Source organism: Pseudoalteromonas arabiensis (genome assembly GCF_001550155.1).
GTDB lineage: Bacteria > Pseudomonadota > Gammaproteobacteria > Enterobacterales > Alteromonadaceae > Pseudoalteromonas > Pseudoalteromonas arabiensis.
In genome coordinates this window covers 4,915-62,585 of the sequence record NZ_LRUF01000024.1, presented here as the reverse complement: position 1 = coordinate 62,585, position 57,671 = coordinate 4,915, and the positions used below count along the sequence as shown (strand labels likewise).

Annotated in this window: 55 protein-coding genes (1 of these 55 running past the window's edge); 24 read left to right on the top strand and 31 right to left on the bottom strand. The window is 41.4% G+C overall.

The window, feature by feature from the left end; translation table 11 throughout:
• Together guaA and guaB are read right to left on the bottom strand one after the other, a co-directional pair.
• A protein-coding gene (gene guaA / locus PAARA_RS13520; protein WP_062569557.1) for a glutamine-hydrolyzing GMP synthase crosses the window boundary here: on the bottom strand, positions 1-470 show its start. It extends 1,108 nt beyond the left edge of the window; the window shows 470 of its 1,578 coding nt (coding positions 1-470); the start codon lies at positions 468-470; the stop codon falls past the left edge of the window.
• 101 nt (positions 471-571) lie between these two features.
• A complete protein-coding gene (gene guaB, locus PAARA_RS13515; protein WP_062569556.1) occupies positions 572-2,041 on the bottom strand; it encodes an IMP dehydrogenase in 1,470 nt (489 codons plus the stop codon).
• Positions 2,042-2,158: 117 nt separating this feature from the next.
• Between guaB and xseA the strand changes: the two genes are divergently transcribed.
• Positions 2,159-3,511 carry an exodeoxyribonuclease VII large subunit gene (gene xseA / locus PAARA_RS13510; protein ID WP_245219964.1) on the top strand — a complete coding sequence of 451 codons (1,353 nt, stop codon included), beginning with the start codon at positions 2,159-2,161 and terminating at the stop codon, positions 3,509-3,511.
• On the opposite strand, the gene PAARA_RS13505 is transcribed toward xseA, so the two are convergent.
• From PAARA_RS13505 to PAARA_RS13495, 3 genes are all read right to left on the bottom strand, one after another.
• Positions 3,512-4,159: a hypothetical protein gene (locus PAARA_RS13505; protein ID WP_062569555.1), complete on the bottom strand. Its 648-nt coding sequence runs from the start codon at positions 4,157-4,159 to the stop codon at positions 3,512-3,514.
• 27 nt (positions 4,160-4,186) lie between these two features.
• Positions 4,187-5,011 carry a serine O-acetyltransferase gene (gene cysE, locus PAARA_RS13500; RefSeq protein ID WP_062569554.1) on the bottom strand — a complete coding sequence of 275 codons (825 nt, stop codon included), beginning with the start codon at positions 5,009-5,011 and terminating at the stop codon, positions 4,187-4,189.
• Between the two features lie 171 nt (positions 5,012-5,182).
• On the bottom strand, positions 5,183-8,068 hold the full coding sequence (locus tag PAARA_RS13495; RefSeq protein WP_062569553.1) for a M16 family metallopeptidase: 2,886 nt from the start codon (positions 8,066-8,068) through the stop codon (positions 5,183-5,185).
• Positions 8,069-8,313: 245 nt separating this feature from the next.
• Here PAARA_RS13495 and PAARA_RS13490 point away from each other — a divergent pair, with 245 nt between their 5' ends.
• Positions 8,314-9,270 (top strand): methylenetetrahydrofolate reductase, encoded by a 957-nt coding sequence (locus PAARA_RS13490; protein ID WP_062569552.1) that lies wholly within the window; start codon positions 8,314-8,316, stop codon positions 9,268-9,270.
• Here PAARA_RS13490 and PAARA_RS13485 read toward each other — a convergent pair.
• The 7 genes from PAARA_RS13485 to proB all read right to left on the bottom strand — a co-directional run bounded on the left by PAARA_RS13485 (position 9,267) and on the right by proB (position 16,785).
• Positions 9,267-10,232, bottom strand: coding sequence for a sensor domain-containing diguanylate cyclase (locus PAARA_RS13485; RefSeq protein WP_062569551.1), 966 nt, complete (start codon positions 10,230-10,232; stop codon positions 9,267-9,269). The genes PAARA_RS13490 and PAARA_RS13485 overlap by 4 nt on opposite strands.
• Positions 10,233-10,279: 47 nt before the next feature.
• Entirely contained in the window at positions 10,280-11,515 is a 1,236-nt protein-coding gene (locus PAARA_RS13480; RefSeq protein WP_062569550.1) for a DEAD/DEAH box helicase, read from the bottom strand.
• 93 nt (positions 11,516-11,608) lie between these two features.
• On the bottom strand, positions 11,609-12,310 hold the full coding sequence (locus PAARA_RS13475; protein ID WP_062569549.1) for a DUF3581 domain-containing protein: 702 nt from the start codon (positions 12,308-12,310) through the stop codon (positions 11,609-11,611).
• A gap of 346 nt (positions 12,311-12,656) precedes the next feature.
• Positions 12,657-14,141: a glutamate--tRNA ligase gene (gene gltX, locus PAARA_RS13470; protein ID WP_062569548.1), complete on the bottom strand. Its 1,485-nt coding sequence runs from the start codon at positions 14,139-14,141 to the stop codon at positions 12,657-12,659.
• A gap of 79 nt (positions 14,142-14,220) precedes the next feature.
• Positions 14,221-14,580 (bottom strand): glutaredoxin family protein, encoded by a 360-nt coding sequence (locus tag PAARA_RS13465; protein WP_062569547.1) that lies wholly within the window; start codon positions 14,578-14,580, stop codon positions 14,221-14,223.
• Positions 14,581-14,648: 68 nt separating this feature from the next.
• On the bottom strand, positions 14,649-15,617 hold the full coding sequence (locus tag PAARA_RS13460; protein WP_062569546.1) for a GGDEF domain-containing protein: 969 nt from the start codon (positions 15,615-15,617) through the stop codon (positions 14,649-14,651).
• A 64-nt stretch (positions 15,618-15,681) separates the two neighbouring features.
• A complete protein-coding gene (gene proB, locus PAARA_RS13455) occupies positions 15,682-16,785 on the bottom strand; it encodes a glutamate 5-kinase (RefSeq protein ID WP_062569545.1) in 1,104 nt (367 codons plus the stop codon).
• Positions 16,786-16,907: 122 nt separating this feature from the next.
• Between proB and PAARA_RS13450 the strand changes: the two genes are divergently transcribed.
• Positions 16,908-17,855 (top strand): DMT family transporter, encoded by a 948-nt coding sequence (locus PAARA_RS13450; RefSeq protein ID WP_062569544.1) that lies wholly within the window; start codon positions 16,908-16,910, stop codon positions 17,853-17,855.
• On the opposite strand, the gene PAARA_RS13445 is transcribed toward PAARA_RS13450, so the two are convergent.
• Genes PAARA_RS13445 through pdsO form a run of 3 tightly spaced genes read right to left on the bottom strand, consistent with a single transcriptional unit; the run spans position 17,762 to position 21,086 of the window.
• Positions 17,762-18,349 carry a class GN sortase gene (locus tag PAARA_RS13445; protein ID WP_062569543.1) on the bottom strand — a complete coding sequence of 196 codons (588 nt, stop codon included), beginning with the start codon at positions 18,347-18,349 and terminating at the stop codon, positions 17,762-17,764. The two genes, PAARA_RS13450 and PAARA_RS13445, sit on opposite strands and share 94 nt — an antisense overlap.
• Positions 18,337-20,322 (bottom strand): marine proteobacterial sortase target protein, encoded by a 1,986-nt coding sequence (locus PAARA_RS13440; protein ID WP_062569542.1) that lies wholly within the window; start codon positions 20,320-20,322, stop codon positions 18,337-18,339. Before PAARA_RS13440 ends, PAARA_RS13445 begins: the two co-directional genes overlap by 13 nt.
• 26 nt (positions 20,323-20,348) lie before the next feature.
• Positions 20,349-21,086: a sortase-associated OmpA-like protein PdsO gene (gene pdsO / locus PAARA_RS13435; RefSeq protein ID WP_062569541.1), complete on the bottom strand. Its 738-nt coding sequence runs from the start codon at positions 21,084-21,086 to the stop codon at positions 20,349-20,351.
• 218 nt (positions 21,087-21,304) lie between these two features.
• Between pdsO and pdsR the strand changes: the two genes are divergently transcribed.
• The 4 genes from pdsR to PAARA_RS13420 all read left to right on the top strand — a co-directional run bounded on the left by pdsR (position 21,305) and on the right by PAARA_RS13420 (position 24,657).
• Positions 21,305-21,994 carry a proteobacterial dedicated sortase system response regulator gene (gene pdsR / locus PAARA_RS13430; RefSeq protein WP_062569540.1) on the top strand — a complete coding sequence of 230 codons (690 nt, stop codon included), beginning with the start codon at positions 21,305-21,307 and terminating at the stop codon, positions 21,992-21,994.
• A complete protein-coding gene (gene pdsS, locus PAARA_RS13425; protein WP_062569539.1) occupies positions 21,994-24,120 on the top strand; it encodes a proteobacterial dedicated sortase system histidine kinase in 2,127 nt (708 codons plus the stop codon). Before pdsR ends, pdsS begins: the two co-directional genes overlap by 1 nt.
• A 115-nt stretch (positions 24,121-24,235) precedes the next feature.
• Entirely contained in the window at positions 24,236-24,397 is a 162-nt protein-coding gene (locus tag PAARA_RS20560; RefSeq protein ID WP_157066206.1) for a hypothetical protein, read from the top strand.
• A gap of 50 nt (positions 24,398-24,447) precedes the next feature.
• Positions 24,448-24,657 carry a hypothetical protein gene (locus tag PAARA_RS13420; protein WP_062569538.1) on the top strand — a complete coding sequence of 70 codons (210 nt, stop codon included), beginning with the start codon at positions 24,448-24,450 and terminating at the stop codon, positions 24,655-24,657.
• A 1-nt stretch (position 24,658) separates the two neighbouring features.
• Here PAARA_RS13420 and PAARA_RS13415 read toward each other — a convergent pair whose 3' ends face one another.
• From PAARA_RS13415 to PAARA_RS13400, 4 genes are read right to left on the bottom strand one after another with little or no spacing between them, the layout of a single operon-like run.
• A complete protein-coding gene (locus PAARA_RS13415) occupies positions 24,659-25,159 on the bottom strand; it encodes a DUF1543 domain-containing protein (protein ID WP_062569537.1) in 501 nt (166 codons plus the stop codon).
• A 20-nt stretch (positions 25,160-25,179) separates the two neighbouring features.
• A complete protein-coding gene (locus PAARA_RS13410; RefSeq protein ID WP_062569536.1) occupies positions 25,180-26,523 on the bottom strand; it encodes a sigma 54-interacting transcriptional regulator in 1,344 nt (447 codons plus the stop codon).
• A 2-nt stretch (positions 26,524-26,525) separates the two neighbouring features.
• On the bottom strand, positions 26,526-27,062 hold the full coding sequence (locus PAARA_RS13405) for a hypothetical protein (protein WP_062569535.1): 537 nt from the start codon (positions 27,060-27,062) through the stop codon (positions 26,526-26,528).
• Position 27,063: 1 nt separating this feature from the next.
• Positions 27,064-28,521, bottom strand: a complete 1,458-nt coding sequence (locus PAARA_RS13400) for a sensor histidine kinase (protein WP_062569534.1) — start codon at positions 28,519-28,521, stop codon at positions 27,064-27,066.
• Between the two features lie 311 nt (positions 28,522-28,832).
• On the opposite strand from PAARA_RS13400, the gene PAARA_RS13395 reads away from it, so the two are divergent.
• From PAARA_RS13395 to PAARA_RS13375, 5 genes are all read left to right on the top strand, one after another.
• Positions 28,833-29,060, top strand: a complete 228-nt coding sequence (locus PAARA_RS13395) for an EF-hand domain-containing protein (RefSeq protein WP_062569533.1) — start codon at positions 28,833-28,835, stop codon at positions 29,058-29,060.
• A gap of 9 nt (positions 29,061-29,069) precedes the next feature.
• The gene (locus tag PAARA_RS13390; protein WP_062569532.1) at positions 29,070-29,297 is read left to right on the top strand and encodes a hypothetical protein; all 228 of its coding nucleotides are present in this window, start codon (positions 29,070-29,072) and stop codon (positions 29,295-29,297) included.
• Positions 29,298-29,397: 100 nt separating this feature from the next.
• On the top strand, positions 29,398-29,631 hold the full coding sequence (locus PAARA_RS13385) for an EF-hand domain-containing protein (protein ID WP_062569531.1): 234 nt from the start codon (positions 29,398-29,400) through the stop codon (positions 29,629-29,631).
• Positions 29,632-29,637: 6 nt separating this feature from the next.
• Positions 29,638-29,871 carry an EF-hand domain-containing protein gene (locus tag PAARA_RS13380; protein WP_062569530.1) on the top strand — a complete coding sequence of 78 codons (234 nt, stop codon included), beginning with the start codon at positions 29,638-29,640 and terminating at the stop codon, positions 29,869-29,871.
• Positions 29,872-29,976: 105 nt separating this feature from the next.
• Positions 29,977-31,617 carry an amidohydrolase gene (locus PAARA_RS13375; RefSeq protein ID WP_062569529.1) on the top strand — a complete coding sequence of 547 codons (1,641 nt, stop codon included), beginning with the start codon at positions 29,977-29,979 and terminating at the stop codon, positions 31,615-31,617.
• A 7-nt stretch (positions 31,618-31,624) separates the two neighbouring features.
• Here PAARA_RS13375 and PAARA_RS13370 read toward each other — a convergent pair whose 3' ends face one another.
• Entirely contained in the window at positions 31,625-31,855 is a 231-nt protein-coding gene (locus PAARA_RS13370) for a YgjV family protein (RefSeq protein ID WP_062570023.1), read from the bottom strand.
• 266 nt (positions 31,856-32,121) lie between these two features.
• Between PAARA_RS13370 and PAARA_RS13365 the strand changes: the two genes are divergently transcribed.
• Positions 32,122-32,778: a Crp/Fnr family transcriptional regulator gene (locus tag PAARA_RS13365; protein ID WP_062569528.1), complete on the top strand. Its 657-nt coding sequence runs from the start codon at positions 32,122-32,124 to the stop codon at positions 32,776-32,778.
• A 37-nt stretch (positions 32,779-32,815) separates the two neighbouring features.
• On the opposite strand, the gene PAARA_RS13360 is transcribed toward PAARA_RS13365, so the two are convergent.
• Positions 32,816-33,382 (bottom strand): phosphoribosyltransferase, encoded by a 567-nt coding sequence (locus PAARA_RS13360; protein WP_062569527.1) that lies wholly within the window; start codon positions 33,380-33,382, stop codon positions 32,816-32,818.
• 196 nt (positions 33,383-33,578) lie between these two features.
• On the bottom strand, positions 33,579-34,874 hold the full coding sequence (gene pepB / locus PAARA_RS13355) for an aminopeptidase PepB (RefSeq protein WP_062569526.1): 1,296 nt from the start codon (positions 34,872-34,874) through the stop codon (positions 33,579-33,581).
• Between the two features lie 161 nt (positions 34,875-35,035).
• Here pepB and sfsA point away from each other — a divergent pair, with 161 nt between their 5' ends.
• Positions 35,036-35,755 (top strand): DNA/RNA nuclease SfsA, encoded by a 720-nt coding sequence (sfsA, locus tag PAARA_RS13350; protein WP_062569525.1) that lies wholly within the window; start codon positions 35,036-35,038, stop codon positions 35,753-35,755.
• On the opposite strand, the gene PAARA_RS13345 is transcribed toward sfsA, so the two are convergent.
• Positions 35,745-38,294 (bottom strand): penicillin acylase family protein, encoded by a 2,550-nt coding sequence (locus tag PAARA_RS13345; RefSeq protein ID WP_062569524.1) that lies wholly within the window; start codon positions 38,292-38,294, stop codon positions 35,745-35,747. The two genes, sfsA and PAARA_RS13345, sit on opposite strands and share 11 nt — an antisense overlap.
• 142 nt (positions 38,295-38,436) lie before the next feature.
• Between PAARA_RS13345 and PAARA_RS13340 the strand changes: the two genes are divergently transcribed.
• The 10 genes from PAARA_RS13340 to mdoH all read left to right on the top strand — a co-directional run bounded on the left by PAARA_RS13340 (position 38,437) and on the right by mdoH (position 49,069).
• Positions 38,437-39,426, top strand: a complete 990-nt coding sequence (locus PAARA_RS13340) for an AraC family transcriptional regulator (protein ID WP_062569523.1) — start codon at positions 38,437-38,439, stop codon at positions 39,424-39,426.
• Between the two features lie 213 nt (positions 39,427-39,639).
• Positions 39,640-40,083, top strand: coding sequence for an RNA polymerase-binding protein DksA (gene dksA / locus PAARA_RS13335; RefSeq protein ID WP_062569522.1), 444 nt, complete (start codon positions 39,640-39,642; stop codon positions 40,081-40,083).
• Between the two features lie 19 nt (positions 40,084-40,102).
• The gene (gene gluQRS / locus PAARA_RS13330) at positions 40,103-41,047 is read left to right on the top strand and encodes a tRNA glutamyl-Q(34) synthetase GluQRS (protein ID WP_062569521.1); all 945 of its coding nucleotides are present in this window, start codon (positions 40,103-40,105) and stop codon (positions 41,045-41,047) included.
• A 233-nt stretch (positions 41,048-41,280) separates the two neighbouring features.
• Positions 41,281-42,630: a polynucleotide adenylyltransferase PcnB gene (pcnB, locus tag PAARA_RS13325; RefSeq protein WP_405128731.1), complete on the top strand. Its 1,350-nt coding sequence runs from the start codon at positions 41,281-41,283 to the stop codon at positions 42,628-42,630.
• Entirely contained in the window at positions 42,630-43,118 is a 489-nt protein-coding gene (gene folK, locus PAARA_RS13320; RefSeq protein WP_062569520.1) for a 2-amino-4-hydroxy-6-hydroxymethyldihydropteridine diphosphokinase, read from the top strand. Before pcnB ends, folK begins: the two co-directional genes overlap by 1 nt.
• 29 nt (positions 43,119-43,147) lie before the next feature.
• Complete coding sequence (gene panB / locus PAARA_RS13315) at positions 43,148-43,942, top strand: 3-methyl-2-oxobutanoate hydroxymethyltransferase (RefSeq protein WP_062569519.1); 795 nt, start codon at positions 43,148-43,150, stop codon at positions 43,940-43,942.
• The gene (gene panC, locus PAARA_RS13310) at positions 43,943-44,794 is read left to right on the top strand and encodes a pantoate--beta-alanine ligase (RefSeq protein ID WP_062569518.1); all 852 of its coding nucleotides are present in this window, start codon (positions 43,943-43,945) and stop codon (positions 44,792-44,794) included.
• A gap of 56 nt (positions 44,795-44,850) precedes the next feature.
• Positions 44,851-45,090: a hypothetical protein gene (locus tag PAARA_RS13305; protein ID WP_062569517.1), complete on the top strand. Its 240-nt coding sequence runs from the start codon at positions 44,851-44,853 to the stop codon at positions 45,088-45,090.
• A 360-nt stretch (positions 45,091-45,450) separates the two neighbouring features.
• Entirely contained in the window at positions 45,451-47,115 is a 1,665-nt protein-coding gene (locus tag PAARA_RS13300) for an OpgD/OpgG family glucan biosynthesis protein (protein ID WP_083515320.1), read from the top strand.
• The gene (gene mdoH / locus PAARA_RS13295) at positions 47,087-49,069 is read left to right on the top strand and encodes a glucans biosynthesis glucosyltransferase MdoH (RefSeq protein WP_062569516.1); all 1,983 of its coding nucleotides are present in this window, start codon (positions 47,087-47,089) and stop codon (positions 49,067-49,069) included. Before PAARA_RS13300 ends, mdoH begins: the two co-directional genes overlap by 29 nt.
• Positions 49,070-49,127: 58 nt before the next feature.
• On the opposite strand, the gene PAARA_RS13290 is transcribed toward mdoH, so the two are convergent.
• From PAARA_RS13290 to PAARA_RS20675, 8 genes are all read right to left on the bottom strand, one after another.
• The gene (locus PAARA_RS13290; RefSeq protein ID WP_062569515.1) at positions 49,128-50,096 is read right to left on the bottom strand and encodes a PstS family phosphate ABC transporter substrate-binding protein; all 969 of its coding nucleotides are present in this window, start codon (positions 50,094-50,096) and stop codon (positions 49,128-49,130) included.
• A gap of 91 nt (positions 50,097-50,187) precedes the next feature.
• Positions 50,188-51,519 carry a phosphate regulon sensor histidine kinase PhoR gene (gene phoR, locus PAARA_RS13285; RefSeq protein ID WP_062569514.1) on the bottom strand — a complete coding sequence of 444 codons (1,332 nt, stop codon included), beginning with the start codon at positions 51,517-51,519 and terminating at the stop codon, positions 50,188-50,190.
• 54 nt (positions 51,520-51,573) lie between these two features.
• Positions 51,574-52,263, bottom strand: a complete 690-nt coding sequence (gene phoB / locus PAARA_RS13280; RefSeq protein ID WP_054551169.1) for a phosphate regulon transcriptional regulator PhoB — start codon at positions 52,261-52,263, stop codon at positions 51,574-51,576.
• Between the two features lie 145 nt (positions 52,264-52,408).
• Positions 52,409-53,359 carry a porin gene (locus tag PAARA_RS13275; protein WP_062569513.1) on the bottom strand — a complete coding sequence of 317 codons (951 nt, stop codon included), beginning with the start codon at positions 53,357-53,359 and terminating at the stop codon, positions 52,409-52,411.
• A 398-nt stretch (positions 53,360-53,757) separates the two neighbouring features.
• Complete coding sequence (gene fba / locus PAARA_RS13270; RefSeq protein WP_062569512.1) at positions 53,758-54,822, bottom strand: class II fructose-bisphosphate aldolase; 1,065 nt, start codon at positions 54,820-54,822, stop codon at positions 53,758-53,760.
• Between the two features lie 207 nt (positions 54,823-55,029).
• Positions 55,030-56,205: a phosphoglycerate kinase gene (locus tag PAARA_RS13265; RefSeq protein WP_062569511.1), complete on the bottom strand. Its 1,176-nt coding sequence runs from the start codon at positions 56,203-56,205 to the stop codon at positions 55,030-55,032.
• A gap of 42 nt (positions 56,206-56,247) precedes the next feature.
• Complete coding sequence (gene epd / locus PAARA_RS13260) at positions 56,248-57,264, bottom strand: erythrose-4-phosphate dehydrogenase (RefSeq protein WP_062569510.1); 1,017 nt, start codon at positions 57,262-57,264, stop codon at positions 56,248-56,250.
• Positions 57,242-57,671: hypothetical protein (locus PAARA_RS20675; protein WP_209438187.1), on the bottom strand; the 430-nt coding region annotated here is incomplete at its 5' end. The genes PAARA_RS20675 and epd, both read right to left, overlap by 23 nt.

Sequence of the window (57,671 nt, the reverse complement as noted above, 5' to 3'; positions counted from 1 at the left end):
GTTGTTTTGAAAGTCTCTGGTACTTCCATTACTTTATCGCCGTGGCTCATCCAAACGTCTAGTACGCCTGCACCGCCATCAGTAATGTGGTCTTCGATAGCGTCGAATAACGCACAATCACCTACTTTTTCAACCTGCGCATAACCAAACTCTTTCTTATCAGAGCTGTGTACGCTACCACCTAGTTGCGTTGCCATTGTTTGCATGCCGTAACAAATACCAAGTACTGGCACGCCTGCGTTAAATACATACTCAGGAGCACGTGGGCTGTTTTCAAGTGTTGTAGACTCAGGACCACCCGACAAAATAATACCTTGTGGATTAAATTCGCGGATTTGCTCTTCAGTTACATCCCATGCCCATAGCTCACAGTAAACACCAATCTCACGTATACGACGTGCGATTAACTGTGTGTATTGCGAACCAAAATCTAAAATGAGAATTCGTGAATCGTGAATGTCTTTGCTCATGGAGTATCTCGTTAGTCAGGAACTGCTCTCCCAAAGGGAGATGATAAATAAATTAGGGCTAGCAAATGCTAGCCCATTGTAATTTCAATACCTTAAGGTAATTAACCTAAGCGGTAGTTTGGCGCTTCTTTAGTGATTTGCACATCGTGAACGTGTGATTCACCCATACCAGCTGAAGTAACACGAACAAATTGAGGTTTAGTATTTAACTCTTCAATTGTTGCACAGCCAGTTAAGCCCATTGCACTGCGAAGACCGCCCACTTGTTGATGGATGATTGTCGCAATAGGGCCTTTATAAGCAACACGGCCTTCGATACCTTCAGGAACAAGCTTGTCTGCTTCGTTCGATTTTTGGAAGTAGCGGTCTGATGAACCTTCTTTTTGGTCCATAGCGCCAAGGCTACCCATACCACGGTAAGACTTGTAGTAACGACCTTGATATAGCTCAACTTCACCCGGTGCTTCTTCAGTACCTGCTAACATTGAACCCACCATCACACATGATGCACCTGCAACAAGTGCTTTTACGATGTCACCTGAGAAACGAATACCACCGTCAGCAATAACAGGGATATCACGGCCTTTTAAGCCTTCAACTGCATCAGAAATAGCAGTGATTTGTGGAACACCACAACCTGTTACGATACGAGTAGTACAGATAGAACCAGGACCAATACCCACTTTAACAGCGTCAACACCCGCATCAGCAAGGGCAATCGCACCTTCAGCTGTTGCAACATTACCTGCTACGATTTGTAGATCTGGGTATGCTTGACGTGTTTGAGCAACACGGTCGATAACACCTTGTGAGTGGCCATGTGATGTATCGATAAGTAATACATCAACACCTGCTTCAACAAGGGCTGCGATACGCTCGTCAGTACCTGCGCCAACACCAACAGCGGCACCTACACGTAGACGACCTTGCTCGTCTTTACATGCGTTTGGTTTGTCTTGTGCTTTTTGATAATCTTTTACAGTGATCATGCCTTTAAGTTTAAAAGCATCATCAACTACGAGAATTTTTTCGATACGGTGCTCGTGCATTAGACCTAAGATTTCATCACGGTCTGCACCTTCTTTAACAGTCACTAACGATTCTTTTTTCGTCATAACGGTAGAAACAGGTTGCTCAAGTTTGGTTTCAAAGCGCATATCACGGCTTGTAACAATACCCACTAGGTTATTATCACCATCCGTCACAGGGAAACCTGAAAAACCTTTATCTTCTGCTAATGCTATGGCATCAGCAATTGTTAGATCCGCAGTCACAGTAACAGGGAAAGAAACAATGCCTGCTTCGTACGTTTTAACTTTACGTACGTTTTTAGCTTGCTCTTCAATTGTCATGTTTTTGTGGATGAAACCTAAACCGCCCTCTTGCGCTAGCGCAATCGCTAAACGAGCTTCTGTTACAGTATCCATAGATGCTGAAACTAGCGGCAAGTTAAGATTGATACCACGCGTTAAGCGAGTTGAAATATTTGCCGTGTGTGGCAAAACAGTAGAATGACCTGGTACTAGTAGTACGTCGTCAAAGGTAAGAGCTTCTTTAGCAATTCTAAGCATATTGGCAACTTCTCACATGTGGATCTGAGTATAAGGAATTGCGGCCAAATTTTATCAGCGTTCTAAACCCGAGTAAATAAAATTGTGCAATTATTTATGATAAAGTAGCCTTAGTTTATGGCAAAGAGATTAAATTTAGCTGCAATGGGTAATTCACAAGACATTTATACCGTATCACGCCTTAATAAAGAGATCCGAAGTGTGCTAGAACGCGGCTTTTCTTCTTTAGTGTTAAGTGGTGAAATTTCAAACTTTATTGCGCCTGCTTCAGGGCATTGGTATTTCACATTAAAAGACGATCGCGCACAAGTAAAAGCAGCTATGTGGCGCGGTAATAATCGTGGCCAAACATTTCGCCCAACGAATGGCGCACAAGTCACTGTGCGTGCCCGTGTATCTTTGTATGAACCGCGTGGTGATTATCAACTAATTGTTGAACATATGGCACCAGCTGGTGAAGGCTTATTAAAACAAGAGTTCGATGCGCTTAAAATGCGCCTTGCCGCCGAAGGCCTATTTAGCTCAGCTTATAAAAAACCATTGCCAACACATATCAATCGCGTTGGCGTGATTACCTCGGCCACAGGTGCGGCCATTCGCGATATTTTAACCGTCTTGAAACGCCGTGCTCCCCAACTTGAAGTGGTGATTTATCCGGCCATGGTGCAAGGCGCTGATGCTCACAGCCAATTAATAGAAAAAATAAACATCGCCAATCAACGTAACGAAGTGGATGTACTGATATTGGGTCGTGGTGGTGGTTCATTAGAAGATTTATGGTGTTTTAACCATGAATTACTCGCACGCGCCATTTATGCCAGCAACCTGCCTATTGTCAGTGCTGTGGGTCATGAAGTAGACACCACTATCAGTGACTACGTTGCAGATATACGCGCAGCCACACCTTCTGCAGCAGCCGAGTTGGTCAGTCCAAATAGTGAAGAGTTACATAGCAGAGTAAATCAGCTTGTTAGGCATTTAAATCATGCCTTTAAACACGCGTTGGCAGTTAAACGTACTACAGAGACGCAATTTGAGCATCGCTTACAACTGTGTCACCCACGAAATCAACTCAATCAGCAGGCACAAAAGCTGGATGAATTGAGCCTTGCTTTACATCGTGCTATGCAAAGTACAATTCAGCGCCATGAGCGAGTACTTGGCAACCTTACTCCTCGTTTAATGCAAAGCTCACCAGAAAAGCAACTTACTCGCTATGAGCACTTGCTTACCCAGCTGCAAGGTCGTTTAACACAAGCTATACAGCACCAATTTACAACATCCCGTAATCATCTATCACTGCAGGCGAGCCGCTTAGATTCAGTCAGTCCACTAAGTGTATTAGCGCGTGGTTATAGCATTACTAAAAACAAACAAGGTCAGGTGGTGAAATCAGTGTCACAGGTTAATAGCGGAGAATTGCTCACCACCGAATTGGCAGATGGCCAGTTGCAATCAAAAGTGGTTTGATTAATCTGTACTTACAACGATGACTAGCTCATCGTCACTCGAAGTGGTGGAAGTGTATTTGAACTGTTTCCACCAGCTTTGCAGCATTAAATCATCTGTTATGTTTCGCCAATAATGCTCAGGAAGTACTGTAACGTCATCTGGGCGTTGTAACTTAAACTGACAAACTGAACTTTTACACTTAGAAACGCTGACATTTGGCTGTATAGGTAAGTCAGCCATAATTAAAAAGTCACTCATAGCTGTTTCAACTTGATAGGCCCATGTTTCATTGCGTTCTTGCTGTGCTAAAAGCGTGTAAAGCTGATCAAGGTGGGAGTCTATTTCATCGGATGTAAGTGCGTTAGTGCGATAACGTGCAATCACAGCCTGCTGGCTCTCGACTTGTAATTCAAGCTCGGCAATTTGCTGCTTAAGCGCTTCTTGAGTTAATTCTTCAGGTGAAGTTTGATGCCCAACATTAGAAACTCCGCTCACACTAATAGGTGCAACTGGCGCTGCCTGCTCTGAAATAGCCGGCTCTATAACACTTATTTGCGCCCGCTCTGAAGTTGGCAAAACGGTGTTATCAGTTTGAAGCATAAACATGATGATAGCGCCACAAATAAATGACGCTACAATCGACAAACCAAAGGCTAATTTAGACAAGGTTCTTTTGCTCTTTATTGTAAAGAACTACAGCATTGCACTGGTATGAGATGCATTGCTTGCGCTTGTGGTGCTGTCATCCAGAAAGTTTTGATTCATACTTTCCGCTGGACAAGGACAGCTCGGTTTACCCACCACTTTAGCAGGTACCCCAACAACGGTTGTATGTGCTGGAACAGGGCTTAATACGACAGAGTTTGCACCTATGCGTGCGCCCTCTCCTACTTCGATGTTACCCAACACTTTCGCACCGGCACCAATCAACACACCCGCGCGAATTTTAGGATGGCGATCACCTTGTTCGTTACCCGTACCACCTAAAGTAACCGATTGAAGAATCGATACATTATCTTCAATAACCGCTGTTTCACCAATTACAATCCCAGTTGCATGGTCAAACATAATACCATGACCCACTTTACAAGCAGGGTGAATATCAACACCAAATACCTCAGAAGTTCTACTTTGAATAAAGCGAGCAAGTTCTTTTCGATTCTGTAACCAAAGGCAGTTTGCAAGTCGGTGTGCTTGTATTGCATGAAAGCCCTTTAAGTTAAGTATCACCGTTAAGTAACTATCTGCGGCAGGGTCACGATCTTTTACTGCTTTTATATCATGAGCGACATGGGTCAACATCAAATCACACTTAACAAAGGCCTGGTCAAACAATTCGCGAATTGTGAATGCTGAAACCACTGCATCCGCCAACTTATTAGCAACAATAAAACTTAGCGCCGAACCTAAGCACTCATGATTTAACACACACGAATAGACGTGACTTGCTAAAAGAGGTTCACGAGTAACGACTTCGTTTGCTTCTTCGCGAAGCTTTTGCCAAATTTCATGACGCATAATTTTGCCTTTCTGGTTATACCTAACTGCTATTACTTAAGTTTAACGGATTTGTAGCAAGATGTACTAACCCGTTGTTTATTTGTTCTGGTTATATCTAATAACCAGAGCGTCATCGTTATTTGCTATTAAACATAAAAAATGCCCCTAGGCAGGGGCATTGATTAGTTATTATTGAAATACTTTTTCGACATCAAGTACTTTAATATTTTTCGCCGGTATCGCAAGTTTATAGTCTGCAATCACTTTATCTTCAGCAACAAGTTCTGCTGGTTTTTCAGCGTTGTACACCATAGGCGATGTTTGCTCTGAGGCTAAGCGTTTTTGCATGTCTTTGCCGTCACCAGTAATAAACACATAGTGGATATTCTCTGTTTGCAAGTTATCGCGAATAACACGATTCACATCATCAAGGGTTAGCTTTTCAAGCTTGCCGCGCACATAGTCAACAAAGCTCTCTGTATTATAGAACTCACTATCAAGCGCATAACCTAATTGGCGATCTTGGCTTGCAACCATTTGTGGCACAAAGTTAATTAAGAAGTTACGCGTCGCTTCAAAATCTTCTTTGCTGATGCCATTTTTAATCAGCTTATCAAGCTCAAATAATGCCGTACGCGTTGCAAAGTGCGCATCGTTATTAGAACGAAGCGGACGTAACCACACTTGGAAAATTTGCTCTGAACGGCCTAAGTTAGCATCAGGTTTAGTTTGGAACATACCACGCGGGAAGTACTCAATGTAGGCATAGTCACCATAGTTCATACCACGGGTTTGACGAATACGCTGATACAAGAAGCTGTTTGAGCTACGGTGTTCACCAAAGTAAGAGCGCACTAACCAAAGTGCGGTCCAGTCATCGCTGCTACGAATTGTATCGATTGGGAATCCAAATGACACAGCGGTAGACTGCGCTGATTTTTCAACAATCGTTGCATGATGCCCTTGAAGGGCTGGCGCATCTGGGATCGTTAAACGACTTTCTTTACCTTGTGCAAGCGATGTTAAATCTTTCATCATAGTTGATTTAACATCACTCGGAATAGCACCAATTAAACCTACAGTTAACTTAGATTGGGTAAACTGGTTAGCATAAAACGCTTTTACATCGTCAAGCGTCAATGCTTCGAGATCTGATAAATCACCATAGTTATAGCTTTCATACGGGTGGCCTTTATAAAGCTGATGATACAGCACTTCTTTACCTAACTCTTCGTCATTTGACGCTTTAAGGTCTGCTTTAATGCTATCGATAAGCTCTTTTTTCAGACGCTTGAAATCATCTTCTCTAAAGCCAGGATTTAACAATTGATCGCTAACAAGTGCATACCACTTGGCAGCATTGTCTTTATGCACACGACCACGTAAAGAAATCATCTCTTTATCGATTTGATAGCCAAAGCTTCCTGCCAGTGGGTATAACGCTTTTTGAATATCTTTGTAGCTCATTGTTTCAGAGCCACCTTGCGCTAGCATTGCAGCAGTGAGTGCCGCTAAGCCTTTTTTACCTTGTGGATCAGCTGCTGCGCCGGTATTAAATAACCAGTTAACATCAACCAGTGGCGAGCTATTGGTTTTATCAAGTACTTTAAAATGACGCTCTGTTGGGGCTTGCTCAATACTGGCAACCGCCGCGTTTAAGTCAACCTCTTGATCAAAACCTGCCACTTTATCAAGCGCCGACATTGTCACAGTAGTACGGCTTGAATCAACAAAATATTTGTTTGCTACCGCTTTGATATCCTCAGGAGTGATGCTATCAGCAGTCGCGTAAAGTTGGTTAATCACCTCAGGGTCGCGCTCAAAGTGCATGTAGCTTGCAAGTGTTGAGGCAATTGACTGTGATGAATCAAGACCATTGATAAAGCTGTATTTTAAGTTAGATTTTAAATCAGCTAACTTTTGTGCATCAACAAGCTCTGTGCGCGCTTGTGCATAAGTACGGTTAATCGCATCACGCGCTTTTGCAAGGTCCGCTTCGTTTTCGACTTTTACAAAAACATGTAATAACCCAGGATCTTTAGTATCTGGGTTATAGGTAAACATTTGGCTGGCAATTTGTTTATCAACAACCAGCTCTTGATAAAGTGCTGAGTTGTTAGAGAAATAAAGCTGTGAGATCAAATCAAGGGCTGCACGGTCTTTTTGAGTTGGATCCCATGCGGTGCCTTTGTAAGACACAAGCAACCAGTGACCTGGTAAACCATCATTTTTCTCATGTACATATTTTGCTGCTTGTTGTTTTGGCTCAACAGGAATATCAGCTTGGTAATCACCTTTTTTCCAGTTGCCCCAGTGCTTTTTCACCATTGCCATGGTTTCTTGTGGATCAACATCACCAACAATAACTAAAGATACATATTCAGGTTTATAAAACTTAGCGAAGAACTCTTTACCATACGCCATTTGATCAGGCATAGCTTCAATGTCTTCAAAAAAGCCCATGGTGGTGTGTTTATAAGTATGTTTTTCGAATGCTTCGTTACGAACAGCAGAAAGTAACTTACGAATTGGGCTGGCATTATTCTTTAGATATTCCCCTTTTACGGTAAGCGCTTCAGTGCGGAACTGTTCTTCGCTGTAAGTCAGATTTTGAAAAATATCCGCTTCGATTTCGAGTACTTTATCTAAATGTTCTTTTGAGAAGTTTAAGTGGTAGTTAGTGTAATCGTTGGTTGTGTATGCGCGATTATCAACACCTGAGTTTTTTAGAATATCTGAATACACATCTTGCGGGAATTTTTCAGAGCCTTTAAACATCATATGCTCAAAGAAGTGTGCAAAACCGGTTTTACCTGCTTCAACCTCATTACGTGAACCAACCGATACCGGAATTTGCAGTGATACGACATCTGGGTAATCTGTTTTTACTACCATCACGCGAAGGCCGTTTTCAAGCTCTTCTAATAGGTAACCTTGACTAAATACACGATTATCATCTTGGTTTACTGACTGCTCAATGCCGGCTTCTTTAACCATAGTTGACTGTGAATTACTTGCGCATCCACCGAGCGCTAGCGTGACAGCAACAGCTGTTGCTAATAATCTAAATTTCATTATGTTCCCTTGTTAGTTATTTTTCTCATAGTTATTAATCGTTGATTATGCACCAAAGTACCAGAAAATATGAGGGTTGAAGGCAGAATTAATGTAAACAGGTGTGTCAATTTTTACGAACAACGGCCTCTTAAGTTGAGCAAAATTCATAGTCATTGAAAAACTTTCACGAAAAAAATCTATCTAGACGTCTAAATGGCTGCTATATTATCCTCATAGACGCAACTACAGCTGGAATGAGGATTATGGCTTTATCATTACAAGAGAAAATTGAAGACACCAATCAAGGTGTTTACCTTATTGGTACCACACCGCCTAAATCTGGCACTGATAAAGCTCAGCTTGAAACCATTGCGCAAAAGCTATTAGGTCGCTTACACGAAATTGAATACGATGGTGTGATTATCTATGACATTCAAGATGAAAGTAGCCGTACGGCAAAACCACGCCCATTTCCATTCAAAGAAACCGTCGATCCACGGGAGTACTCTCATTTATTACGTAACTTGTCTCAACAAGATGTCATTACGTACAAAAGCGTTGCTCAACGCGGTGAAGCTGAGTTTAACGAATGGCTAGCAGAAACTCGTAATGATTTTGATTTAAAAAACTTAGTGTTAGTTGGTAGCCCATCATCTCATGGCGATATCAAATTGAGCCTGCCAGATGCTTATAAAACACTTCAAAAACAAGATAATGATATATTTTTAGGTGGCGTTACTATAGCAGAGCGTCATGCCAGCAAACGCAATGAGCATGAGCGATTGCTTGAAAAAACGGAACAAGGTTGTCAGTTTTTTATCTCCCAAGCTGTGTATAACGCACAAGCCACAATCGATTTAATCACCAGTTATGCGCGTAGCTGTAAAGCGCTTAGCATTTCACCGAAACGAATCATTCTTACTTTCACACCCTGTGGTGGTGAGAAAACACTTGAGTTTATGCAGTGGTTGGGCATATCTGTACCAGAAGCAACAAAATGGCGCATGCTTGATTCCGCTAACCCACTGAGCGAGTCTGTACGTATTTGTCGTGAGAATCTAGACCTAATATTACAAAGCTGTGCGCATTTAAATGTACCGCTTGGCTTAAATATTGAGAGTTTAACTAACCGTAAAGAAGAAATTGATGCATCTATCAATCTTTACCGTTTACTTAAAGCAACGATGGAATTAAACCTAGCAGAAAAGCAAATAGCCTAAACACGCTTAGAGGCTTGCTTTTTCTCATACATATCTTCATCTGCACGTTTTAGTAGTTCAGCAAATGTTTCAGCACGATGACCAAGTGCGGCATAGCCGATACTAAGGCTAAGCTCTGGCAAGCCCTGACTTTGCAGGTTTGCCTTAAACGTGCTTTCAAGCTTTTTCATAATCGTATCGATACAATCACCATTATTAACTTGAAGAAGCGCAACAAACTCATCACCGCCTAATCGACCGATAATATCAGCCTCTCGTAAGGTGCCTTTCATTGTGTCAGCAAGGCTAATTAGAGCTTGATCTCCTACCTCATGACCATAATTATCATTAAGCGGTTTAAAGTCATTAATATCAATAAATAAGCAGCATACTTCAAAGCCTAGACGAGCTGCTAGATTTAATTTATGTTGCGAAAGTAAATCGAGGGCGCGGCGGTTATAGATATTCGTTAATGGGTCTAGCATCGCAATTTCACGCATTTGTGCGAAACTATCTAACAGTGCTAAATCATCTTCAACCATGTCTCTAAGTTGCTTTATCAGCTCTATTAGGCTTGGTTGATAATGAGTTTGCTCAAAATCCATCACACAAAATGTGCCAAATGGCTCTCCATTGGGCCAACAAATTGGTACACCCAAATATGATTCAATGCCATCTTTAATGTAGGGACTGTCATGCCACTGACTGTCCTCACTCACATGCGGGACATAAAGTGGTGCTAAATCACGCACCACTCGCTTACAAAAGATATTATCGTCAGCACTTGATTCTGCACCAACATCATAGGGGTTTTCTTGTTGTTGGCTTGACACAATGATGCGATACGCATCATCACTTTTCTGCACGATAAAACCAGCTGGCGCAGAAAATAGCTCAGTCATTAAATCGATTGTTTTTTGCCACTTTTGTAGCGAAAACTGGTTGTCCGGTTGACGAAATGCACATTTATTGGCTTCAAACATACTACACACTCAAATTAACCAGTGGATAGTTTAAATATACGCCAAATTTAACGACGTCTCGGACTTTTTTTTCCTAAAATACGTTTTTTGTCTCGTGAACGACGTGCTTTATTGGTGTTTTTTCTGATTTGTTTCGGCTCTTTGCTTAAGTCAGGTTCATAACCGGGTAACCACTGCGGTGTAAGGCGTGTATCGAGCAGAATATCAATTTCATCAAGCAGGTATTGCTCGTCAATACTCACCAGCGACATTGCAAAACCTTTTTCACCCGCTCGCCCAGTACGGCCTATTCGGTGCACATAATCCTCTGCAACATAAGGCAGTTCATAGTTTATCACGTACCTTAAAGAGGCAATATCAAGACCACGCGCAGCAACATCTGTTGCCACAAGTACACGCGTTGCGCCAGATTTAAAGTTTTGTAGTGCCTTGTCACGTGCGCCTTGGCTTTTATCACCGTGGATGGATTCGGTTTTTAGTCCATCTTTACACATTTCTTTAGCAAGTAAATCAGCGGTTTGTTTGGTACGGGTAAATATCAGCACTTGTTGCCAGTTTTTCATACCAATCATATGTGACACCAACTCACGCTTGCGATCTTCATCAACCGCATAAACAACTTGCTCTACTTCTGTCGCAGCGGAATTACGTTTATTCACTTCAACCAACTTAGGGTCATTTAAGAGCTGTTTGCTAAGGTTAAAAATGCTGTCATCAAATGTGGCTGAAAAAAGTAAGGTTTGACGCGCTTTTGGCACATGTCGCAAGATACGTTTTATCTCGTCGATGAATCCCATATCAAGCATGCGATCAGCCTCATCAAACACCAAGGCATTAATGCTTGAAAGCTTAATACTGCCTTTAATCACATGATCAAGTAAGCGCCCAGGTGTTGCTACCACAAGCTGTGCGCCTTTTATGGCTTTGATCTGTGGCCCAATACTGGCACCGCCATAAGCAAGTGCTGCTTTAATTGCGGTGTTAGCACCATAGCGCTCTACACTTGCAAATACTTGCTGAGCAAGCTCGCGAGTTGGCGTTAAAATAAGTATTTTAACCGTGTCAGGGAGTACCTTTTCAGATAACAAATTATGCAGTAGAGGTAACACAAACGCAGCGGTTTTACCTGTTCCTGTTTGTGCACTGCCCATCACGTCAGCGCCCGATAAAATAAGCGGGATTGTCTGCGCTTGAATTGCAGTTGGGGTTTGATAATTTTCCGCTTGCAGAGCTTCTAAAAGTTCGGGGGCAAGGTTTAATTCTGAAAAAGTCGCTACTGACATGATATGAAGTACATTGGCTATAAAGCGAGTATTGTACGCACATGGCCACAAACAAAAAAGGCGCTAATGCGCCTTTTATCTAAAACAGTACAATTAAGCGTGGTTTAGTGTACTTTTACGTTGATTATAAAAACTAATTAATTCATCAACCGTTGCTTGGCAGTACTCGCGAATGCCAGAAACAACCATGTGCTTTTCACCTGAACCGACTTTCTCACCATTTTCTAGTAAATTAAATCGTAAGATAATTTTTCCGCGTTTGCCTGTGTAAGTGAAATCAGGTTCAACAAACTCAAGCTCTGGCTCTTCAATATCAAGACGCTCTAGATTAATTAGCATTGATTCATAAATAACCATAGGTCTTGCAGGGTTAATCATTACATCTTGTTTCGCCATTAATGGGATAATAACATGCGGAAATGCGGCACCTGAAAACTCAACATAGTTCTTAATCAAACTATTTGTAAGTTTAGCGCATTGGCTTACAGCCCCTTCACGCTTCACTTTAAGCATGATTTTATCACCATCAGTAATGGCAAATTCATCAGCCCCAGCAGGAAAAGTTAATTGCGATGTTTCATCCACCATGCCTGCAAAAGTGAATTCCATTTTCTCACTGATGCCGTATTGGTTTAATACAAGTGAAAAAAGAAGATCACCGGGTACACAAAACTTTTTTGCGTCGATGTCGTGAAGTGGATTGAAATCATCCGCTACAGACTTAGCAAAACGACTTCCCTGCTCACGAGAGATAGAAACATAATCAGCGTGCTGCTGATAATAAGGACTTAACATAATTGTTCACTGCTTAAACTACTTATAACCTGACTATTCTACCAGAAAAAATGGGGAGAGAGGTCGAATCTGTTCACAATTCAACGTTTAAGAACAAAAAACATAAGAGTGCTTAGAAAACACTCTGGGCGATCTTGTATCTTTTTGTACACAACCGTTACTAAATAAAAACTGACGAACTATTTCCACACAAAATCATTTAATAAAAAATCAACTAAGGCATTAACATGAGTATTTTTCCATGCATAGCTTAAATGGTGATAACCACCTACTGAAGTAGATGGTTTAGAGGCGAAAACAATAAAGCCGAGCTGAGCTCGGCTTTATTGTAGATTGCATAGTAAAGCTATGCTTGTGGATAATCCCGATAAGCACGCTCAATATTTTTCGCTTGCTTCTTCGATACACCAATATGCGCGAGTGCCACACGTAAACGTGCACGTGAAAGGTCAGAACCTAAAATTTCCATCGCATCAAGAACCGATGTTGATGAAGTCTTCCCTGTGATAGCCACAAAAATTGGCTCAAGGAAGTCTTTAATCTTCAATTCATGGAAAGTTGCAACCGCTTTTGCAATCGCAAAAATCTCTGACTTCTCCCAGCTGCGTAAGCCTTCAAGTTGCCAGATAAAGAACTGTAATGCTTGGCGAGTTACATCTTCACCCGCTTTACCTGCCGTTAATAGCGCAGGGTCGTAACTTGGAATACCACCCACAAAGTGACCCGCAAGGTCAACCATGTCTGAAAGCGTATTAATACGTGTTTTTGCTTCTGGTAATACTTTAGCGAATAGCTCAGAATTAAATTTCCAATCAACAAAACGTTGCATTAGTTCTGCATCAGATAAATTCTCACGGATCCACATACCGTTTAACCAGCTAAGCTTATCCACGTCGAAAATAGGCCCACCCAGTGATACACGCTTCATATCAAAGTGTTCAATCATCTCATCTAAGGTGAACTTTTCACGCTCATCAGGCATTGACCAACCCATACGGCCTAAATAGTTTAATAGCGCCTCTGGTAGGTAACCCATTTCTTTATAGTAATTGATTGAAGTTGGGTTTTTACGTTTCGATAATTTTGACTTATCTGGGTTACGTAGTAACGGTAAGTGGCCAAGTACTGGCGCTTCCCAACCGAAGTCTTCGTATAATTTTAATAGCTTAGGCGCTGAGTTGATCCACTCTTCACCACGGAAGATATGGCTAATTTGCATGTGGTGATCATCAACAACGTTAGCAAGGAAGTATGTTGGGAAGCCATCTGCTTTAAGTAGCACTTGCATGTCTACGTTTTCCCATGGGATCTCAATTTCGCCACGTAGGTAGTCGTTAAACTTAAACGTGCCCTCACTTGGGATCTTCATACGTATTACGTATGGCTTACCTGCTTCAAGGTTCGCTTTGATTTCGTCTTCTGAAAGATTTAAACCACGACCATCGTATTTAGGGCGTAGGCCTTCGGCCATTTGCTCTTCACGCATTTGGTCTAGCTCTTCGCTGGTTGCAAAACAGTAAAATGCTTTACCCTGTTCAACTAACTGATGCGCAAATTTCTTATATAAATCGCTACGCTCAGATTGACGGTATGGACCAAACTCACCGCCCACATCTGGACCATGATCCCAGTTTAAGCCTAACCATTGTAAGCTATCCATAATAGCTTGCTCTGATTCTGGTGTACTACGAACTTGGTCTGTATCTTCAATACGTAACACAAACTCACCGCCTTGCTGCTTAGCAAAACAGTAGTTAAATAATGCGATGTATGCAGTACCTAGGTGCGGGTCACCTGTTGGTGACGGAGCAACACGGGTGCGAATTGTCATGGTTATATCTCTCAAAAGACAATTAAAAATTTGCCAAATGCTAGCACAGCACGGGCTATAATCGAAGTGAAAAGCCGCTTTATGCAGCGACTTTATCTAAATAAGCAATGATATCGTTTGATTCGTACAACCAAGTTACTTGGCCGTTTTCTTCAATACGTAAACAAGGTACTTTAATTTTTCCACCCTGCTCGTGTAACTCTTGACGAAATTGCTGGTTACCTTTCGCATCACGGGTTTCAATGGCTAAGCCTTGACGCTTAATAGCACGACGTACTTTTACGCAAAAAGGACATGCTTTGAATTGGTACAATTTAAATTGCGATGTCACTGAATCAAGTGCAGCTTGCTCAGCCGCAGGACGTTTTTTACTGCGTGGTGTAAAAATAAAATCAAAGAATAAAATAATGCGACCGAGTAACCAACGAACAAACTTCATGTAAAATCTCATACTGATTAAAATTGATGGTGGGCAATTTTAACACAGCAATAATCGCGACAACAGATTCAAAAAAGCTCTATTGAGTCATCAGGGCGTTTGCTCTCTTGAATCCCTAGCTCAGCGTACGATGTTACCTGATTACGACCATTATTTTTAGAATGATATAGTGCAACATCTGCTTTTTGAACAAGGCTTGCGACCATTTCAAACTCACAAATAGGTAAAAAACCGCAACTGACGGTTAGATTTCCAACTTGAGGAAAAGGATACTCTGCGACACAAGCACGAAAACGATTAAGTGCATTGCGCGCATCTGTTTCATCAGACGCTTGAAACAAAACAGTAAATTCCTCACCACCGTAACGAAAAACATAGTCTTCAATGCGAAAATTATTTTTAAGCAATTGGGCTACCAGTAAAATAACTTCATCACCAATAACATGACCAAAATTATCATTAACACGTTTAAAATGATCAATGTCCACCATCGCCAGATACCAGTGAGGATGGTATTGATGATCTTTTGGCTCAAGTGTCGCTTCTGCTGCGATATCAATCACTTTTTTATCAAAGGTTTGTCTATTTAATAGCTCAGTAAGGGGATCTAATTTAGACTTGTGTAGCAATGACAATTGGTTAGCATAGATATTTAGCATATAAATGGCTAACATACTTGAGCGATCTGAAAGCTCTTTTTCAGACTCTATCACCAGCACACCCATCACATTTCCTATATGGTAAATGGGCACATAGGTAGAAATAACCCCATAATTGCGGCTAATGCGAATTTTGTTGCGACTGACTTTCTCTATTAACTCACTTACTTCATGCTCATTTAACTCTTCAATAACTGAGTCTTTGTTAAGTAAACGAGCTGGTAGCCCAGGTTTGAATAACTTGTTCACATAAATAGCGAACCGTGAAAACTCTTCGAGCTCCGTCACCGCATTGATAAGCGCCTGATCAAGTTCAGGCTCTTCTTCTTGTTGCGTTATTGAGATTATCCAGTCATGTCCGCAAGCGTTTGCTGGCATTTAGAAAGCCCCCTAAACTAACTATAACTTTAGTCTAGTTAACTTTATAAAAATTACTAAAAAACTACAGTAAAATCATATCATCTCGATGGATAACTTCACTGCTGGGTGCAAATGCAAGTAGTTCGGTTATTTGCGATGAATGGCAGCCTTTAATTTGATCAATTTCTTGGTGGTTAAAATTAACAAGACCTTTAGCAATACACTGCCCTTGATTAGACACTACTTCAATCACATCACCGCGCTCAAACTGTCCTCGCACAGTCTTTACACCTTTTGCTAGTAAGCTCGCGCCACGCTCTTTAAGCGCAAGGCTTGCACCATCGTCAATCACTAATTGCCCCGTACTTTTAGGCCCTGCAAGTAACCACTTTTTGCGGCCATCTTTTGGCGCTGTAAGTTTTAAAAAACGTGTACCAGGAAGCTTGTCGGCCATGCAATTTAAAATCACATTTTTGCCCACACCTTTGGCAATAATCACCTCAACACCCGCGCGACGTGCAATATCGGCAGCTTGCAGCTTGGTTGCCATACCACCGGTTCCAAGTGTTGTACCACTGCCACCAGCAAGCTCTCTGAGTTCATCATTAATATGCTCAACTTCGTTGATAAGTGTTGCATTGGCATCAGAGCGAGGATCGCCAGTAAATAGCCCTTCTTGGTCAGTTAACAGTAACAGCTTTTCCGCATTTGCTAAAATCGCGACTAAAGCAGATAAGTTATCGTTATCACCGACTTTAATTTCGGCGGTGGCCACGGCGTCATTCTCGTTAATAATTGGCACCACATTGTGAGCAAGTAGCGCATTTAAGGTATCGCGAGCGTTTAAATAACGTTCACGGTCTTCTACATCGGCGCGAGTCAGTAGCATTTGCCCAACATTCACACCATATAAAGCAAACAAGCTCTGCCAAATATGAATAAGCTGCCCTTGACCAATTGCGGCCAGCATTTGTTTTTCAATCAAAGAACGGCCACAGGGGGTAACTAGTTGCTCGCGTCCAGCAGCAACCGCGCCACTTGATACTAAAACAACCTGATAACCCTGTTTTTTTAATTCGCAACATTGGCGAACAAGTTCAACCATATGTGCTTTATCTAATTTGTCTGTACCGCCAGTCAATACACTTGTACCTAGCTTTACAACAACGACGTGTGGCCTTTGCATGTGTGTTTTAAAGTCTGTAATAAATAATAGAGAATTTATATATACCAGTTAACAGTTTTTGAACAAGTAAAAAAAATTCATGCTAGGATCACGCTCTCGTTTTTTACTCAATATCGACACCTATGCCAGCCAGTATATGCTTAATCATCGCGACCTTTTTATGGGGTAGCTCTTACATTGCGTTAAAGCACGCAATCAATGTTTACGACCCTGTGTTAGTGATTTTTTTAAGAATGCTAACCACATTACTGATTTGTTTATGTTTATGGCGCTATGTGATCCGCTTTGAGTTTAAACAAGGTGACTGGAAGTATTTAATTGGTATGTCATTAGCTGAACCCTGTTTTTATTATTTATTTGAAGGGCATGCCCTTGAATACACGTCAGCATCACAAGCAGGGGTAATCGTCTCTTGTTTACCAATTATTGTCGCCATTTTGGCGTTCTTAATATTAAAAGAGTACATCAGTAAAGCTATTGTCGTTGGTTTTACCTTGTGTATTGGTGGCAGTATTTTATTAACGCTGTTATCACCAAGCACTGAACAAGCCCCTAATCCACTACTTGGTAACTTTTTAGAACTGATGGCGATGGTGTGCGCCGCCTTTTATACCGTAAGCGTAAAACACTTAGTGACACGCTATTCACCCCTTACCTTAATTGCAATTCAAGGTTTTAGTGGTAGCTTGTTCTTTGCGCCTTTTTTATTTTTTATCGAACTACCGAGCGAAAATCAGCATGATTTAAGTGCCCTATTGAGCATTCTATATTTAGGCTCATGTGTCACGTTAGGTGGCTATGGCATGTACAATTACGCCATCAGTAAAGTGTCGGTATTAACAGCTGCCGCCTACTCTAACCTCATTCCTATTTTTGCGTTAATTTTGTCAGCCATCCTACTAGGCGAAGTACTAACTGTGTGGCAATGGGTGAGTATTGCGGTGGTATTCGCCGGTGTTATTGTTAGTCAACGTCATCAAGAGCTCAAAGTTGACGTAGACGACGATAATTTATCAGCGGATACCAATAGCCTAAATTCAGTTCCTGACGCTAACGAATCAAAAGGATAACAGGTTAATAAATAAAGGCCTGATTGCGCTAAAAAGCCCTGTTCGCTTTGATGAATAACATCAATGCTGCGAACTTGATAGTGTTCAACCTGGCCATTTTGCAACTGCATAGAGAATTGCTCACCTACAGCGACATGTTTTAGAAATGCAAAGTGGGTGTCGTTATGACCGGCAATCACTACCCCATTTTTGCTGCCAAGTTCTCCACTTGGTAAAAAGTGCCCAGGGGCAAACGCGAGGTTTCGCCCCGACGCACCAGCAAGTACCGTCAACTCTTGCTGCTGACTTGGCCAATTTATGCGCGCGGTGACATAACCATCGGCGTAAAACCAAGGCCTCACTTGCTCATTAGGTCTTTGCAAAGCTTGCTGCCAAGCCGACTCAATTAGCGTCTGCGCAAGCCAAGCTTTCGCCTGCATATAACCGCCATTGGCAAGTAATGCGATGCCAAGTAAGGCGCTGCAAACTGGCAACGCTTTTTTTAGCGTCGCCATTGCCATAACCCCGAAAAAGCAAGTAACAGTAACCCAAGTAGCATAAATACGCGGCTTTGTCCGTCGGTTTGCGGTAGCGTCATGCCGTTAGGGAGTTTGTTGGCTACTTGCATTGAACGCTCTGCAATCTCATTACCCGCATAGTTATCAACCGCAATAAAGGCTGTAAAAGGGCTGAGCAAATGGTGCTGAAGTGCCAATGCTTCAACTTCTGCGCGCACCGCATCCTTTTCGTTATAAAGCAGCAGTGACTTAATTTTTTGTCTTGCCCAGAGTCTAGCGATACCTTCACCGTTTGCAGCATTGGCCGTTGCTAAGTTAATGGTCATGGGTCCTGTGTTTGTTTGCCCTTTTAATGTTAAGTGCTGACTGCCATCAAGCTTCATGGCAACCAAAACCGGCTCTGAAAAATACAAGTCAGGTAACGGCGAAGGCCAGTATTCAAGTGCTGCTTTATCGCCTTCAAACGCAAGCTCTGTAACAGCAGGATGTGCCAGCTTATCAAAAAGCAGCTGCATTTTTGGCTGTACTTGACTAGTGCTACTAATAAAAGTAAAAGTACCACGGCCAATATCAGCCGCTCTGGTCATAAAAAAGCTATTAGGCGCACTGCCAATACCCACAGTAAAAAGCCTGCTGTCACCCAAGTCAGATTGAATTTGCTTAAATAACTGCGTTTCGTTACCCACACTGCCATCGGTTAAAAACACCACTTGGCGTACAAAGCCATCATGCTGTTTGCCATCAAGTACCTGCGTCAGTGCTTTTGCGATTTCGGTGCCACCATCTGCTTGAAGGCCATAAATAAAGCGTTCAGCGCGGCGAATATTAAAATCATTAGCAATCATCGGCGTGTCACTTAATAGCGAGACTTCGTTATCAAAACCTATGACATTAAAACTGTCATTTTCATCCAGTAACGATAAGGCATAAAACAAGGCCTGCCTTGCCTGCTCCATAGATTGACCATGCATTGAACCTGAGGTATCAACAACAAACACCATCTCACGGGGAAGCCGTGCTTGCGAGGTAAAGTGATCGCTTGGCGGCACTAGCATTAATAAGCCATACTCTTGCCCTGCGACTGTTTCGGTAAAAAATGCAGCCTGTGAGTGAGCTTTATCAAGGGGTTTAAATGTTAGCTGAAAGTCTCTATCCATCGGAATGTCACGATTAAGCGATAATTGATAACGGCCAAAACTCGGGTTATCGACTTGCATACCGTCTAAGTTGGCGTTGATGTAACTAAGCTCTAGGCCAATATCCATCGAAATTGCAAGGTTTAGGCTCGCATCAGACTCTTGGCTTTTAGCATGGTGAAAAACAGGTTTTAGCCAAGCTGATGCCACTTGCTCTGTGTCAGTTGTTGGCTCAAACTTTTTCTCTGTATTAACTGTTTGCTGAAGATCTGCCGTTAAAGGTTCGTATCGCGGCGTAATAGTGGTCGGAAAACGCAACGAAAATACACCATCACGAAAACCGATGATCTCTTGGTATTGCAAGGTAATTTCAATTTCTTCCCCTGCTCCAAGATTTGCCACATCAGTAGAGAAAATATTAGCACGTTGCTGGCGCACTAAAGCGGCACGTTTACCCTGCTTTTGAGCTTGCACAAATTGCTGTTCAGCCTGCTGCTTAAGCGTAATATTGCCTGTGATAATGCGCTCACCAATTTGCATTTGCATGGCATGCACAGCACTTTCATCAGGTAACGGAAACACATAGCGGGCATTGACCGCAAATGGATGTGGGTTTTGATAACGTTGTTTAACAACAACATGATTAATCAGCCCCGTGAGTGTCATAGTGACATCGTTTTTCACTAGTAACCCCGACGACACCTGTCTATTTGAGTCATCATAAAAACGCAATTCGGCACTAGCGTTAGCAGCGAACACAGGGCTAACAGCATAACCTAACAGCAGGATGAAAAGGCTCATATACATGAGCCTTTTGGTACGTTTACTCAACATAATTAGTCACTCCATCGACCGATGAATTAGTGGTTACTTTGCGCTGTACGCAAACTACTTTGTGTCACAGGGCGCGTCGTCAATGTTACGCGGCGGTCAAAGATGTTGTCTTCGTAGTTATTTGAATCAGCAACACTTTGCTGCTCACCAAAGGCGGTTGCAGTTAAGCGGGTATGCGGCACGCCTTGTTTAATTAAGTAGCTTTGCACGGCATTTACACGCTGCTTTGAAAGCATTAAATTAGCCAACTCATCACCGCGCTGATCTGCAAAGCCATTTAAATCGATAGCCAGATTTGGCTGGGCAATCAGTAACTGAGCTACTTTGTCGAGTTGATTAGCAAAGTGCGGGGCAATTTCACTAGAGCCCGTTTTAAACTGCACCGTCATGGCCAGTAAAGTATTAAGCTGGGCTTGTAGTAACTGCTCTTTTTCATCCGCTAATAATTCAAGCTGCTCACTTAGGGCGGCGTTATCGGCTATCACTTGTTGGTAATCTGCGGTTTGCTCTTTCATTACGACTAATGCGTGAGCTTGTTCATCAATGGTGTTTTCTGCCGCTTCTTTTTCACCAATTAAGCCGCCTGCAAATGCGCCCACAAACGCGCCAATTGGACCGCCGACTAAGCCGCCAACTACGGCACCAGCACTAAGGCCTATCGCTGTTTCTTTTGGTGTATCTTGCTTTGTTTGATTTGCAGCAACCGCATACTGTGTTGTTGATAAAGCAGTGGTAATGACAGCGGCAATAATTAATTTTTTCATGGTTTAATCCTTTTTTACTTAATTGCTTGGCAACATTGGTTGGTGTTGCGAACTTGGTATGGAGCTATTAAAACAAGTCGAAATGGCAATAAAGGGGATCAAAAAAGGCAAACTGCTGAGCAATTGTGGCAGAAAAATGGCAATCGCATTTTTGCCAGTACGCAAGGCAAAAAATTAGGTATAGTTCGCTATAGAAAGAATTTAAGTAAGTATTAACAATGAAGAAAATAGCAATCGTTGAAGATGAAACAGCAATCCGCGAAAACTACACAGAAATGCTCAGTGCTCAGGGCTATGAGGTGGTAGGTTTTGCTGACAGAGCAAGTGCTGAACTGGCATTTAGTCAATCTTTACCAGACTTAGCCATTGTTGATATTGGTCTTGGCCATGAAGTAGATGGTGGTTTTTTACTTTGCCAAACTCTACGCAGCCTTTCTAAAACTTTACCGATTATATTTTTAACCGCTCGCGATAGCGAAATTGATACCGTGTGTGGCCTGCGCATGGGTGCCGACGACTATTTAACCAAAGACATCAGCATGGCGCATCTTGCTGCGCGAATTGGCGCACTATTTAGACGCCTCGATGCATTTGATCAACCCGCCGATCAAACCGCTCTTTTGCATCGCGGCACGTTAAAGTTAGATACCCAACGCATGCAGGTTTTTTGGCAAGAGCAACTGGTTGATTTAACTGTAACAGAATTTTGGATGGTGCATTCACTTGCGCAGCGTCCAGGTCATGTTAAAAGCCGTAACGAATTAATGAGTGATGCGAAAATTTATGTTGATGACAGTACGATTACCTCGCACGTAAAACGCATTCGAAAAAAATTTATTGCTTTAGATGATGCATTTGACTGCATTGATACAGTTTACGGTATGGGTTATCGCTGGGAGCAAGCTTAATGCTGCGTTTGGGGCTTAGAACAAAGTTTATTTTCTTATCCTGCTTTTTATTTTTATTACCTTGGCTTGGCTATGAGTATGTGTGGGAAATGGAAAAGTTCTTAAGGCAAGGGCAAGAAAAAACCTTAGTGGGCACAACACGTGCACTCGCCACCGCATTACATGAGCGCCCCGCTTTGTTTGACTCGCAAACCAACTTTTTAGATCAAGTGGTAAAAGGCCGTGATTTATACGCTTACAACCTAAATAACCCGATTCAACTTGATGGTAAACTGTCGGAGTGGCAGCCTTATCAAAGCTTATTTTGGCATTATGATAAGCGCTACTTACAAAGTTTAAGCAATGATCATCAACAGAGTGATCTTAGTTTTGATCACATGGTGGGCAAATACGAAAACTACCTTTATGCGGCGTTTAAAGTCACAGACAGCTCTTTGGTGTATCGTGCTAAAAATGTGCTTAGCTTTACCCGCAACGATCACTTACAGATCATGTTAAAAACACCTGCAGGTGAATTTAAACGTTATGTGGTGGCTGCCCGTCAAGATGGTTGGGTCAATGCCTTTGATGCTTCAACACAACAGCCGGTCACTAAAATTCAGGGGTATTTTAAAAGCACCGACACGGGGTATAACATAGAGCTGCGTTTTCCACTTTCGATGTTAGGTAATAAGCTCGGTTTTGCGATTGAAGATTGGGATGAAGGCAAAACTGAGCCTCAGCTTATGTCGACCTCAAACCTACAAAATCCCAATGATATCGGCTCTGTTTTAGTGCCTTCGCCAGAAATTAACCGTATTTTGAAAGGCATGGGCCACAGTGGCAGTCGAATTTGGGTCGTCGATAACCATCATCGTGTACTTGCGCAATCAGGCTCAATTCATCATGCCGATGGCGTTTGGGCAGATGGCCTAAAAGATGCGCCCGCAACAACGTGGTGGCAACGCTTTGAGCAAGATTATTTGCATCCTCTTTACTATAAAATATTAACTCGCCCAGAAAATGAATTTATTGATACCTTACATGATGTCGCTGCGATGCAAGGTACTCATATAGCCAGTGCTTTAAATGGTAAACCCGCATCATCATGGCGCTTAACCCCAGATAACAAAGCCGTTATTTTATCTGCTGCCTACCCTATTTGGATCCAAGATAAAGTGATTGGTGCAGTAATCGCAGAAGAAACCACCAATGGCGTGCGCACTCTGCGTAATAAGTCGCTAGAGAAGCTATTTAATGTCATTTTAGCGGTGATGCTTGTGGGCACTGTGACCCTGTTCTTTTTTGCGTCACGAATTTCCAGCCGTATTCGCCGCCTGCGTGATAATGCCGAACAAGCCATTGATGCCCAAGGGCGTATTACTGGCAAAATAACCTATGCCGATTCGAATGATGAAATTGGTGACCTTTCTCGTAGCTTTGCCAATATTGTTAGTCGTTTAAGTGGTTATACTGATTACTTAGAAAATATGTCATCACGACTCTCCCATGAACTACGCACGCCTGTGGCTGTTGTTCGCTCATCACTTGAAAACTTACAGATGCAGCCGCAATCTGAATTGAGTCAAAAATACCTCGACCGTGCCAGTGAAGGGGTTGAGCGGTTGGGTAAAATTATTACCACCATGAGCGAAGCAACGCGTCTTGAACAAAGTATTCAAAGCGCCGAAGCTGAAGAATTTGATCTGAGCAAGGTGATCACAGGCTGCATGCAGGGCTATCAAATAACCTATGGTGAAAGCCTATTTACCTTGTCGCTTTGTAAAGAGCCGTTAAATGTCAGTGGCGCACCCGAGTTTATCGCTCAATTGCTTGATAAGCTCATCAACAATGCACTTGAGTTTAAAACTTCACAAAGCACAATTTCAGTCAGCTTAATCAAGCAAGAGCAACATGCATTATTAAAAATCAGCAACCAAGGACCTCTGCTACCTGACGGTTTAGTTGAACACATTTTCGACTCAATGGTCTCGGTGAGAAGTCAGCAACATCAACAGCAGCCCCACTTAGGCTTAGGTCTTTATATTGTAAGGCTTATTTGTGATTACCATCACGGTAAAGTAGCCGCTGAAAATTTAGATGATGGCACGGGTGTTGTGTTTACTGTGGAGCTGCCTATTAAATAAGCGAATTTGTGTTACATATGATTACAGTTTAATGACGCATTATTCACCGATAATTCAGCTTCAACTGCTTAGTATTTGTCGTATAAATGGCAAATTCGACATTAAGGGGGGTATCATGCAGTCTGGATTACAACGCGAGGAAATAGAGTTTATTATGGGACTGTATAACTGTAATGATACAGCCGACAAACCAGTCAAACCTAAAAAGCCAGTAAAAAAAGCGGCCAATAAAAAAATTGATGCAGCGCAATATAAGTCACCAAGTTATTTGACCTAATCAATCTTAGCTCATTACAATAGCGCACCTTTGCAATGTGACGCTTTGTTATGAAAAAACACTCTCCAAAAAAAGAACTGATCTTACTGCCTGTTTTATTCGTCGCTATTCTGCTTTGTGTCGTAGGACACTTCTTACTTCAGCCAAATTATCAAGACAATCATACAGTGGAGTATTTACTAGCTGCATTGCCTTTTGCTTTATTTGGCCTAGTGATTATCGCCTTTAAAATTGCTAGTAAAAGCGATAATCAGGATTAGTTTATAAAACGTGATAACCAAACCAATCCGGTTTCATTGCTTGTGATTGCCCGCTTGGAGTTAACTTGATTGATAAGTGACTATCGAGCAAGTCAATCGCAAAACAATCATCGACATCGTGTAAATCATCCTTATGGAGATGGCTTAGCCCTGCAAGTAAAGACTCTTTTGCACGTTGTTTAGCTTCTTCACTGCTGCGAGCAACATAAAGTGCAAAATCATGCTGCTCTGCCAACCTATCAGCACGATAGGCACCTAGATTCACAAAATATAGTTTTTCAGGTTGTGCGTGCGCTTCTTCAACAACCTCTACCTTGTATCCATCAATGTGCTGGATTTGCATGTAACTATCCATGTGCACATTGTTTTTATCACCGACCCACTGTGCTTTTAATTTTGAGTATGTTTGTTCAATTGTACTTCCCACCACAAATCGCACATCATGCATTTCTATGTGGCAACCTTGAATACGTCCACCAAGGTAGACTAAAAAAAGTGACATGAATTTTCCTTATGCTAGCTCTACATTAAGTTTTCTACATTAATGTTGTGTTTTTTTATTAGCTTATAAAAATCTGAACGGTTCCGTTTTGCAAGCTTAGCGGCCTCTGCGACATTGCCGGCTGCCATCTTTAAGGTATTGATTAGATAGTCGCGCTCAAACTCTTTTTTCGCATCATTCAGCGAAAGCGGTTCCGCAATACTTACATTACTATTGAGCGCAGACTCCACCAGCTGAGCAGAGATGACTCCGCCTGGCGTCAAGGCAACAACTTGTTCAATTACGTTTTGTAGTTGGCGAATATTACCCGGCCAATCATACCTCACTAGCGCATGCATCGCATCGCTTGCAAAGCGTTTTTCGTCTTGATTCATGCGCTTTGCTATCTGCCCTGCAAAATGCTGTGCCAGTAAGCTTATATCTTCACGGCGTTCACAAAGAGGTGGTAGCTTTAAATTAACAACGTTCAATCGATAATAAAGATCTTCTCTAAACTGTTGGTTATTTATCGCTTCAGGAAGGTTTTTATGGGTGGCAGATACAACTCTGACATCAATTGGAATTTCTTCTTGGAAACCAACAGGGCGAATCGTTTTCTCTTGTAATACGCGTAGTAACTTCACTTGTAAGTTCAGTGGCATATCACCAATTTCATCTAAAAACAGTGTGCCGCCTTGTGCTTGCTGAAATAAACCTTGGTGATCTTTCACAGCCCCTGTAAAGGCACCTTTTTTATGCCCGAATAATTCCGACTCTAATAGCTCACTGGGTACTGCACCGCAGTTAATCGCTACGAATGGACCGTCACTAACGTGGCTATGCTGATGGATTGCTTGCGCAAGTAGTTCTTTACCTGTGCCGCTGGCACCAGATATGAGTACGTTAACCTGTGTCGGCCCCAGTAACTTAACCTGTTCAAGTAAATGCAGCATCGCGCCGCTTCGCGTCACGATATTGGTTTGAGTGGGCGCTTCCTCGCCGTGCACGCCATGGATCTCTATTGCTTTTGCTAAGCTGTCAAATAACTCATCTTTATCAACAGGCTTTGTAATAAATGCAAAAATCCCCTGCTTTGTCGCCTCGACTGCATCAGGAATCGAACCATGCGCTGTCATCATAATGACAGGCATAGATGGGTAGCGGCTTTGCAACTGACGATGCAACGCCATCCCGTCCATTTCGTCCATTCTTAAATCGGTAATTACCGCGTCGTAGGTTTTACTTTTAAGTTCTTGAAGAGCCACAATGCCACTTTCAGCAGTACTCACTTGATAGCCTTTAGACTCGATTCTTATTGCTAACAGCTTTAATAAACTCGCGTCATCATCCACTAGTAACACGCGAGGTTTACTTACTTCATTCATACTTACTGCTCCTTAGTCTCTTCGCGAAGAAGAAGTTGCTGCTCAATCGTAGCCAGTGACGACAGTGTTTTTTCCATTTTTTCGGTTAATGCTTGCTTTGCTTGTTTCGCTTTTAAATGCTGCTTAACACTTTGCTTTTGAAGCCAAAAGTACTGCTTTATATCATCTGGCCAATAGTAAGCTTGATCTGTTTTGTCTAGTAAAGCCAACGTTTTTTCTGGGTTTGCTTCGCTCTCTAGACACAGTGATTTAAACAACGCTTTGATTTCTTTTTCACCGACATAACTTACTTTTTTATGTGTGTTTTTATAGCCTCCGCATTGCTGGGCATGCCAAGCAATAACAATATTTGCAGGTGGATACATTGGCTCACTTTTCGGACGCGGCTTGGGATTTGGCTCTCCCTCTTCGGGTGTTACATGTTTTTTATTAACTACTTGCTGCGTTTGCTCTGTTACAGGCTTAGGTTCTAGCAACGAACAGCCCGAGAGCATTAGTGCAGCAATCATCATAAAATTGGCTTTATTAGCTAAGCCCATATCAGTTAACTCCCTGGGTTAATTGAATTGGTAATATTACGGTAAAACAGCAGCCATGCGGGTCGTTGTCTTCAAGCTTTAGTTCACCGTTTAATTGTTCAACTGTTTCTTTCACAATAGTAAGTCCTAAGCCACTGCCCATCTCAGCTTGGTTTTTGGCATTCTTACCTTGATAAAATGCACCAAAAATAGACATTTTTTCGGATTCATCGACACCAATGCCAAGATCGCTCACCGACACCATAAGCTTACTGTGTTTAAATGTCACCTTAATGGTAACTGCTTCTTTTTCTGGTGAAAATTTTAATGCGTTGGAAATAAGCTGCACTAAAATCATTTCTAATAATTCCGTTGAAATATAAAGAGAGCGACTAGGTAACTCATTTAACCAAAGCAACGATTGGTCTCGCGCTATTAGGCGATGTTCAAAATGTCGCTCTATTTTGCTCATCATCACCGAAAAGTCTAATTCGGTGATGCTCTCCTTACTGGTGCGAATTGCATTATAATTTAAAAGGCTTTCAATCATAATGCGTAACCGCGCCATACTTTGCGTAATAAGCTCTAATACTGCTTGCTGCTCTGCATTAATAGGTCCAACTATTTCATCAACAAGTAGATCTGTTCCTTCAACCATAGAAGCCAATGGGGTTTTTAATTCATGTGTAACATGACGTAAGAATGTATCTTTTTGCTGTTCAAGCATATGTAGTTGCGCTTGTACCCACTGTAACTTGTTGCCCAACTCAATCAACTCAGCAGAACCTTTAACAGAAATATTTTGTTGCCAATGTCCTTGTCCCAGTTTATCGATAACAGATGTCAATTCGCGTAAACGCCCACTGATCCGCCATAAAAACCCGCCACTCACCAGCAAAGTAATAGGGATCAATGCCAATAGCCAATTTATAAATGACGCTTGTAAGGTTTTTAAGTGTTGTTGGTTTTTCGTAATGCGTAATTCATTCTGATCACGTAGCCACACCGTTTGCTCTGCAATTAGTTTACTGGCTGGTGCAAACAGCTCACCATCTTGCTTTTGTTCATCTACTAAGTGTTGCTGAGCAAAGCTCAACACATCAGCTAGCTGCTGCCATTGGTTAACGTAATCTGGTGAGGGACTCAAAAAAATTAGCTCATCAATGCTTTGCAAAGATGACTGCCATTTATTTGCAATTAAGGTATCAAGTGATTCACTTTTCAACACCCAGTTTTGCCTCGTTGCTCGCTCAAGGCTATTTAGATCTTGCTTAAGACTATTAAATGTTTTGGTTACTAAGTAGTTATCGCTCACTATTTTTTGAGTGACAGCAAGCTGCTTGTTGAGCGCATTTAAAAATAGGATCACCACCAAAGATAAAGGCAATAACGATAAAAGAGTACTAAATACAAACTGCCCGATTAAGTTGGGACGCCAATCGAGTAGGTGTTTGAACTTGCTGCTAGCTTGCCTTTGCATAGGTTTCCTTCAAGGTGTGACAGGTATAAATTATCTATGAGCTAAGTTATACACTGGCTGAATTTTATCTGAAATTCAGCACTATTTTCACTAAAAAATCAATATCGTTGCAATTTGGAGACAAACTAAACAACTGATTTTAAAAGGTTAAATTTAAAAGTTTATTTTCCCGTTGCAAAAAAGACACAAAACCATGTAAGAATTTCTACCGACACACGCTCAAAAACACATAAAACATTGATAATTAAGAGATTTTAACTTTGGCATTGTTTTTGTATTAGAGTAAATAATTAATTTTCTTAGGAATTAAAATGAAGAAATTAGCCCTTGCTGTGCTGACGGCTGTGTGTTGTATCTCAACAGCGACTTATGCCCTTAATTTAAATGATTCTTTTAAAGAACTGGACAAAGACAGTAACGGTACTTTAAGTGAATCAGAGGCATCGGAAGACGCACTGTTACACGACAACTTTTCACAAATTGATACGAATCAAGATGGCCAAATTTCTTTTTCAGAATTTCAATTGTTTGTTCAATAGGAGATTGTAATGAAACAACTTATTGCCGCTTTCTCGCTGATGTTTTTAGTGATCAGCGCGACCGTTTTAGCATCACAAATGGATGTACGTTTCGCTAAATTTGATACGAATGCCGATGGTGAAATTTCGCTTACAGAAGCCACACAACATGAGGACTTACTGAAGCAGTTTGCTGATCTAGATAAAAATGACGATCAGGTTCTATCAGAGCAAGAGTTTGAGAAATTCAAACTTTAACGACTTAAAGTGTTTGCCATAATCCCTGAGGGAGTGTGTAAACGGATTTAATTTTGGGAATTAAATTATGGCAAGCACTTTCACTAACAAGGAGCGCAGTATGAAAATAGTCTCAGTTATTTCACTAATCCTTATTACATTTAGCTTTAATAGCTTTGCATTAGATGTAAAACAACGTTTTAATCATCTCGATAAGGATAAAGATGGCTATTTAAGCCCTGACGAACTTACGCCTCAGCCTCATCTTAAAAAGCGTATAAGTCAGTGGGATCAAGATAATGACAAGCGCATATCACTCCTTGAGTTTAAAAATTATTTAACAAGTAAGAGCTAACAAACAATGACAAGATTAACCATCACCAGCTTAGTTTCATGTTTTCTTTTTAGTACTATGAGCTTAGCCTCTGGCAGTATTGGTGAGAAGTTTAAACAACTTGATCGCAATGATGACGGCTATTTAAGTCGCTCTGAATCAGCACGAGACCCAGCACTTTGGTCTCGTTTTCAAAGTTACGATAAAGACAAAGATAACAAGTTATCGCTCGCAGAGTTTGAAGTTTACGCTAGCAAATAAATTGAGGGTGTGCCAAGCACCCTTCCCCTGCCATTTTTGTTCAAGTAGTTGCAGTTTATTACAACTCTGATACTGTTTTTATAAATCAATAAAAACAAGACAATTATGAAATTCATCATCGGCTTACTCGCATCAGCATCACTATCCTGTTTTGCAAACACAACGGTCATCTATAACGTCAATGGCTACACACCGACCTATAAAGGGGATACTAAGCAGTTTTCAACACTGGTTATTAAAGACGGCAAGGTGGTCAAAACAGGCAATGACTCCTTAAAAGCCAGTTATCCTGATGCAACGGCCCTAGATGGTGAACAGGCGACTTTACTACCTGGGCTTATTGACGCTCATGGCCATGTTATTGGCCTTGGTAATAACCTATCACAACTGGATGTTAGAAATACCCGTTCAGTTGATGAGGTAGGAAAAAAGCTCGCAGAATTTGCGAAAGATAAACAAGGCTGGATCATTGGTCGTGGCTGGAACCAAGAGCAATGGCCAGGCGCGCAATTTCCTACGGCAGCAGACTTAGACCGCTATGTAAAAGATAAGCCTGTGGTACTGTCTCGAGTTGATGGCCATGCGGTGTGGGTTAATTCGAAAGCCATGGCGCTTGCTGGTATCGAAAAAGACACTCGCTCTCCTACTGGTGGTGAAATTTTAAAACTGGATTCAGGGCTAGCTTCAGGTGTCTTCATTGATAAAGCAGAAACACTAATAACCCAACATGTACCAAAAGCAAGCCACGCCAGCATTAATACTGCTTTAGATAATGCAGGTAAACATTTGCTCAGCTTAGGCATTATATCAACTCATGATGCGGGTATTGATTATGATACGTGGCAAGTTTACAAAGAACGTGCCGAGCAAGGCACTCTACCGCTGAGAATTGTTGCTATGTTAAGCGCAAGCGACCCAAAACTAGACACCATGTTAAAAGCGGGTCGCTATAAAGATATGCATGACTACATGTCAATCAGAAGCGTGAAAGTATACGCCGATGGTGCGCTGGGTAGCCGTGGTGCTGCGCTAATTGATGAGTATGCTGATCGAAAAAATTACCATGGCTTAATGCTTGAAACACAGCAAAAACTCGAACAACTTTTCACCTTAAGCTTTGAAAATGGTTTCAGTGCGAACACCCATGCTATTGGTGATAAAGCGAACCGTATCGTATTAGATGCCTATGAAAAAGTATTTAAAAAATCTGGGGGGATTTTGTTACGTAACCGTATTGAGCATGCGCAGATTGTTACGCCCGACGATATTCCTCGCTTCAAATCACTAAAAATTATTCCCTCAATGCAACCTGTGCATGCCACGTCTGACATGCATATGGCTGAACAACGCTTGACCGATAAACAACTTACCGGTGCATATGCTTGGAAAACATTTTTAGAGCAAGGTTCAATTGTGGCTGCGGGCTCTGACTTCCCCGTGGAACTAGCTGACCCATTCGATGGTTTATATTCAGCCATTACTCGCATGGATCACAACCAGTTACCAAAAGGTGGTTGGCGGCCAAAAGAGCTATTATCGAGAGATGAAGCTTTGCGAGCGTTCACTTTAGGCGGCGCTTATGCTGCTCACCAAGAGTTTAAATTAGGCAGTTTAGAGCAAGGTAAATGGGCTGACTTTATTTTAATAAACAAAGACTACTTTACAGTTCCAGTTTCACAAATTCATGATATCAAGGTAAAGCAAACATGGATTGGTGGCGAACTAAAATATCAACGAGACCGCTAAACGGTCACTATTTAGCGTCAGTGGATGACTGACGCTTTAATTTAATAATATGGTAAATATTCACAAACGTCAGGAGTCCATTTGTGAATGCAACAGGAATGGCGTCAATTGCTATACCGTAACAAGTAAAAGCAATACATCCGGCCAAATTAAACCAACGCAGCTTAACCACATCACTCATTGTTAAAGAAGCGACCAACAAAGCAGACGCTAAATAGCCTAAATATTCCCAACTCAATTGTTCTCTCCTAGGCTTTAGGTTAGCATTAGAGCTTGTCATTTTTTTTGACTTACTCATTGCTACTTTAACAATGAAAATAAAAAAGCTAACTTACTGAAAACCTTATAAAGCACAGTGAATACTTTGCTTAAAATCATTAACACGGGAAATGAAGGTAAAAGCAAGGCATAGCCTAGCTAGCAAGTTAGCGTGAATTCTTAGAATCTTAATGCTAACGTCATTAAGGTGTAATAAATAGGACAATTGTCCGAAGAGCGGCGTTAATGTTTCAATATCATTTTTCAAGTTATCTCGTTGAGCAATTACTTACTTTTGCTGGAAGTCGTTACCAACAAGCAAAAAAAGAAGTGCTGATCCATCAAGATCAACCTCTGTCTAAACTTGTATTAGTTAGAAGCGGAACTGTGTCGCTTAGTTATGATGTGGGTAATGGCCGCAGACTCTTACTCGGCCAGCTTGATTGTAATAACACCTTGATTGGCGAGATTGAAGCGCTAAACAACTTACCCTGCATTTACACAGTGACCTGTTTTAGTGATGTGAGTTATAACTTAATTGAGCTAAAACATTGGCGCTCACTGTTGCTAGAAAAGCCAGAACTCAGCTTGTACACAGCACAAACTATTGCTGCTAAGTTTCAAGAGAATCAGAAAATAAATCTCGATAAACTCCTATTGCCACTGAGTTATAACATCGCAAAAGACTGTTTATTAAGGGCTGAGAATAATAACCCAACACTGCTACGCGCCTACCCTACGGTTAATGCAGAAGCCGAACGGTTCGCAACCACTGAACGTGCTTATCGCCGCGTAGTGACAGAGCTGGTAGAAAAAGGATTAATAGTAAGAAGCAATCAAGGACTCAAGGTTGTTGATATAGAAAAGCTAAGCAACTATGTTGATAGCTTTTCACAATTGTGAGTATGTACCTACATACTCACTTCAGCTAAGCGGTAATCTACTTATTTAATAGTAGATCTTGAATGTTTGCTAAGTCTGACTTGCCTTCAATAATTTCATCTGGCGTTAAACCTGACAGCTCATGAGGGAAAACTAACCACTCATCAGACTCATGAATATAATACTCAGGTACCATGTCTACTTTTGAGTTTTTAGGCTTGTAATATGGGCAAGCAACACGAATATCTCGCGGTAAATTTAAGCGCATTAATTCAGAAAGTTTTTCTTTTAAAGCAAAAATACTACGTCCAGAATCAAATACATCATCAACAATCAATAACGAGTCATCTGCGTCGGCATTTTCGATAATATAATGCAAACCATGTACTTTAATTTCTTTTGATTGCTGATTAATACCGTAATAAGACGATGTACGAACAGCAATATGGTCTGTCTCTATACCTTTGTAATCGTAGTACTCTTGTACTGCGATACCGATAGGAGCACCACCACGCCAAATACCAATGATGAAATCTGGACGAAAACCATCTTCATAAACTTTAGCAGCAACGCGAAACGAATCTTCAAGTAACTGCTGCGCAGTGATATAGCACTTATCTGACATAAATAGAGACCCCAGTGTGAATTGATCATTCAAGTGTAGTTAATGAAATTTAAACTAACCACTTGATGAGAAAATGTGGGGCGAGATTTTATACTAAATGATGAAAAAAATCTTGTATCAGTTTGTAAATCACATTAAAAAACAAAAAAGCGCCTAATAAAGGCGCTTTTGGTAATATACTTCGTGTAGTACTCAATTAAGCTTTTTCAAGCAACGTTCTAGCAACCGTGCGCATACCTTGTGTTGTAGCACCCGCGGCCCACTCACTCGTACTACCCATATTGAATGCTGCAGCAAGGTCAATGTGCACCCAACCTTTACCATCGTTAGGAACAAAGCGCGATAAGAAGCCAGCAGCATTTGACGCACCGCCGTAACCGCCGCCTTTTTGTGGGCGACTATTTGCTGTATCAGCATAAGGCGATGGGCAGTTTTGTTGGTGCCACTTTTCAAGAGGGAGTGGCCATGCTGCCTCCATTTCTTGCTCTGCAAAATCTTGTACTTCACGCACAAAGTCTTTATCAAGGCCAAATAATGCATTGTACTCTTGACCTACAGCCACAAGTGCAGCCCCAGTTAGCGTTGCCGCATCAATGATTAATGGTGCGCCAGTTTCACCCGCAGCCATTAAGCCATCAGCAAGTACTAAGCGGCCCTCAGCATCGGTATTAACAATTTCAACTGTTGTGCCATTTTTATAAGTAAGAATATCACCTAGTTTATAAGCATGACCTGAAATTAAATTTTCAGCACAACATAAAAACAGCTTAATGCGTTTATTCACGCCACGACTAATAGCAAGCGCTAAACCAGCAGTAACCGTTGCTGCACCGCCCATATCGCATTTCATACCAAGCATGCCTTCGCTTGCTTTAATTGAATAACCCCCCGAATCGAATGTGATCCCTTTACCCACAAGAGCAGCATCAACAGGGGCATTGTCGTCACCGGTTGGGTTGTAATCTAGCTCTAATAATACAGGTGGACGCTCACTACCACGGCCTACAGCGTGAATACCTATCCATTGATATTCTAAAAGTGCATCACCTTTAATGATTTGGTAACTAACGTGCTCAGGCGCTAATGACTGAATAAACTCAGCCGCTTTACCTGCCAAGCTTTCAGGAAAAATATCATCGGCAGTGCCGTTGATCATTTGGCGAGCCCATGTCGCTGATTTTGTTAATGCAGCCAGTTCATTGCTATCTGTTTTTGCGTTTTCGGCAAACTCAACTGCATCTAAATTTTTTGGCGATACAAAGCCTTGATAAAAAGCCCATTGTGTTTCAGTGCACCAAACATCACCCGTTAGAGCAACATTCTTTAAGCCTTGATTCGCTAACGTACGCGCTGCTTTTTGTACGTTTTTAAGTGTATCTTGCTCAGTTAAATGAACGGTTGCGCCTTGTTCAGTAAAAGAAAGAGAGGCTTTTTCACCCCAATGCGCGGCAGCACCCTGCTCGCTAAGTTGAACTAAAAATTTTTCCGACATGTTAGAATACTCTTTGCGCTGAAAATTGTTTATCGAGTTTACTACAGCGAACGCGACATCCCAACCGCTTGCGATAAATAACCTTTACTAAACAGACTAAGGGTGCATTCTATGTCGCTATTCATTTACAATGAACGAACGCGTTTAATCAAAACAAAATTATGCATTTTTTACCACCTTTACAATCTGCTAAATTGCTCAAACGCTATAAACGTTTTTTAGCGGATCTTGAGCTAGAAACTGGCGAGCAATTTACCGCCCACTGTGCCAATACAGGAAAGATGACTGGTTGTGCTGAGCCTGGGTTTAGCGCTTATTACTCAACCAGTGATAACAAAAAACGAAAATACCCACACTCTTTACAGCTTACTAAAAATCATTTCGGACAGTTAATTTGCGTTAATACCGCAATAGCCAATCAAGTGGTGCATGAAGCATTAACACATAATGTAATAAAAGAGCTTTGCGACTACAGCACAATTCAAGCTGAAGTAAAATATGGGCAAGAGAACAGTCGTATCGATTTTTTACTCACCGCTAATGACAAAGCAAATTGCTACGTTGAAGTAAAGTCGGTGACATTACTAAGTGAAGATAACCCCCAATCAGGACAAGGCTATTTTCCCGATGCGCAAACAGTTCGTGGCCAAAAACATATCAGAGAACTTATCGAAATGGTGCAACAAGGGCATCGCGCCGTATTACTTTTTGCTGTGCTACACGAAGGAATTAGCCAAGTCAGTGGTGCCAAGCATATTGATGAAACGTATTGTTCGTTATTAACACAAGCCATTGATTGCGGTGTTGAGGTGTATGCTTATAAAGCTGATATCTCGGCCAGTGCTATTGCACTGACCGAGCAAGTTCCATTTATTGCTTAGTCATTGAAATATCTATTTCATCAATTAAGTTAAGTGCAATATCAGCCTCTTTGTAAAATAGAGGCCTCAACTTAGCCGTTTGCGAATAATAACGACTTTGATCATCAAAATGCTCTGAACGTGAGTCAGAACTTTGCGACATAGTCAGTAATCCTTTTGCAACCGGCCCATCTTCAGTAAAGTTCATCACAAACATCCAACTTGAACCATAGTTCACTGGGTAACCTTGTGATGATAAATTAGAAGCCAAAGGCTTACCCGTTATTGCATCAGGTAATGTTTGATAGTCTGCATAAGGAATTAATGTAGAACGAGTTAGATTACTTCTATCAAACCGAAAGACATTGAACCCTCCTTCAACATGCATCGGCCCAGCCCATGGCAATTGTTCACCCGAAGCATGACCACCAGCCAATGATTTTTCGACAAACTGCAAATCCGCTAAAGTATCTGTTAATGAGATACCATTTGACTGTAAATTAAGCATCGCGTGCGCCAATACTTTTAATGCAACTTTGTCTTGGCGTAAAGTATGGGGAGTATTTGCAGGGTCTGTAACATCAAAATTAGTGTATAAATGAGCAGACGGATTAAACAAGTGAGCAAATTCACGAATTAATGCTGCCCCCTGAGTCTCTAAATTCATAGCCCCATTCCAGTTCGATAAAATATCGCAAGCAGGACTTACATCAACCGCAACATCGCTCGTAACCTGTACAGGTACATCACCTTGTGCCTGACACTGCATAGCAAGATCTGCAAATACAAGTTCACCTAAATAAATACGGTTGCCTACCAGTGCTTGCTCTAATTCATCAAGAGTGAACTTAGCATCTTCGCCACCGCCATCTTGCAATAATTTTAGACCCATCCGCGTACGTAATGAGAGTGGTGTATGAACGTCACCATACTGAGCTGCAAAGCCAACAAGTGGCTCGTTTAGGTTTGTAACCCAATAACTATCATTTGAATTTTGTACATAGTCGGTGCGGGTGAGCTGAGGAGCTTCGGTAAATGGCGCCTTACCCTGACTTTCAAATAGCTTCATATTTCCTGGCACTAAATCAAATCCAGTTGATTCTCTTAAGGCCACAAGTTCAGGTTGTAGACGGATGGCTAAATTGGCTGTGTCATTTAATTTGAGAACGGTACTATCATCCACATAAAATACATTCCCAGCTTTATCTGCCGCCATGGTGTTGTTGAATGACACCCCATCAAACTTAGCGAACGACTCTTTCATATCATCAAGACTCACCGCCTGATTAAGCGCAGACCACTGGGCAACCACATCCATGTTAAATTCATTCGCATCTTTAATCGTAAATGCTTGGCTATCATTCCAGCCTAAACCATTAGCGGCGGGTGTCTCTAACATCAAACCATGATGGCTGTAATAAAATGGTTTTTGAAGCTCAATGGTCGTATTGGGGCCAATGGCAACCTCAACTGAAATTGTTTTACTGGTTATCGTATGCAGCTCATCTTCAACACGATAACTCATACGATCATCTTCATTTAATGCAAGTTGATAAATTAAAAAGTGACGTGCTGTTGAGAAGGTATGTGTCCATGCAACATGTTCATTAAAACCGATATTAATCACCCCCGGCATACCTTGCAAACTCCCTCCCATCACATTCATTGCACCGGGTACGGTTAAATGTGACTGCCAAAAACGTAGGTTTCCTTCATGGGGAAAGTGAGGGTTTGCTAATAATCCACCTTTGCCATTGGCCATCATCTCTTTACCCAAACCCCAACCATTAGAACCTAAATGCTTAAATTTCTTTTCTAATTTAAATTGCTTTGCTTGTTGATTGACATTTTTAACTAAACTGGAAACAGCGCTTGGCGCATTGCTACTTGGCACAGGCAAATACTCATCACCGTCGCCAGGGTTTGCAAAAAATGCGAGCTCTAAAAAGTTTGCTGAACTTGCCAACTGCACAGTTGCCATTGAATATGCCAGCATATCTTGTGCGGTTAAGCTTATCACCCAAGGTGCTGACGCACATTCAGGCGCTAGATTCGCAGCCCCCGTGTCATTGACATATTTATTAAAGCCTTGCACAAATCCCTCAAAGTGAGCACGGCTGGTTTCATCCAGTTCATCATAATGCTGTAATGCATATTCATTAACCCCTAATGCTTTGTAACCAAAATCAGAAATTAAGTGTTTAGAGTCACCACTACCAGCGACTTGGTCAGGGCCATAATATTTAGCACGTTCGCCGCGAGTTTTAATAATTTGATCCATCAACAAACAAGCATGATCTTTGGCATATGCATAACCACTACCAAATGCCAAGCTCTCAAGGTTTGTTGCCGTAATATGCGGCACACCGTAACTTGTCCAACGAATATTAGCTTCAAGTGTGCTGCCCTCGGCGAAGTTTGGAATAGCCACCTTTACGACCTCTTCAGGTTCAGGGGTTATCGTGACAGGTGGTTCAGTAACATCATTATTGCTATCAGAATTACAGCCCACAGTGAGTAGTGCTGCGGCAACACTGAATACTAAAGGGTGGAGTTTCATTGTGCATCCTTATTATGGTTATTGTATCCATTGACCAGCTTGCCTTAATTAATTCACTAAATCTTGACTCTCTACGCAATATATTGACTTTGCGCGCCAACTCATGCAGCTTAATATTTCTAATAATAAAAAATGAAATCCTATGTTTTATGTCAGTAGTCAAATAATTCGTTCGTTATTCTATTTTCTTCAACGTCAAGGACTTGAATCAGAAAAGCTAAACTCATTACTGGCAGAGCGTGCTCATTATTTAGATGACACTTGCTATCGGTTTCCTGTTTCTGACTATGAATCGTTAATGTGCTTTGCAGATACTCAGCTTAATAAAGAGCATATTGGTCTGTTATTTGGCCAATCTCTGAAGGCACAAAATTGGGGATTACTTGGTCATGTTGCACTTGTCAGTCAAAACCTTGAAAAAGCACTACAGCACGCGCAAAAGCTAAATTCTTTAGTGAGAAATATAGGCCATATTGAATTAGTACATGAAAACCAACAATGCCGACTTAGCTGGCATGCAAAAGAGACAATAAATCACTACATGGTTGATGAATTATTCAGTAGCTGGTTATCCTTTGCTAAGCATTGCTGCCAGCAAAACGCAGAGCTTGCACTCGAGAAGGTACAGCTTACAAGAAAGCCTCCTTCACCTTTGTGCATGCTAGCTTATCAAGATACTTTTAATTGCCCTATCGAGTTTAATGCTGCCATAAACTGCCTGATTTTTGATGAGAAACTTCTTAGCAGCCCTTTACTGTCTCCTAATCCAGAAATTGAGCAAATCTTACTCTCTCAAGCAGGCGACGTTAGCCCGCATACTGATCACATTAACGAATTAAATGCATTTATCGCCAGCCAATTGCCCTATATCCCAACAGTCGAACAAGCAGCACAGCTACTTGGCTTTAAAAAGCGCACCTTACAACGTTACTTAACTGACCAACAATTAAGCTTTTCAAAAATAATCGATATACAAAGGAAGCAGCACGCAAAACAAATGCTATTACAAGGTTTTTCTGTGCTTGAAGTCAGCAATAAGTTAGGGTTTTCAGAACAAAGCGCACTACAAAGAGCCTTTAAGCGCTGGTATCAAACAACACCGAAGAAGTTTTTAAACGAACATAATTTTTAAGTTGTATTATTTTTTTTTGCCCATATTACTAGGCAAGTTTATAAAAAATTGACTAACAGCAAGCGTTAATCAAACCAAGTAATTACTTTTTGCTCACTTCTTGGTTTAGGCACACAAGATTAATTAAAAATAAATTTGCCTCAACCTGTCGTTTCTGCTATTTATAGCCGCCGGCTAATGCTGGGCAATATATTAAGGATTTAGGAGAAAGTTATGCCAGACCAAAAAAGACTAGGGTTATTGGCTCAGGCCGGGTTAGAGCCGTATCAGGAACAGCCAGGTGAAGAGTATATGAATGATGCACAACGTGCTCATTTCAAAAAAATTTTAGAAGCTTGGCGTAACGATTTACGTAACGAAGTAGACCGTACTAAATCGCACATGCAAGATGAAGCTGCTAACTTTCCAGATCCAGTTGATCGCGCTGCACAAGAAGAAGAATTTTCATTAGAGCTTCGTACTCGTGACCGTGAGCGTAAACTGATCAAGAAAATTGAAAAAACAATTCAATTAATCAAAGAAGATGACTTTGGTTTCTGTGAATCATGTGGTATCGAGATTGGCATTCGTCGTTTAGAAGCACGTCCAACTGCCGATCTATGTGTTGACTGTAAAACACTTGCAGAAATAAAAGAAAAACAATCAGGACGCGGTTAATTACTTTTTAAATTAACCCATGTCTACCACAGCCGTTAATACGCAAGCGCGTATATATCGTGGCCGTTTTGCGCCATCCCCGTCTGGGCCATTACACTTTGGCTCATTAATAGCGGCTGTGGGAAGTTTTCTTGATGCGAAAGTTAATCAAGGTAAATGGTTAGTTCGCATTGAAGATATTGACACAACACGTGTTGTCCCTGGTGCTAGTGATGATATTTTACGCACATTAGAAGCTTATGGCCTGCATTGGGATGAACGTGTCACCTACCAAACAAAGCGCCTACAAGAATATCAATCCGTCTTGGATCAACTTATTGATCAAGGTTTAGTTTATGCTTGCCATTGTACTCGTAAACAAGTTAAAGCAATGGGGGGGATATACCAAGGCCAGTGTCAGTTAAAAGGTCATTCCTTCGTAAATTCGGCACTGCGATTATCCCAACAATTTGCCACTAGCCACTACAGCGATCTCATTCAGGGAAAGGTAAAAGTCGACCAAGCTTTAGCCAAAGAAGATTACCTTATCAAGCGTAGTGACGGTTTATTTGCTTATCAGCTAGTTGTTGTGGTCGATGATATTGCTCAAAAAATTAGTCATGTTGTGCGTGGTGCTGACTTATTAGAACCCACAGCACGACAACTCAGTTTATTTAAACAACTTAACCAAACAGCCCCACAATACGCTCACCTACCTTTGGCAGTTGCAAAGCCGGGCTTTAAATTATCAAAACAAAATTATGCCCCTGCGATTTCAAAAACAGCACCTAAGCCTGCGCTTTTTGATGCCTTTCGCTTTTTAGGCTTAAATCCCGAACCAGCTCTTTTGTCTGCAACGGTCGAAGAAATGCTAAAATGGGCTATTGCGGCCTACCATCTTGAATGTATTCCCAAAGTAAAAGAGATTCAAGTAAGTGAGGATCCACATTCATCTTTTAGTAAATTTCAATCCATCCCAAAATAAATTGCCAATTTTAAAGGTCGAGTAACTTAATTTTTATGCCACGCTGGTATATGATAGCGACCCAAAGTGTGCGATTCATCAGCACCTAATTATAGCGCCACATTTTATGGACATTTACTGACTCAATCTCACACCGACGAAGTGAAAAAACAAACGCTATACTTGATGAGTTGCAAAGACCATGTCGTAGGAGACAGATTATTATTTCCAAGCTTTTTCAATTTTGTCGGCAAATTATTGGCCCAAATGCCACTGACACAAACAATGCCGTGCAAGCCAGCGAATTGCCTTTGGTGATCGAACGTAGTGAACATGGGATTTCACGTAAACAATTTAGCCCAAATGCAATCAAAGTATTGTACCGCTTAAAAGAAGGTGGCTTTGATGCTTACCTTGTAGGTGGTTGTATTCGAGATATATTGTTAGGTCAACAACCAAAAGACTTTGACGTAGTAACTAACGCAACACCTGAACAGATCAAAAGACTGTTTCGAAATTGCAGACTGATAGGTCGACGCTTTCGTTTGGCGCATATTGTATTTGGTCGTGAGATTATCGAAGTAGCGACCATGCGTGGACACCACGAAGCCGACGAAGCTAAAAATCAAATTAGTCAATCAAGCGAACATGGCCAATTGCTACGTGATAATGTGTACGGGAGTATTGAAGAAGACGCCGAGCGCCGCGACTTCTCTATCAATGCCCTTTACTACTCGATTAATGATTTTTGTATTTATGATTACGCTAATGGCATTAGCGCAATTAAAGCGAAGCAAATTGAGTTAATTGGCGATCCAGAAACGCGCTACAGAGAAGATCCTGTGCGTATGCTGCGCGCTGTTCGCTTTGCCACTAAATTAGGTATGAGTATTGCGCCTGCAACCGAAAAACCTATTGCAGGCCTGGCAAATTTATTAGACCACATTCCAGCAGCGCGTTTATTTGAAGAATCACTCAAGCTATTTTTAAATGGAAAAGCTGAAGAAAACTTCATTATGCTACGCCAATATGGTTTATTTAGAGCACTATTTCCAGCACTTGATAAAATCTTAGATGCCAATCCTGATGGCCTTGAGCATGCGTTTATCCTGCAAATGTTTAAAAACACCGATAAGCGTATTAATGCAGATAAAAAAGTCACGCCAGCTTTCATTTTTGCAGCCTTGTTGTGGTTTCCATTACAGAGCATTGCTAAAAAGTTACAACAACGCGATCAACTGTCAGAGTACGATGCATTTGCACAAGCGATGAACAAAGTACTGAGTGAAAACGCGCAACATGTAGCTGTACCAAAACGCTTCACGCTAGGCGCTCGCGATATTTGGCATATTCAACAACGCCTTGATAAACGTGGTGGGCAACGCGCTTATCGACTGACTCAGCAACCACGTTTTAAAGCCGCATATGACTTCTTACTGTTACGTGTTCAAGCAGGTGAAACTGAACTTCAAGAGCTTGCTAACTGGTGGACAAACTATTTAGGGCAGGACATAAATGGCCAAAAAGAAATGGTCAAAGCACTTGGTCATCAAGGTGGTCCAAAACGTCGTCGCCGTCCACGTAAGAAAAAAACAGAGCAATGATGAATCAAGTTTACTTAGGTTTGGGTGCTAACTTAAACGCACCTCAAGAACAAATACACCGCGCCATTACTGAGTTAAAAGCACACTCAGATATCGAGTTTATAAGTGCCTCTCATGATTACGCGAGTAAACCTATGGGTCCACAAGACCAGCCTGATTATGTTAATGCTGTAGTATGCATAAAAACAGAGTTAGCCCCAGAGCAATTACTCGATTTAACACAAAGCATAGAACTTAAGCATGGTCGTGTACGAAAAGAGCAGCGTTGGGGTCCGCGAACTCTTGATATTGATATTCTTTTATTTGGCGACCAAATAATTGATACACCTCGTTTGACGGTGCCACATTATGGCTTAACTGAGCGAGAATTTGTTGTGTATCCATTATTCGAAATAGCACCAACATTGGTACTACCAAATAGCCAAACACTTGCTGATATAAAAAATACGTTGCCCTTAAACGATTTACAACAACTCCCTCAGCAGTAATTAACCAAGGCAAAGCCTCAGAGGAAATTATGTCTAAAATCACCGTTTCTACACTTAATAAAATGAAACAAGAACAACAAAAAATCACGGCATTGACAGCCTACGACGCCAGTTTTGCCAAATTGTTTCATGATAATGGCGTCGAGGTGATTTTAGTGGGTGATTCACTTGGCATGGTATTACAAGGTAACGACGATACTCTTGCCGTCACCAATACTGATATAGCCTACCACACCCGTTGTGTGCGCGCAGGCAGCCGCGACTTATTCGTTATTGCTGATTTACCGTTTATGACATACGCCAACCCAACAGATGCTTGCAACAACGCAGCTGAGCTAATGCGTGCGGGTGCAAATATGATTAAGCTTGAAGGTGGTGAATGGTTGCATGACAGCATTCGCGCCATGACTCAGCAAGGCATCCCTGTATGTGGTCACTTAGGCTTAACACCACAATCAGTGCATGTATTTGGTGGTTTTAAAATTCAAGGTCGTGAGCAATCTCAAGCAGATAAAATGGTTAGTGATGCTAAAGCACTCGAAGCTGCAGGGGCGCAATTGCTTGTTTTAGAGTGTATTCCGAGCGAACTGGCTAAGCGTATTACTGATGAGCTAAGCATTCCAACCATCGGCATAGGTGCAGGCAATAAAACTGACGGGCAAATCTTAGTAATGCACGACTTAGTAGGCATTTCAGCCGGTTACATTCCTAAGTTTTCAAAAAACTTCTTATTAGAGACGGGCACTATGCCTGCAGCTGTTCAAAAGTATTGTGAAGATGTAAAAAGTGGTGCTTTCCCAAGTACCGAACATGAGTTTAAATAAATGCAGTCAATCACCGAAATTAAATCGTTACGTAGTCAGATCAAGGCTTGGCGTCAAGCAGGCTTGAGCATTGCGCTTGTCCCGACTATGGGAAACTTGCACCAAGGCCACTTTTCATTAGTTGAAAAAGCAAAAACATTAGCTGATAAGGTTGTGGTCAGTATTTTTGTTAACCCTATGCAGTTTGGCGCTAATGAAGATCTTGATAACTACCCAAGAACACTTAGTGCGGATAAGCAAGGGTTAGCCGATTTAAATACTGATATCGTTTTCACCCCATCTGTAGAAACGATCTATCCAAATGGCTTAGGCGAACAAAGTTTTGTCGATGTGCCTGGCGTATCCATGGGCTATTGTGGAGGCTCTCGCCCTGGACACTTTAAAGGTGTGGCAACGGTTGTCACTAAATTATTTAACCTTGTTCAACCTGATTTTGCCTGTTTTGGTGAAAAAGACTTCCAACAACTGCAAGTCATAAAAACCATGACGCGTGATTTATCTATACCCGTTGAAATTATTGGCGTTCCTACATGTCGTGAAATTTCAGGCCTTGCTATGAGCTCTCGTAATGGCTATTTATCTGATGAGCAAAAAGACACTGCAAAAGCCCTGTTTGCCACGCTAAATAATACAGCAACGGCACTTAAACAAGGCAACGCAGATATCGCAACACTTGAGGTAGAAGCAAAAGCACAGCTTGAAGCAGCGGGGTTAAAACCTGACTACTATGCAATTGCCGAGCGCTCAACACTAAAAGCTGCAACAAGCGAGGATAAACAACTTGTTATTTTAGCAGCAGCCTATTTAGGTACAGTGCGTTTAATTGATAATTTGCAAGTTGAGCTGGATTAAATACGCTTAATCTGGGTAAGATGGATTTAGAAGAACACAATATACTAGGGATCAGCATGAAAAAACTACCAGCCATTACAGCGTCATTGTTTGCTTTGACGCTTTTATCAGCTTGCTCAAACAAAATTGAAAACCCAGAAATGCAACAATGCGCTCAACAGAATTACCAATGTGAAAGCAGTTGTGAACAACAAAGTACCGCAGATGGATTAGTTCACAAAGTATGTAGCAATAAATGTATTGAAGCTTACAATCAATGTAAAGCGAATGCAGAAAAGCTTGGTGATGTAAAATAACCCCCCTTACTAGACACTGGTTATTTTTATAATCAGTGTCTTACTCTTAATAGAACCCTCGATTACAATTTTCAAACCTCAATTAAGCGTCTGCTAATTTTGTTCATATTTTTGCTCACCCTTTAAGCTATTCATATTAGAGCAAGCTTTCGTTCATTAAACTTACCCGTATTAGTGATGAACTGATTAACTAACAGTGTAATTATTTCTTACTAATCCCAAAATTACTTCTTACATTAGCAGTACCAACAAAAAAAAATCATGATAAACAAGTGTTTATTTTAGGTCCGCTTTTTGCTGAGAACGTTAACGCAATTACAACAGCTCGACGTAATTATTTTAAGGCTAAAGGAAAACAGAATGAAACCAGAAACCCAGACTAAGCTCTTCAGTGCATTAAAAAAGAAGACCTACTTGGGCGTATTATTAGCCATCTGTGCAGGCAATGCATACGCTATTGAAGAACAAACTCAACCACAAGCAACCAAAGCAGAGGAAGCGGTTGTTGAGCAAAAGCCTGCGATGATTACTATTCCACAAGAAAAGCTATTTGAAGTTATCACTGCGCGTGCGAAGAAATTAGCTTCAGAGCCTTATGTTGCACCTAAAGATTTAGAACTTGAAGCTTTAACAAGTATTGGTTATCAAGATTATCGCGCAATTCGTTTTCGTACTGAACAAGCTATTTGGAAAGATGAAAGCCTTTATGAAATCCAATTATTTCACCCAGGTTTTTTATATAAATCACCTGTTGCGATCAATACCCTAGAGAAAAATGCCGAAGTTAAAAGCTTGCCATTTAAAACGGATTATTATCGCTACGACGCAACCGCAGCCCCTTTAGAGCAAGAAATCAGTAAAGCCACAGAAAATGCGCAGTTAGGCCATGCGGGTTTTCGCTTACACTTTCCTTTGAATAACAATGAGTACAAAGATGAAGTCGCGGTTTTTCAAGGCGCATCTTACTTTCGTCTAGTAGGTCCGCATCAGGTATACGGTATTTCAGCGCGAGGATTAGCGATTGATACAGCATTAAGTTCAGGCGAAGAGTTTCCCGTTTTTAGAGAGTTCTGGCTAGTTAAACCGGCACCAGAAGACACCACTATCGTACTTTATGCACTTTTGGATAGTCCTTCAGTTGCAGGTGCTTATCGCTTTGAGCTGACTCCTTCAACCAATACTGAAGTAAAAACCGAGATGCAAATTTTTGCCCGTAAAGACATTAAAAAGTTAGGTATTGCACCGCTTACAAGTATGTTTTATCACGGTGAAAACAGTACCAAGTTCTTTGATGACTACCGTCCAGAAGTTCATGATTCAGATGGCTTATTAATGCAATCAGCACAAGGTCAATGGGTATGGCGTGCACTCAATAACCCGAAAAAACTGAGTGTTACTTCATTTAGCTATGATAGTCCGAAAGGCTTTGGACTCGCGCAACGTGACCGTGATTTCAATAATTACTTAGACACAGAAGCGCACTACCACAATCGTCCTAGCATGTGGATTGAACCTATCAATGATTGGGGCAAAGGACGTGTAGAACTTGTTGAAATTCCGACAGACACCGAAACTAACGACAACATTGTTAGCTACTGGGTACCAGAGCAAGCTATGAAGGCTGGCGATAATTTAAGCTTCAGCTATAAGCTATCAACCTTCAATGCAACCCTTGCAACGCAAGATAAAGCCAGTGTGTTAAGAACCCGCATAGGTAGCGCGGCATTACCTGGTGAGAAGAATCCACCGCCAAAAAGTCATCGCCAATTTACCGTCGACTTTAGTGGCGAAAATATTAACCAATTGTCTGCAAACTTCGCACTGATGGCTGATTTAAATATTTCAGCTGGCCAAATCAGCGATAAAACAGTGCAGCAATTACCAAATAATCAAGGATGGCGCGTGGCATTTAAGGTGGCGCCTGAGGGAGATAAGCCCGTTGATATGCGCTTATCGCTAAAACTACGTGACAAAGAAATTAGCGAGGTATGGAGCTATGTCTGGTATCCAAATGACGTCCAATAGTAAAAAACTAACTGCAACTGCAATGCCGTTTAAAAAGACACGTGCTTGGCTTTTTACGTGCCTAGCACTGGCCATAACAGCCTATGGCGTGTGGATCATGTTCGATATTTTAAATTCAAACGGCATGACATTACTTGAGTATGCATTATTGGCATTATTCTCTGTAACCTTTGCGTGGATTGTTACTGCCTTTTGTAGTGGGTGTATGGGCTTTATTTTACAACTCTTACGCATTGACCCATTAACATTGAAACGTCAAAAACCAATCGACGTAAATTCTGATGCTATTACCCAAACGAAAACAGCCATTGTTATGCCTGTTTATAATGAAGATACAGAGCGTGTTATTGCAGGCTTTGAAGTGAGCCTTCGCTCGCTTGAAAAAACAGGACAAATGCCGCATTTCGATTTTTATTTACTCAGCGATACGCAAGATCCAGACATTGCCCGCAATGAGCTAAAAGCATGGAATGCATTTACAGCACGCTTGGGTGATTTAGCGAAACACACTTTTTATCGTCGCCGTGAAGATAACAAGCATCGTAAAGTAGGTAACTTAACTGACTTTTGTGAGCGTTGGGGTAGCCAATACGAACATATGATAGTACTTGATGCTGACAGCATCATGACGGGTCAATGTATGCTTGAGCTAACATCAAGCATGATCAATAACCCTAATACTGGCCTTATCCAAACGATTCCGATTCCAGTTCGCCAAGATACTTTTTTCGGTCGTTTTTTACAATTTGCATCAATCTTATATAGTCCAATGCTAGCGACGGGGTCTGCTTTTTGGCAAACAAATCAAGCTAATTACTGGGGACATAATGCGATTATTCGCGTTGAAGCCTTTACGCAGTGTTGTGGCCTTCCAGTATTAAAAGGTAACGCGCCTTTTGGCGGTGAGATTTTAAGCCATGACTTTGTGGAAGCATCCCTGTTACACCGCAGTGGCTGGGATGTGCTATTACTGAGCGACGTTGAAGGTAGTTACGAAGAAGTACCCAGTAATATTTTAGACTACGCAATTCGTGATAGACGCTGGGTACAAGGTAATATTCAGCACTTAGGCCTACTCCCTAAATCGGGCTTGAAGCTGATGAGTAAAATGCATTTTTTATTTGGTGCTACGGCCTATATTTCATCGTTAATTTGGCTTTCAATGTTGGCATTAAGCACCTTAGATGCGGTAACACGTGCTGTAAACAGTGATGTGTATTTCAACCATGCGTACCAGCTTTTCCCAACATGGCAAATAGCAAAAACTGAATTAATCGACTCATTATTATTCATCACAATTGGTTTGCTGTTACTGCCGAAGCTACTGGGTATCATTGTCACACTCGTACACCGCAATAAAGCATTTGGTGGCACGATGAAACTCATTGCTGGCGCACTCATTGAAACTGTATTTGCCATTATCATTGCGCCACTTATGATGGTGTTTCATAGCTACTTTGTAGTGTGTGTATTTCTTGGCAAAAAAGTGAGCTGGGATGCGCAACCACGCGAGGGACGCATGGTTCCGTGGAAAGAAGCCATTGGCTATACATTATTCTCTACGATTACGGCGTTTATTTGGGGTGGTGTTGCGTATTACTACACACCAACTTTCTTTTGGTGGTTATCGCCGATTTTAGTCGGTCTAATTTTAGCTGCACCAATTGTTCGATACTCAAGCAGTATTGGTCTTGGTGTTAAAATGCGCAAAATGGGTATTTTCCTTTGCCCTAGCGAGGTAATTGATGATGATACTCTCGCAGCACTGCGTGTTCATCAGCAAGAGATTGCCATACCTGAGGACTCACAGGCAAGTTTTGATGTGCCAGCTTTACCTGACGAGTCACCAACGATCATGCCTATTCAAAGCTTTAAAGCACCTTCAGGGAAAAAGCGTAAGCAAGTTCGCCGTGCACAACAGCGGCTAAAAGCAAAACTACTTGCTAAGCTCTAAACTATAGACGAAAAAAAACCGCTCAAACTGAGCGGTTTTTTACTATGTCTGTTGGTTGTTACAGAAGGCCTAGCTTTTTAAGTTCAGCCATTGCCATTTTGCCTGAAAGTGGCACATAACCATCTTTCTCAACAATTTTTTGACCATCTACAGAAAGAACCATTTTTAAGAACTCTGCATCAATGGGTGCAAGTGGCTTGTTAGGGTGCTTGTTCACATAAACATACAAGAAACGAGATAATGGGTATTTACCAGTAGCAACGTTTTCCAGGGTTGCATCAACAAAGTTAGACCCTTTTTTCGCCAGTGGTACTGTACGTACACCTGATGTTTTATAACCGATACCTGAGTAACCAATCGCGTTTAGTGACGATGAAATTGATTGTACTACAGAGGCAGAACCTGGTTGCTCATTTACATTGTTACGGAAATCACCTTTACACAGTGCTTTCTTTTTAAAGTAACCGTAAGTACCTGATACTGAGTTACGACCATAAAGCTGGATGTCTTTAGCAGCCCAGTCACCCGTTAAACCTACATCACTCCAACGATTTGCTTGTGTATCAGCACCACATTTACGAGTAGAAGAGAAAATCGCATCAACTTGGTCAATACGTAAACCTTCAATAGGGTTATCTTTGTGTACAAAAACAGCAAGGGCATCGATTGCTACGCGTACTTCAGTAGGCTTATAACCGTAACGCTTTTCGAATGCTTCAATTTCTTTTGACTTCATACGACGGCTCATTGGGCCAAAGTTTGCTGTACCTTCAGTCAATGCTGGAGGCGCAGTTGAAGAACCCGCAGCCTGAATTTGAATGTTTACGTTTGGGTAGAAGCGCTTGTACTCTTCAGCCCAGAACGTCATCATGTTTGCAAGTGTGTCAGAGCCTACAGATGAGAAGTTACCCGAAATACCACTTGTCTTAGTGTATTCAGGCATATCTTTATCAACTGCAGCTGCTTGAGCTGATACAAATGTTGTTACAGCCACACCCATTGCGGCAACGAGGTTTTTGAATTTCATAGGGGTTACTCCGATTTGTTCGTCCCATTTCCTAACTGCCACCTACTTTAATTACACAAGATGACAGTTAGATTACCCTAAAATGACACTTTTATGACTTTGAATTATTTTCTGAAGAGCCTAGCAAACGAACAACTTTATCGCTGCCAAATGCAAACGAAAACGTTGAACCTTCACCGAGTTTACTTTTAATATCTAGGTGACTATCGTGACGTGTAAGCACGTGTTTTGTAATGGCTAAACCTAAGCCTGAGCCACCAGTTGTACGACTACGCGCCTTATCAACACGATAAAACCGTTCGGTTAAACGATTAATGTGTTCACTGGCAATACCATCACCATTATCCGTCACACTAAACGCAGCCAGATTATTTTTAAGCTGCCAATTAACCACTATTTTTCCACCAGGCTTGGTATAGTGGATAGCATTAAAAACTAAGTTTGAGAATGCGCTGCGTAACTCATCCTCAGCACCTTTAATATCCAAGGTTTCATCCACATTAAATATGAGCTCATGGCCTTTGTCTTGATTAAGTGACTTAGCTTCGGTTTGAATATAGGTAAGTAACTGCGGCACATTCACAGGCTTGTCGTTATCTTGACGACGCGCCCCTTCAATACGCGACAGTGAAAGTAATTGATTGACCAAACTATCCATACGCTTACATTGTTCAAGCATGGTTGTTTGTGCTTTTTCCCACATAGCCGGTGGCGGTAATGTGTCAGCATCAAGCATCTCCAAATAACCAGTCACAACGGTGAGTGGTGTACGCAGTTCGTGAGACACATTAGCCACAAAATCTTTACGCATCTGCTCAAGTTGCTTTAAGCGAGTAACATCACGTACCACCATCATCAGCTGTGAACTTGCATAGGGCATAACACGAAACTCTAGCGTTTGATCATAGCTATGGCCACCATCCAGTTCGAGCGGTTCATCAAAACACGCTTTATGCATGTACTTTGCAAATTTAGGATCGCGAATAAGATTATCTAAACGTTGTCCGTGATCGGTTGGCCACTGTAAACCTAATACCTTAAGTGCCAATTGATTACACCAGATAATGCTAAGATCTTTTTGTAACACCACCACCGCATCTGGAACGGCTTCTGCCCCGTCACGAAAACGACGAATTAAATCAGCCAGCTCATTACGTTTTTTACGATTTCGATGTTGTAAATGATAGATCCCCTCAAAGACCTGCTCCCACGCTCCCTCCCCTTCAGGTGGGTTAAAACTACGTTGATTTAGGAGCCAATCGCTAAGGCGATATAATTGATGATAGTGCCAAATTAGTAGTGCAAAAGAGCCTAAAAATAAAAGCAAAAAAGGCGCACCAACGAGTACGCCAACTAATAACAAGGGTAAGAAATACATAAACAGGCGTTTTGCTAACGCCTGTTTATTGACTACTCGATACATACACTCACTTAACCTTAAGTATGTAAATTAGCTAACTGTTGTCGGCTAAGGCACTTATAATTTACTAGAAAAACGATAGCCTGCACCGCGAACGGTTTGCACCAAACGGTCATGTCCAAGTGGTGCAATCGCTTTGCGTAAACGACGAATGTGCACATCAACAGTACGGTCCTCTACATATACATTTGTTCCCCATACATGATCAAGTAATTGCTCACGGCTGTAAACACGTTCTGGATGAGTCATAAAAAAGTGAAGTAATCTAAACTCAGTCGGACCCATATCTAATTCACTCCCTTCTGATGTAACGCGGTGTGAAATAGGGTCAAGACGTAAACCATGCACTTCAATGGCTTCTTCTAAAGAAGTAGGAGACACTCGGCGAATAACCGCTTTGATACGCGCCATGAGCTCTTTCGGAGAAAATGGTTTAGTTACATAATCGTCAGCACCAACTTCAAGACCACGCACTTTATCTTCTTCTTCTCCGCGTGCTGTCAGCATAATAATAGGGATTTGACGCGTATATTCGTTTTGCTTGAATTTTTTAGCAATTTGAATACCACTCCCACCTGGTAACATCCAATCTAATAAAACCATATCGGGGTATGGCTCTACCATCGCTTCAATGGCAGAGTCGTAATCTTCTGCTTCAATTGCTTGAAAACCATTTTGCTCTAAAACAAAAACCAGCATCTCTCTGATAGGTGCTTCGTCATCGACGACTAGTACTTTACGTGACATTCCAATTTATCTCTTTCGTTAGCGAACTGGTTTCATTATTATGACTAAGTATGACATTTTTATGAAAGTCTAACGAGTAATTCAAAAAGTACCAAAAAATCAAAGTATAAATCTGTATTTTTTAACTTTAAATGAGCTTGAATAACTAAAAGTCATACCTCAAGGTAACAGCTAGATGGTCTTGATCGGCGTTATTATCTAGTGAGAATTGCGTATACCACATGTACATCCTTGCCTGTTTTGACAAACTTCGTTCAATACCAATAGACGTACCGGTGCCTGAATCTTTTAACTTACCAAACTCGCCTTCCGCATCTTGATATTGCGCTAATAACTTATATTTATTTAGCTTATAAGAGGCGCTAAATAGAAAGCCGTCTTCACTATCGGAGTCTGATATTTTTTCACTTTGTTGGTACATTCCACCTAACGTGAAATCACCTAACTTACCTTGTGCAGTAAACCGTGTGGTGTCATAACCTGCCACTTTGCTGTCGTGGGCTACACTAACGAAAAAAGGTGTCTCTTTAAATTTACTGTCGCCATACATGAATGCTGCTGATACGCCCGTTTCATCTTTTTGCTTTGAGTTATCTTCGGCAATATAGGTGACCACAAATTGCATATTGCCAACAACAGGCGAGTTGTAATGAAGTACATCTCCAAGACGGTTTTCACCATTAAAAAGAGCTTTTACATCACCGTTAAAATCATTCATTAGATCGATTTTTCCCTGTGATACTTTTAGCGCGGTATCGTGACGCCCTGCGACTATTTGCCCATAACGCCCTTGCAAGCCGACATACTGATTACGTGCTGTAATATTTTCTTCTGTTTTGCCATCACTATCTTGATCAGCGGCATTTACAGCAAACTCAAACTTATAGATAGCTTTAAAACCATCACTAATATCACCGCTTCCTTTAATTCCTATGCGAGAGCTGTAACTCTCAACGGAAGTGTCACTCCCCTCCCCTGTGTCACTATTTGCAATGCCTAAATGGGCTCGGCCATAAATATCAATCGCCTCAGCTGCACTATCAAAAGAAAATAAGCATAGAGCAAAGCTCGACAACATAATGACTGGTTTGTTCATAGGACGATCCTTAATTTAAGCAGTAACTTAAAAATCGAACATAAACTGTTATTGGTCAAGATATAAGCAAATATTTAATATAAATATTTCAGATCACTGATCTACTAACTGAAACAGATCAGGATCAGGTTTTTACTAAGTTGATCAGTTTCAGATCAATTTTATACTTACATATCAGGCTAACTTATTGATTTAATGTTAAGGCTCTTAGTATTTCGTTTAAAAGCTGAGCAAAGAACAGGCTGAGATCAGTATTGAACTAGTAAAATAATGATCTGTGTAGTTTAAGGTTAGTAAAACGCTGATCCTAACAAACTTGAGTAAGTAAATCGCTGATCCAATTTGATCTAGACAATAAAAAACCGGCATAGAAGCCGGCTTTATTCATTTAGTATCAATTACTTAATTTTTGGATCAAGCTCACCAGATAAATACTTAAGGTGCATATCATCTAAAGAAATAGCTTTGATCTTACTTGCTTGTCCCGCGGTACCGAATGACTCATAACGCGCTACACAGATCTCTGTCATAGCTTTGGTTGCTTCAGCTAAGTATTTACGTGGATCAAAGTTAGCAGGATTTAAAGCTAAGTGACGACGAATCGCCCCTGTTGATGCTAAACGAAGATCGGTATCAATATTAACTTTACGAACACCGTATTTAATCCCTTCGATGATCTGCTCTACTGGTACGCCATAAGTTTCAGGAATTTCGCCACCGTATTGGTTAATAACTTCTAACCACTCTTGTGGCACTGAAGACGATCCATGCATTACTAAGTGAGTATTTGGGATACGCGCGTGAATTTCTTTAATACGATCAATCGCTAAAATATCGTCTGTAGGCGGACGAGTGAATTTATACGCACCATGTGATGTACCACATGCAATAGCAAGTGCATCTACATGTGTTTTACGAACGAAGTCAGCCGCTTCTTCAGGATCAGTTAGCATTTGCTCTGTAGAAAGTTTACCTTCTGCACCTACGCCATCTTCTTCACCTGCTTCACCTGTTTCAAGTGAGCCTAAAACACCTAGCTCGCCTTCTACAGACACACCGCAAGCATGTGCCATTTCAACTGTTTGACGCGTTACATCAACGTTGTATTCGTAGCTTGAAGGTGTTTTACCATCAGACATTAATGAGCCATCCATCATCACTGATGAAAAACCTAACTGGATTGAGCGCTGACACACACCTGGTGAAGTACCGTGATCTTGGTGCATTACAACTGGAATATGAGGCCATTCTTCAACGGCTGCTAAAATCATATGACGAATGAAAGGGGCACCGGCATAAGCACGTGCGCCAGCAGAACCTTGTACAATTACTGGGCTGTTTGTTTTATCAGCCGCTTCCATAATTGCACGCATTTGCTCTTGGTTGTTAACGTTAAACGCAGGAACGCCGTAACCATTTTCAGCTGCATGATCAAGAAGTTGTCGCATACTGATTAAAGCCATTTGGGATTCTCCAAATTGTATCGACAGTAGTTTCCTACTATCTAGTTTGAACGGATATGTTAGTTTTTGATGCATCACTGCATCACGAAAAGCCACAGCATTTACTATCGCTGACCGTTATAGCTGAAAATAAAATGAAGGTGAGAGGTATTTTATTAACAGCTAACCAGCATAACCAGACGACTGATTATGCTGGCTTCGCACTAATTACTTAGCACGTTCTTCAAGCATAGCAACCGCTGGCAGCTTTTTCCCTTCTAAAAACTCAAGGAATGCACCACCACCAGTTGAAATATAAGATACTTTATCGGCAATGCCGTATTTATCAATTGCCGCAAGCGTATCACCGCCACCCGCAATTGAGAACGCATTTGAATTCGCAATCGCATCCGCAATAGCACGAGTGCCGTTACCAAACTGATCAAATTCAAATACACCAACAGGGCCATTCCACACAACAGTGCCAGCTTTAGCAATAATATCTGCAAGCTGCTTTGCTGTATCAGGACCAATATCGAAGATCATATCTTCGTCTGTTACTTCATTAACATCTTTTAATGTTGCAACCGCTGACTCTGAGAACTCATTACCAACAACAACATCGGTTGGTACCGGAATTTCACCGTTATTTGCTTTTGCCGCTGCACTTAATTTGTTTGCTTCATCAATTAAATCAGCTTCAAATAAAGATTTACCTACAGGGTGACCCGCTGCCGCAATAAAGGTATTCGCGATACCGCCACCCGTTACAAGCTGGTCAACGACTGTAGATAATGAATCAAGTACAGTTAACTTAGTCGATACTTTAGAACCACCTACAATCGCCACTAAAGGACGCGCAGGGTTATCAAGCGCTTTGCCTAGTGCGTCTAGCTCTGCCGCAAGTAGTGGACCTGCACAGGCAACATCAGCAAATAAACCCACACCGTGAGTAGATGCTTGCGCACGGTGAGCCGTACCAAATGCATCCATTACGTATACATCACATAATGCAGCGAGCTTTTTAGACAGTGCTTCGTCATTTTTCTTTTCGCCAACGTTAAAACGCACGTTTTCGAAAACCACCACTTCATTATCAGCAACGTCTACGCCTTCTAAGTAGTCTTTTTCAAGACGCACAGTTTGCTCAAGAGCATCATTTAAATAATTAACGACTGGGGCAAGTGAAAATGCTTCATCATATTCCCCTTCCGTAGGGCGGCCAAGGTGTGACATCACCATTACTTTAGCGCCTTTTTCTAACGCTAATTTGATAGTAGGTAATGCTGCACGAATACGTGCATCAGAGGTCACTTTACCTTCTTTAACAGGCACATTTAAATCTTCACGAATTAACACGCGTTTGCCGTTTAAATCTAAATCTGCCATTTTAATGACCGACATGGACTTCTCCTTAGTTAACGATACTAATATTATATTTATAAATTATTGACTTATAGCCACCATCGCACGCGCAGTATCGAGCATACGATTTGCAAAACCCCATTCATTATCGCACCACACCAACAACTTTATCAGTCGTTTATGACTAACACGTGTCTGTGTGCCGTCTATGATACAAGAATGTGGGTCATGATTAAAATCTACCGACACCAAAGGCTCTTCAGTGTAACTTAAAATACCATCAAGACGGTCTTTAGCTGCCAGTTTAAGTGCTTGATTAACCGCCGCTAAATCGACATCAGAATTAACGGTAACACTCAAATCCATGGCCGTCACATTGATCGTAGGCACACGCACTGCAATGGCTTCAAAGCGACTATGAAACTTAGGTAGTATACGCTCAATACCGCGAGCAAGTTTCGTATCTACCGGAATAATGGACTGGCTAGCTGCGCGTGTACGACGTAAATCATGATGATATGCATCAATCACTTGTTGGTCATGCATCGACGCATGAATGGTCGTAATTGCCCCAGATTCAATTGAAAATGCGTCATCTAATACTTTGATAACTGGCACAATACAGTTAGTTGTGCATGAGCCATTAGAAACGATTGTGTGCTCTGCTTTTAATTCATCGTCATTAATACCATATACTATGGTGGCATCAACATCGGCATCAGCTGGCTGCGAAAATAATACTTTTTTTGCACCGGCATTTAAGTGTAGCTCAGCATGCTCTCGTGAGTGATATACTCCTGTGCATTCAAGCACTACATCAATGCCAAGGGTTTGCCAAGGCAACTCAGCGGGGTTTTCTTCAGCAAACAGTGCTATAGAATCATTAGCGACTGTTAGCGTATCTTCACCTAGATTAACAGGAAATGAAAAACGACCATGAGATGTATCGTATTTAAGGAGATGGGCAATGCCCTTTGGGTCGGCTAGTTCATTAATAGCGACAATTTTAATCTGATCTTCAAGCCCTGATTCGTACAAAGCACGGACGATGTTGCGCCCAATCCGACCAAAACCGTTAATTGCAAGTTTGATTGCCATGAAGAAGAAAATCCACTCTAGTTGCTTGCAGATAAAGGCAGCTGCCTTTTAGATGGCGGTATTGTAATCGACCTGACACATTTTTATAAGAGGTCAGGTGAAATAAAAATTGCTTAGCGTGTTTTAGATGGCGCAGTTTTGGTAATCGACCTGACACATTTTTATAAGAGGTCAGGTGAAATAAAAATTGCTTAGCGTGTTTTAGATGACGCAGTTTTGGTAATCGACCTGACACATTTTTATAAGAGGTCAGGTGAAATAAAAATTGCTTAGCATGTTTTAGATGGCGCAGTTTTGGTAATCGACCTGACACATTTTTATAAGAGGTCAGGTGAAATAAAAATTGCTTGGCATGTTTTAGATGGCGCAGTTTTGGTAATCGACCTGACACATTTTTATAAGAGGTC

Bases quoted from the DNA above. Each gene is read 5' to 3' on its own strand.
- guaB (WP_062569556.1), bottom strand. From the start codon at position 2,041: ATGCTTAGAATTGCTAAAGAAGCTCTTACCTTTGACGACGTACTACTA.
- xseA (WP_245219964.1), top strand. From the start codon at position 2,159: ATGGCAAAGAGATTAAATTTAGCTGCAATGGGTAATTCACAAGACATT.
- cysE (WP_062569554.1), bottom strand. From the start codon at position 5,011: ATGCGTCATGAAATTTGGCAAAAGCTTCGCGAAGAAGCAAACGAAGTC.
- PAARA_RS13495 (WP_062569553.1), bottom strand. From the start codon at position 8,068: ATGAAATTTAGATTATTAGCAACAGCTGTTGCTGTCACGCTAGCGCTC.
- PAARA_RS13490 (WP_062569552.1), top strand. From the start codon at position 8,314: ATGGCTTTATCATTACAAGAGAAAATTGAAGACACCAATCAAGGTGTT.
- PAARA_RS13485 (WP_062569551.1), bottom strand. From the start codon at position 10,232: ATGTTTGAAGCCAATAAATGTGCATTTCGTCAACCGGACAACCAGTTT.
- PAARA_RS13480 (WP_062569550.1), bottom strand. From the start codon at position 11,515: ATGTCAGTAGCGACTTTTTCAGAATTAAACCTTGCCCCCGAACTTTTA.
- PAARA_RS13475 (WP_062569549.1), bottom strand. From the start codon at position 12,310: ATGTTAAGTCCTTATTATCAGCAGCACGCTGATTATGTTTCTATCTCT.
- gltX (WP_062569548.1), bottom strand. From the start codon at position 14,141: ATGACAATTCGCACCCGTGTTGCTCCGTCACCAACAGGTGACCCGCAC.
- PAARA_RS13465 (WP_062569547.1), bottom strand. From the start codon at position 14,580: ATGAAGTTTGTTCGTTGGTTACTCGGTCGCATTATTTTATTCTTTGAT.
- PAARA_RS13460 (WP_062569546.1), bottom strand. From the start codon at position 15,617: ATGCCAGCAAACGCTTGCGGACATGACTGGATAATCTCAATAACGCAA.
- proB (WP_062569545.1), bottom strand. From the start codon at position 16,785: ATGCAAAGGCCACACGTCGTTGTTGTAAAGCTAGGTACAAGTGTATTG.
- PAARA_RS13450 (WP_062569544.1), top strand. From the start codon at position 16,908: ATGCCAGCCAGTATATGCTTAATCATCGCGACCTTTTTATGGGGTAGC.
- PAARA_RS13445 (WP_062569543.1), bottom strand. From the start codon at position 18,349: ATGGCGACGCTAAAAAAAGCGTTGCCAGTTTGCAGCGCCTTACTTGGC.
- PAARA_RS13440 (WP_062569542.1), bottom strand. From the start codon at position 20,322: ATGTTGAGTAAACGTACCAAAAGGCTCATGTATATGAGCCTTTTCATC.
- pdsO (WP_062569541.1), bottom strand. From the start codon at position 21,086: ATGAAAAAATTAATTATTGCCGCTGTCATTACCACTGCTTTATCAACA.
- pdsR (WP_062569540.1), top strand. From the start codon at position 21,305: ATGAAGAAAATAGCAATCGTTGAAGATGAAACAGCAATCCGCGAAAAC.
- pdsS (WP_062569539.1), top strand. From the start codon at position 21,994: ATGCTGCGTTTGGGGCTTAGAACAAAGTTTATTTTCTTATCCTGCTTT.
- PAARA_RS20560 (WP_157066206.1), top strand. From the start codon at position 24,236: ATGCAGTCTGGATTACAACGCGAGGAAATAGAGTTTATTATGGGACTG.
- PAARA_RS13420 (WP_062569538.1), top strand. From the start codon at position 24,448: ATGAAAAAACACTCTCCAAAAAAAGAACTGATCTTACTGCCTGTTTTA.
- PAARA_RS13415 (WP_062569537.1), bottom strand. From the start codon at position 25,159: ATGTCACTTTTTTTAGTCTACCTTGGTGGACGTATTCAAGGTTGCCAC.
- PAARA_RS13410 (WP_062569536.1), bottom strand. From the start codon at position 26,523: ATGAATGAAGTAAGTAAACCTCGCGTGTTACTAGTGGATGATGACGCG.
- PAARA_RS13405 (WP_062569535.1), bottom strand. From the start codon at position 27,062: ATGGGCTTAGCTAATAAAGCCAATTTTATGATGATTGCTGCACTAATG.
- PAARA_RS13400 (WP_062569534.1), bottom strand. From the start codon at position 28,521: ATGCAAAGGCAAGCTAGCAGCAAGTTCAAACACCTACTCGATTGGCGT.
- PAARA_RS13395 (WP_062569533.1), top strand. From the start codon at position 28,833: ATGAAGAAATTAGCCCTTGCTGTGCTGACGGCTGTGTGTTGTATCTCA.
- PAARA_RS13390 (WP_062569532.1), top strand. From the start codon at position 29,070: ATGAAACAACTTATTGCCGCTTTCTCGCTGATGTTTTTAGTGATCAGC.
- PAARA_RS13385 (WP_062569531.1), top strand. From the start codon at position 29,398: ATGAAAATAGTCTCAGTTATTTCACTAATCCTTATTACATTTAGCTTT.
- PAARA_RS13380 (WP_062569530.1), top strand. From the start codon at position 29,638: ATGACAAGATTAACCATCACCAGCTTAGTTTCATGTTTTCTTTTTAGT.
- PAARA_RS13375 (WP_062569529.1), top strand. From the start codon at position 29,977: ATGAAATTCATCATCGGCTTACTCGCATCAGCATCACTATCCTGTTTT.
- PAARA_RS13365 (WP_062569528.1), top strand. From the start codon at position 32,122: ATGTTTCAATATCATTTTTCAAGTTATCTCGTTGAGCAATTACTTACT.
- PAARA_RS13360 (WP_062569527.1), bottom strand. From the start codon at position 33,382: ATGTCAGATAAGTGCTATATCACTGCGCAGCAGTTACTTGAAGATTCG.
- pepB (WP_062569526.1), bottom strand. From the start codon at position 34,874: ATGTCGGAAAAATTTTTAGTTCAACTTAGCGAGCAGGGTGCTGCCGCG.
- sfsA (WP_062569525.1), top strand. From the start codon at position 35,036: ATGCATTTTTTACCACCTTTACAATCTGCTAAATTGCTCAAACGCTAT.
- PAARA_RS13345 (WP_062569524.1), bottom strand. From the start codon at position 38,294: ATGAAACTCCACCCTTTAGTATTCAGTGTTGCCGCAGCACTACTCACT.
- PAARA_RS13340 (WP_062569523.1), top strand. From the start codon at position 38,437: ATGTTTTATGTCAGTAGTCAAATAATTCGTTCGTTATTCTATTTTCTT.
- dksA (WP_062569522.1), top strand. From the start codon at position 39,640: ATGCCAGACCAAAAAAGACTAGGGTTATTGGCTCAGGCCGGGTTAGAG.
- gluQRS (WP_062569521.1), top strand. From the start codon at position 40,103: ATGTCTACCACAGCCGTTAATACGCAAGCGCGTATATATCGTGGCCGT.
- folK (WP_062569520.1), top strand. From the start codon at position 42,630: ATGAATCAAGTTTACTTAGGTTTGGGTGCTAACTTAAACGCACCTCAA.
- panB (WP_062569519.1), top strand. From the start codon at position 43,148: ATGTCTAAAATCACCGTTTCTACACTTAATAAAATGAAACAAGAACAA.
- panC (WP_062569518.1), top strand. From the start codon at position 43,943: ATGCAGTCAATCACCGAAATTAAATCGTTACGTAGTCAGATCAAGGCT.
- PAARA_RS13305 (WP_062569517.1), top strand. From the start codon at position 44,851: ATGAAAAAACTACCAGCCATTACAGCGTCATTGTTTGCTTTGACGCTT.
- PAARA_RS13300 (WP_083515320.1), top strand. From the start codon at position 45,451: ATGAAACCAGAAACCCAGACTAAGCTCTTCAGTGCATTAAAAAAGAAG.
- mdoH (WP_062569516.1), top strand. From the start codon at position 47,087: ATGTCTGGTATCCAAATGACGTCCAATAGTAAAAAACTAACTGCAACT.
- PAARA_RS13290 (WP_062569515.1), bottom strand. From the start codon at position 50,096: ATGAAATTCAAAAACCTCGTTGCCGCAATGGGTGTGGCTGTAACAACA.
- phoR (WP_062569514.1), bottom strand. From the start codon at position 51,519: ATGTATCGAGTAGTCAATAAACAGGCGTTAGCAAAACGCCTGTTTATG.
- phoB (WP_054551169.1), bottom strand. From the start codon at position 52,263: ATGTCACGTAAAGTACTAGTCGTCGATGACGAAGCACCTATCAGAGAG.
- PAARA_RS13275 (WP_062569513.1), bottom strand. From the start codon at position 53,359: ATGAACAAACCAGTCATTATGTTGTCGAGCTTTGCTCTATGCTTATTT.
- fba (WP_062569512.1), bottom strand. From the start codon at position 54,822: ATGGCTTTAATCAGTATGCGACAACTTCTTGATCATGCAGCTGAAAAT.
- PAARA_RS13265 (WP_062569511.1), bottom strand. From the start codon at position 56,205: ATGTCGGTCATTAAAATGGCAGATTTAGATTTAAACGGCAAACGCGTG.
- epd (WP_062569510.1), bottom strand. From the start codon at position 57,264: ATGGCAATCAAACTTGCAATTAACGGTTTTGGTCGGATTGGGCGCAAC.